The sequence below is a fragment of the Aminipila luticellarii genome, assembly GCF_004103735.1.
GTDB classification, from domain to species: Bacteria; Bacillota; Clostridia; order Peptostreptococcales; family Anaerovoracaceae; genus Aminipila; species Aminipila luticellarii.
This window is the reverse complement of the sequence record NZ_CP035281.1, coordinates 1-57,671: the sequence shown is the minus strand read 5'-3', so window position 1 is coordinate 57,671 and position 57,671 is coordinate 1. Positions and strand designations below refer to the sequence as shown.

The 57,671-nt window shown below is 40.4% G+C and carries 57 protein-coding genes (1 of these 57 running past the window's edge); 4 read left to right on the top strand and 53 right to left on the bottom strand.

Annotation, left to right across the window (positions count from 1 at the left end):
- The 12 genes from EQM06_RS00285 to EQM06_RS00230 form a co-directional block, all read right to left on the bottom strand.
- Positions 1-281 carry the 5' portion of a hypothetical protein gene (locus tag EQM06_RS00285; protein WP_205666564.1) on the bottom strand. The gene continues 1,006 nt to the left of window position 1, outside the view, so the window shows 281 of its 1,287 coding nt (coding positions 1-281); the start codon lies at positions 279-281; the stop codon falls past the left edge of the window.
- 49 nt (positions 282-330) lie between these two features.
- The gene (locus tag EQM06_RS00280) at positions 331-954 is read right to left on the bottom strand and encodes a GNAT family N-acetyltransferase (RefSeq protein WP_128744438.1); all 624 of its coding nucleotides are present in this window, start codon (positions 952-954) and stop codon (positions 331-333) included.
- Between the two features lie 4 nt (positions 955-958).
- Positions 959-1,498, bottom strand: a complete 540-nt coding sequence (locus EQM06_RS00275) for a GNAT family N-acetyltransferase (RefSeq protein ID WP_128744437.1) — start codon at positions 1,496-1,498, stop codon at positions 959-961.
- A 12-nt stretch (positions 1,499-1,510) separates the two neighbouring features.
- Positions 1,511-3,490: an LTA synthase family protein gene (locus EQM06_RS00270; protein WP_128744436.1), complete on the bottom strand. Its 1,980-nt coding sequence runs from the start codon at positions 3,488-3,490 to the stop codon at positions 1,511-1,513.
- Between the two features lie 57 nt (positions 3,491-3,547).
- Positions 3,548-4,432, bottom strand: coding sequence for a 16S rRNA (adenine(1518)-N(6)/adenine(1519)-N(6))-dimethyltransferase RsmA (rsmA, locus tag EQM06_RS00265; protein WP_128744435.1), 885 nt, complete (start codon positions 4,430-4,432; stop codon positions 3,548-3,550).
- Positions 4,429-4,968, bottom strand: a complete 540-nt coding sequence (gene rnmV / locus EQM06_RS00260; RefSeq protein ID WP_128744434.1) for a ribonuclease M5 — start codon at positions 4,966-4,968, stop codon at positions 4,429-4,431. The genes rsmA and rnmV overlap by 4 nt, the downstream gene beginning before the upstream one ends.
- A 12-nt stretch (positions 4,969-4,980) precedes the next feature.
- Positions 4,981-5,484: an FtsB family cell division protein gene (locus tag EQM06_RS00255; protein ID WP_128744433.1), complete on the bottom strand. Its 504-nt coding sequence runs from the start codon at positions 5,482-5,484 to the stop codon at positions 4,981-4,983.
- A complete protein-coding gene (gene yabQ, locus EQM06_RS13430; RefSeq protein ID WP_128744432.1) occupies positions 5,430-5,834 on the bottom strand; it encodes a spore cortex biosynthesis protein YabQ in 405 nt (134 codons plus the stop codon). The genes EQM06_RS00255 and yabQ overlap by 55 nt, the downstream gene beginning before the upstream one ends.
- Positions 5,834-6,094, bottom strand: coding sequence for a sporulation protein YabP (gene yabP, locus EQM06_RS00245; RefSeq protein ID WP_164914282.1), 261 nt, complete (start codon positions 6,092-6,094; stop codon positions 5,834-5,836). Before yabP ends, yabQ begins: the two co-directional genes overlap by 1 nt.
- 117 nt (positions 6,095-6,211) lie before the next feature.
- Positions 6,212-7,048, bottom strand: a complete 837-nt coding sequence (locus EQM06_RS00240; protein WP_128744430.1) for a hypothetical protein — start codon at positions 7,046-7,048, stop codon at positions 6,212-6,214.
- A 193-nt stretch (positions 7,049-7,241) separates the two neighbouring features.
- Entirely contained in the window at positions 7,242-9,071 is a 1,830-nt protein-coding gene (locus EQM06_RS00235; protein WP_128744429.1) for a HAMP domain-containing sensor histidine kinase, read from the bottom strand.
- Between the two features lie 3 nt (positions 9,072-9,074).
- Positions 9,075-9,773: a response regulator gene (locus tag EQM06_RS00230; protein ID WP_128744428.1), complete on the bottom strand. Its 699-nt coding sequence runs from the start codon at positions 9,771-9,773 to the stop codon at positions 9,075-9,077.
- Between the two features lie 186 nt (positions 9,774-9,959).
- Here EQM06_RS00230 and EQM06_RS00225 point away from each other — a divergent pair, with 186 nt between their 5' ends.
- Positions 9,960-11,168, top strand: coding sequence for a S8 family peptidase (locus EQM06_RS00225; RefSeq protein ID WP_128744427.1), 1,209 nt, complete (start codon positions 9,960-9,962; stop codon positions 11,166-11,168).
- Positions 11,169-11,224: 56 nt separating this feature from the next.
- On the opposite strand, the gene rbr is transcribed toward EQM06_RS00225, so the two are convergent.
- The 15 genes from rbr to EQM06_RS00150 form a co-directional block, all read right to left on the bottom strand.
- Positions 11,225-11,758, bottom strand: coding sequence for a rubrerythrin (gene rbr / locus EQM06_RS00220; protein ID WP_128744426.1), 534 nt, complete (start codon positions 11,756-11,758; stop codon positions 11,225-11,227).
- 17 nt (positions 11,759-11,775) lie between these two features.
- Positions 11,776-12,384, bottom strand: a complete 609-nt coding sequence (locus EQM06_RS00215) for a flavin reductase (RefSeq protein ID WP_128744425.1) — start codon at positions 12,382-12,384, stop codon at positions 11,776-11,778.
- Between the two features lie 176 nt (positions 12,385-12,560).
- Entirely contained in the window at positions 12,561-13,187 is a 627-nt protein-coding gene (gene udk / locus EQM06_RS00210; protein WP_128744424.1) for a uridine kinase, read from the bottom strand.
- Positions 13,188-13,201: 14 nt separating this feature from the next.
- Complete coding sequence (locus EQM06_RS00205; RefSeq protein WP_128744423.1) at positions 13,202-15,091, bottom strand: LysM peptidoglycan-binding domain-containing M23 family metallopeptidase; 1,890 nt, start codon at positions 15,089-15,091, stop codon at positions 13,202-13,204.
- Positions 15,064-16,371: a DnaD domain protein gene (locus EQM06_RS00200; RefSeq protein ID WP_128744422.1), complete on the bottom strand. Its 1,308-nt coding sequence runs from the start codon at positions 16,369-16,371 to the stop codon at positions 15,064-15,066. The genes EQM06_RS00205 and EQM06_RS00200 overlap by 28 nt, the downstream gene beginning before the upstream one ends.
- 25 nt (positions 16,372-16,396) lie before the next feature.
- A complete protein-coding gene (dnaB, locus tag EQM06_RS00195; protein ID WP_128744421.1) occupies positions 16,397-17,719 on the bottom strand; it encodes a replicative DNA helicase in 1,323 nt (440 codons plus the stop codon).
- Between the two features lie 9 nt (positions 17,720-17,728).
- A complete protein-coding gene (rplI, locus tag EQM06_RS00190) occupies positions 17,729-18,172 on the bottom strand; it encodes a 50S ribosomal protein L9 (protein ID WP_128744420.1) in 444 nt (147 codons plus the stop codon).
- 1 nt (position 18,173) lies between these two features.
- Complete coding sequence (locus EQM06_RS00185; RefSeq protein WP_128744419.1) at positions 18,174-19,988, bottom strand: DHH family phosphoesterase; 1,815 nt, start codon at positions 19,986-19,988, stop codon at positions 18,174-18,176.
- Between the two features lie 48 nt (positions 19,989-20,036).
- Positions 20,037-20,780 (bottom strand): DUF2232 domain-containing protein, encoded by a 744-nt coding sequence (locus EQM06_RS00180; RefSeq protein ID WP_128744418.1) that lies wholly within the window; start codon positions 20,778-20,780, stop codon positions 20,037-20,039.
- 136 nt (positions 20,781-20,916) lie between these two features.
- Positions 20,917-21,150, bottom strand: coding sequence for a 30S ribosomal protein S18 (rpsR, locus tag EQM06_RS00175; RefSeq protein WP_128744417.1), 234 nt, complete (start codon positions 21,148-21,150; stop codon positions 20,917-20,919).
- A gap of 30 nt (positions 21,151-21,180) precedes the next feature.
- Positions 21,181-21,615, bottom strand: a complete 435-nt coding sequence (locus EQM06_RS00170; protein ID WP_128744416.1) for a single-stranded DNA-binding protein — start codon at positions 21,613-21,615, stop codon at positions 21,181-21,183.
- Between the two features lie 10 nt (positions 21,616-21,625).
- Positions 21,626-21,913 carry a 30S ribosomal protein S6 gene (gene rpsF, locus EQM06_RS00165; protein WP_128744415.1) on the bottom strand — a complete coding sequence of 96 codons (288 nt, stop codon included), beginning with the start codon at positions 21,911-21,913 and terminating at the stop codon, positions 21,626-21,628.
- Positions 21,914-22,064: 151 nt separating this feature from the next.
- Positions 22,065-22,961 carry a ribokinase gene (locus EQM06_RS00160; protein ID WP_128744414.1) on the bottom strand — a complete coding sequence of 299 codons (897 nt, stop codon included), beginning with the start codon at positions 22,959-22,961 and terminating at the stop codon, positions 22,065-22,067.
- A gap of 44 nt (positions 22,962-23,005) precedes the next feature.
- Positions 23,006-24,316 carry a class II aldolase/adducin family protein gene (locus EQM06_RS00155; RefSeq protein WP_164914281.1) on the bottom strand — a complete coding sequence of 437 codons (1,311 nt, stop codon included), beginning with the start codon at positions 24,314-24,316 and terminating at the stop codon, positions 23,006-23,008.
- A gap of 4 nt (positions 24,317-24,320) precedes the next feature.
- Entirely contained in the window at positions 24,321-25,244 is a 924-nt protein-coding gene (locus EQM06_RS00150; RefSeq protein ID WP_128744412.1) for a sugar phosphate nucleotidyltransferase, read from the bottom strand.
- 247 nt (positions 25,245-25,491) lie between these two features.
- On the opposite strand from EQM06_RS00150, the gene EQM06_RS00145 reads away from it, so the two are divergent.
- Positions 25,492-26,040, top strand: coding sequence for a ferredoxin domain-containing protein (locus EQM06_RS00145; protein WP_128744411.1), 549 nt, complete (start codon positions 25,492-25,494; stop codon positions 26,038-26,040).
- 116 nt (positions 26,041-26,156) lie between these two features.
- Here EQM06_RS00145 and larE read toward each other — a convergent pair whose 3' ends face one another.
- From larE to EQM06_RS00120, 5 genes are all read right to left on the bottom strand, one after another.
- Positions 26,157-26,966, bottom strand: coding sequence for an ATP-dependent sacrificial sulfur transferase LarE (larE, locus tag EQM06_RS00140; protein ID WP_128744410.1), 810 nt, complete (start codon positions 26,964-26,966; stop codon positions 26,157-26,159).
- A gap of 258 nt (positions 26,967-27,224) precedes the next feature.
- Positions 27,225-27,959: a nickel pincer cofactor biosynthesis protein LarC gene (gene larC / locus EQM06_RS00135; protein ID WP_128744409.1), complete on the bottom strand. Its 735-nt coding sequence runs from the start codon at positions 27,957-27,959 to the stop codon at positions 27,225-27,227.
- Positions 27,956-28,243: a hypothetical protein gene (locus EQM06_RS00130; protein ID WP_128744408.1), complete on the bottom strand. Its 288-nt coding sequence runs from the start codon at positions 28,241-28,243 to the stop codon at positions 27,956-27,958. Before EQM06_RS00130 ends, larC begins: the two co-directional genes overlap by 4 nt.
- 78 nt (positions 28,244-28,321) lie before the next feature.
- The gene (locus tag EQM06_RS00125; protein WP_128744407.1) at positions 28,322-29,266 is read right to left on the bottom strand and encodes a 3-hydroxyacyl-CoA dehydrogenase family protein; all 945 of its coding nucleotides are present in this window, start codon (positions 29,264-29,266) and stop codon (positions 28,322-28,324) included.
- A gap of 4 nt (positions 29,267-29,270) precedes the next feature.
- Positions 29,271-30,077, bottom strand: a complete 807-nt coding sequence (locus tag EQM06_RS00120) for a cyclase family protein (protein ID WP_128744406.1) — start codon at positions 30,075-30,077, stop codon at positions 29,271-29,273.
- Between the two features lie 285 nt (positions 30,078-30,362).
- Between EQM06_RS00120 and EQM06_RS00115 the strand changes: the two genes are divergently transcribed.
- Complete coding sequence (locus EQM06_RS00115) at positions 30,363-31,892, top strand: sigma-54 interaction domain-containing protein (protein ID WP_128744405.1); 1,530 nt, start codon at positions 30,363-30,365, stop codon at positions 31,890-31,892.
- Positions 31,893-31,957: 65 nt separating this feature from the next.
- Here EQM06_RS00115 and larB read toward each other — a convergent pair whose 3' ends face one another.
- The 10 genes from larB to EQM06_RS00065 form a co-directional block, all read right to left on the bottom strand.
- On the bottom strand, positions 31,958-32,707 hold the full coding sequence (gene larB, locus EQM06_RS00110; RefSeq protein WP_128744404.1) for a nickel pincer cofactor biosynthesis protein LarB: 750 nt from the start codon (positions 32,705-32,707) through the stop codon (positions 31,958-31,960).
- Between the two features lie 59 nt (positions 32,708-32,766).
- The gene (locus EQM06_RS00105) at positions 32,767-33,615 is read right to left on the bottom strand and encodes a BKACE family enzyme (protein ID WP_128744403.1); all 849 of its coding nucleotides are present in this window, start codon (positions 33,613-33,615) and stop codon (positions 32,767-32,769) included.
- A 9-nt stretch (positions 33,616-33,624) separates the two neighbouring features.
- Positions 33,625-34,932, bottom strand: coding sequence for an MFS transporter (locus EQM06_RS00100; protein ID WP_128744402.1), 1,308 nt, complete (start codon positions 34,930-34,932; stop codon positions 33,625-33,627).
- A gap of 33 nt (positions 34,933-34,965) precedes the next feature.
- Complete coding sequence (locus EQM06_RS00095; protein ID WP_128744401.1) at positions 34,966-36,243, bottom strand: DUF362 domain-containing protein; 1,278 nt, start codon at positions 36,241-36,243, stop codon at positions 34,966-34,968.
- Positions 36,244-36,462: 219 nt separating this feature from the next.
- Positions 36,463-37,617 (bottom strand): iron-containing alcohol dehydrogenase, encoded by a 1,155-nt coding sequence (locus EQM06_RS00090; protein WP_128744400.1) that lies wholly within the window; start codon positions 37,615-37,617, stop codon positions 36,463-36,465.
- 133 nt (positions 37,618-37,750) lie between these two features.
- Positions 37,751-38,929 (bottom strand): thiolase family protein, encoded by a 1,179-nt coding sequence (locus EQM06_RS00085; protein WP_128744399.1) that lies wholly within the window; start codon positions 38,927-38,929, stop codon positions 37,751-37,753.
- Positions 38,930-38,976: 47 nt separating this feature from the next.
- On the bottom strand, positions 38,977-40,449 hold the full coding sequence (locus tag EQM06_RS00080) for a 4-hydroxyphenylacetate 3-hydroxylase family protein (RefSeq protein ID WP_128744398.1): 1,473 nt from the start codon (positions 40,447-40,449) through the stop codon (positions 38,977-38,979).
- 81 nt (positions 40,450-40,530) lie between these two features.
- Positions 40,531-42,546, bottom strand: coding sequence for a methyl-accepting chemotaxis protein (locus EQM06_RS00075; protein ID WP_128744397.1), 2,016 nt, complete (start codon positions 42,544-42,546; stop codon positions 40,531-40,533).
- Positions 42,547-42,801: 255 nt separating this feature from the next.
- Positions 42,802-43,353, bottom strand: coding sequence for an isopentenyl-diphosphate Delta-isomerase (gene idi / locus EQM06_RS00070; protein ID WP_128744396.1), 552 nt, complete (start codon positions 43,351-43,353; stop codon positions 42,802-42,804).
- Between the two features lie 23 nt (positions 43,354-43,376).
- Positions 43,377-44,021 (bottom strand): phosphatase PAP2 family protein, encoded by a 645-nt coding sequence (locus EQM06_RS00065; protein WP_128744395.1) that lies wholly within the window; start codon positions 44,019-44,021, stop codon positions 43,377-43,379.
- 165 nt (positions 44,022-44,186) lie between these two features.
- Here EQM06_RS00065 and EQM06_RS00060 point away from each other — a divergent pair, with 165 nt between their 5' ends.
- A complete protein-coding gene (locus EQM06_RS00060) occupies positions 44,187-44,927 on the top strand; it encodes a lysophospholipid acyltransferase family protein (protein WP_128744394.1) in 741 nt (246 codons plus the stop codon).
- Positions 44,928-44,986: 59 nt separating this feature from the next.
- Here EQM06_RS00060 and EQM06_RS00055 read toward each other — a convergent pair whose 3' ends face one another.
- The 11 genes from EQM06_RS00055 to dnaA all read right to left on the bottom strand — a co-directional run bounded on the left by EQM06_RS00055 (position 44,987) and on the right by dnaA (position 57,671).
- Positions 44,987-45,859 carry a YitT family protein gene (locus EQM06_RS00055; protein ID WP_330548343.1) on the bottom strand — a complete coding sequence of 291 codons (873 nt, stop codon included), beginning with the start codon at positions 45,857-45,859 and terminating at the stop codon, positions 44,987-44,989.
- Between the two features lies 1 nt (position 45,860).
- The gene (gene trpS, locus EQM06_RS00050; RefSeq protein ID WP_128744393.1) at positions 45,861-46,847 is read right to left on the bottom strand and encodes a tryptophan--tRNA ligase; all 987 of its coding nucleotides are present in this window, start codon (positions 46,845-46,847) and stop codon (positions 45,861-45,863) included.
- 15 nt (positions 46,848-46,862) lie between these two features.
- Complete coding sequence (locus EQM06_RS00045) at positions 46,863-47,585, bottom strand: SigB/SigF/SigG family RNA polymerase sigma factor (RefSeq protein ID WP_128744392.1); 723 nt, start codon at positions 47,583-47,585, stop codon at positions 46,863-46,865.
- The gene (locus EQM06_RS00040; RefSeq protein ID WP_128744391.1) at positions 47,582-47,983 is read right to left on the bottom strand and encodes an ATP-binding protein; all 402 of its coding nucleotides are present in this window, start codon (positions 47,981-47,983) and stop codon (positions 47,582-47,584) included. Before EQM06_RS00040 ends, EQM06_RS00045 begins: the two co-directional genes overlap by 4 nt.
- Before the next feature lie 35 nt (positions 47,984-48,018).
- The gene (gene gyrA, locus EQM06_RS00035) at positions 48,019-50,511 is read right to left on the bottom strand and encodes a DNA gyrase subunit A (protein ID WP_128744390.1); all 2,493 of its coding nucleotides are present in this window, start codon (positions 50,509-50,511) and stop codon (positions 48,019-48,021) included.
- 22 nt (positions 50,512-50,533) lie between these two features.
- Positions 50,534-52,453, bottom strand: a complete 1,920-nt coding sequence (gene gyrB / locus EQM06_RS00030; RefSeq protein ID WP_128744389.1) for a DNA topoisomerase (ATP-hydrolyzing) subunit B — start codon at positions 52,451-52,453, stop codon at positions 50,534-50,536.
- A gap of 318 nt (positions 52,454-52,771) precedes the next feature.
- Positions 52,772-53,242 (bottom strand): hypothetical protein, encoded by a 471-nt coding sequence (locus tag EQM06_RS00025; protein ID WP_128744388.1) that lies wholly within the window; start codon positions 53,240-53,242, stop codon positions 52,772-52,774.
- A 58-nt stretch (positions 53,243-53,300) separates the two neighbouring features.
- Positions 53,301-53,723: a hypothetical protein gene (locus EQM06_RS00020; protein WP_128744387.1), complete on the bottom strand. Its 423-nt coding sequence runs from the start codon at positions 53,721-53,723 to the stop codon at positions 53,301-53,303.
- Between the two features lie 63 nt (positions 53,724-53,786).
- A complete protein-coding gene (recF, locus tag EQM06_RS00015; RefSeq protein ID WP_128744386.1) occupies positions 53,787-54,881 on the bottom strand; it encodes a DNA replication/repair protein RecF in 1,095 nt (364 codons plus the stop codon).
- A gap of 107 nt (positions 54,882-54,988) precedes the next feature.
- Positions 54,989-56,095, bottom strand: coding sequence for a DNA polymerase III subunit beta (gene dnaN, locus EQM06_RS00010; protein WP_128744385.1), 1,107 nt, complete (start codon positions 56,093-56,095; stop codon positions 54,989-54,991).
- Between the two features lie 199 nt (positions 56,096-56,294).
- Positions 56,295-57,671, bottom strand: coding sequence for a chromosomal replication initiator protein DnaA (gene dnaA, locus EQM06_RS00005; protein ID WP_128744384.1), 1,377 nt, complete (start codon positions 57,669-57,671; stop codon positions 56,295-56,297).

Here is a 57,671-nt window from a genome sequence, read left to right as displayed (position 1 = left end):
TCAATTACCGCTTTCTCCGGCGTAATGCTGTAATCAAAGCTGTAATATTCAAACTTTCCGTCTTCAAAGGGAACCTCGGCAAGTAACTTGAACTGAGAAAGCTCTACTTCCTTTATTTTTAGCTTTAATTGTGTCAGCAATAATTCACAGTATTGCAGAAAAGCTGGTTCCAGCCCTTCCGGCATGCTCTTTTTTTCTTCTGGTTTTTTTACCTTCATGCTCAAATATGCTGCAATTATAAGAATTATACAGATAATTAAAAAAATCAATACAATAAGCATGTCTATCTCCCTCTTTTCTGAACTCCTATGAAATCCTATCTTTCGATTATCATTTTATAAGATAAATATTTATAAACTGAAACTTCCTTGAACTGGTTATCCCCATCATCTTAAATCCCATGCTTTGATAAAACGGAACCTCTTTGGGTTCACTGGTAATTAATACAATGGGCAGTTCTTTCTTCTCTCCATACTCCACAAGCCGGTTCATCAGCATACGCCCATTTCCCTGACCCTGATATTCAGGTCTCACTCCCAGATAACTGATATAGAGGTATTTCGGCGGAAACTTTATCTCCGTCTCCATCTGGGATATCTCCGCAAACAGTTCTGTCCGGATGCGGTGTTCTTCTTCCGTCATCCTGGATACGGCACGCTTATATTGGGAGGAATAGCTCCCGGCAAAAAAGTATTTTAACGCAGATCCTTTTCTTTTCTGGGAAGGAAGGAGGATCGCCACACCCTGACACGCAGGATCTAAAGCATAAGCACCTCCGTATCGCATACCGAAGGCGGCGTAGAACCGCAGGGCAGCTTCCATGACGATAAGCCGTCTACTTTTATCCGGAAACGCCTGGGCTAATTGCGGATAATCTGAGAACGCACTCATCAGAGTCCTTATCACCTTTTCCCTATCGCGTATTTCAATCAGCCCTTTTATCTCTGCTGCCATGACCTCACCTTAAGGCTTCCCATTCTGATTTCAGCAAAGAAAAGCATCGGGAGTCCCGCAGGCTCCCATCATAAATTTTATAACAGGACCGTTCCGTGCCTTCATATTTAAATCCGCATTTTCGGATGACTCCGGCAGACCTTTCGTTGGTCAGGCTCGTGCAGATCGCCACAACGTCCAGCTTCATTTCTTCAAAAGCATATCGAATGGCCTCTTTGGCAGCCTCTGTCATGATGCCTTTTCCCCAGCACTCTTCCGCCAGCGAATAGCCAAGCTCCCTACTTGCAATATCCGGCCTGCGTTTATCCGTTTCCAGCCCAATGCTTCCGATTAACTTGCCGCTTTGCTTTTCGATAACAGCCCAGAAGCGATCTGTCAAAAAAAGCTCACAAATAATTCTCCTGGATTCCTCTACATCCGCATGAGGCTTCCAACCGGCTCGAGGTCCTACGTTAGGATTGCTTGCATAAGCAAACAGCCCCTCTGCATCGTCCGTTGTAAATGGTCTCAATATCAATCGTTCCGTTTCCAATGATGGCAGCATACTTTTCACCTTCTATTCTGTTGTACTTAAAATTTCTTTGTTTTTCTCTACCTGGCTGACTTTCATTCTGTTTACGGCATTCAAATCCACATCTTCCTGAAGCCCCAGGATAGAAGAACCTAAAAATATTGTTTTTAAAATTTTTCCGTCTAAAGAGATTTTACTGTATTCGGTAAAGTTTTCACCCTTTATATATAACTTATCGCCGATTCGTACAATATTTGTTATTTTTATTGGCTTTACACCCATCTTCATATCCACTTTTTTATACGGATTTTCTCCATTAAAGATATACTTTTTCCCATAAAGCATATCATACTCCAGCTTCCTCATATCTGCCTTATACGTCTGACTGTCCATATGATCCTGATGATATTTGTTCATCACGCCCATATGAAGCCCCAGCCGGTCGAGGACATCAGCCCCCACTTGGTAAGAATACATATCTTTATCCACTTTTTGCATCGGGAAGTTGCTCCAAATAACATACTGGGTCTTGAACAGCGAGCCGGTCTTCATTTCATCTTCGGTCATTTCTAAAGCCGGGAGATGATCTCCGTAAATCACCAGAACCACCTTTTCATCATATTTTTTAAGCCGTTCTGTCAGCTCTCCGATGAATTGATCCATTTCATGGATCTGATTGGCATAGTATTCATACTGCCATTTCAGTTCCGTGGTAGGTGCCTTGGTAACAACGATTTCAGGGTCCTTGATTACCTGCTCCGTTGGATATTTACCGTGTCCCTGAACGGAACAAGTATAAATGAAATCCTCCTGCTTGGTAGATTGCAATGCGTCCATGACCTGATCTGTCAGCACAAAATCCTTCTCCCAGTTCTTAGGGGTTCTAACTACGTGATTCATATATTCTACACTTGTGAACGTGTCAAAGCCTAAGTTTGCAAAGACTTTATTTCTGCCGTAAAAGACCGCCCTGTGATTATGAACAGCGTGCGTACCGTATCCGATCGATTTTAAATCGTATGGAATACTTTCGCAGGTCGCCTCCGTAAGAATAGATTTATACGGATATTCTCCCGGCCCGAAGAACTTGACGCTCATGCCTGTAAGCATTTCAAATTCTGTATTGGCCGTTCCTGCTCCTACAACGGGAACCGTCAGATACCCCGTAGAATAGTTCTTTTCCAATGCTCTGAAATTTGGAATCGGATCCTTCGAATATGTAATATCCTTCAGTAATGTGGGATCAATAAACGATTCCATCTGGAGAAATATTACATTAGGATGCTCTTTGCCATCATCCTTTTCACTAAAAGTGGCATAATCATTACTTCCAAGCTCTCCCTTATCAAATATCGACCGAATAGCCTCTTCAGAATAGCCCGCAGGCTGACGAATTCCGGTATTCAGCCAAGTATTTATAAAACAGTACGGCATACCATAGTCTCTGTAGGCATACGCCAGATTTCCGAAAAAGGTATCCACTACCTTATTTTTTATGGCCAGATCGGTTGCTCCGACTAAACTCAGTACGATTGCCAGCAGCAGCACCACATTTTTCTTATAATTAATTTGAGTTTTCTTCTTTGGTGCAAATTTAAACAGCAGCGCTATAAGAATGATCGCAATTACCACGCCCACGCAGGCCAAAATAATTTCTACTGTAGACAGATAGTTGGTTACAATGGAAAGACCATCTTCCAGCACCTCAAAATCCTTTGTCGTAAACGGCGTCATACGGTTAGCCAGTATTACACCATTGGTAATTCCAAGCCCCAGCCATACGACTGAAATAATCACATAAGAAAATACCCTTCTTTTAATGACTAATGCCAGCGACAAGGTGGCAAATATGATAAAAACATTATACAAGAATACTAGCGGTGAATCCAAAAAAAACTGAAATCCATTCATCAGTGACTGTCTTGCAAATGATTCTATTATCAAATTTAAAGCAAACGCCAACACTATAGAAATAGCAACGGCATTATGCAAATACTTCATAAAAAACTGTTTACACTTTTCCATATCCTATACTTCCTTTTCCCTTTCCCCTTGTGTGTAAAATTTGTGCCGGTTTTTAAATTACAGCTGCAGCCTGACCATGTCATAAACCGCATTTGCCAACATAGCAAATTCTTCTATATTCATGGTTTCTGCTCGTCTTTGGGAATCCACACCAATGGATTCCAACACTTGTCCCACTTGTTCTTTAGATAGTCCACACACTCCTGTAAGAGAATTCGACATGGTCTTTCTTCTCTGTCCAAATCCGGCTTTTACGCATTGGAAGAAAATCTTTTCATCCTTCAGCGCTACCGGTTTCTCGGTTCGTATGTCCAGCCTGATAACTGTAGAATCCACCTTCGGCTGTGGTACGAACACTTCTTTCGGAACATTTGCCACGTGATTTACCGTGCAATAATATTGAACGGCAACAGACAAAGCTCCATATGCTTTTTTCCCTGCTTGAGCCTTAATCCGGTCCGCCACCTCTTTTTGCATCATGATCGTAATGCTGTCGGCCTTCGTCCCGTCTTCTAAAATTTTCATAATAATAGGGGTTGTAATGTAATAAGGCAGATTTCCAATGATCCGCACCGAATTTACCGGGCCGCCGTTTATAATGGGATTTTGCTCGATAATTTCGTTTAGATCTGTCTTCAAAATATCTCTGTTTAAAATTTCAACGTTGTCATATCCTTCCAGAGTTTCTTGTAAGATCGGAATCAAATTCTTATCGATCTCCACGGCGATGATTTTTCCTCCCTGCTCCGCTGCTTCTGAGGTAAGGACACCGATTCCCGGTCCAATTTCAATAACCAGATCATGCTCACCAATAAAGGATTCCTCTATAATCTTATCAATAATATTTTTGTCGGTAAGAAAATTTTGACCGAGGCTCTTTGAAAGCCTAAAGCCGTACTTGTCCTTTATCTGCCTAATGGTGGATGGTGCGTATAATTTCATTCAAGTTTTCCTGCTTCCTCTTCAAATTCATGTCTGGCAATCCCGTATTGGTTCAGCTTGTTCAAAAAAGCTGCGGAATTTCCATATCCGATGCCTAAGGCCTTGCCCAGCTTTCCTCTTTTATCGGAAGCTCCGGGTCCGCCTGCAAGTCCATGCTTCATCAGATCCTGCATGGAAAATTCTTTACTCGGCGTTGCTTTTGTACAGTGCGCCTTTTCCAATGCTTCTAAAATCGCTGCAGGCTTTGCATTTTCTATGCCTATATCGCCTGCCGCCGTCGCATCCTCTCTGGATAAGTAGGCATGCTTGGCATTGGGGAACTTCTCCCTAAGCCTTCTTCGTATCTCCTCTCCCGCAAAATCCGGGTCGGTAAAGATAATGATCCCTTTGGTATCATATGCCTGCTCTATTAATTCCCATGTGGATTTTCTGATTCCGTATCCATGGGTCGCAATCGTCAAGGTATCAATGGCCCGCTTTACAGCGGCCTGATCATCCCTGCCCTCTACGATTATCACTTCTGCTATACTTTCCATTTTCATCCCTTTCTAATCAGAGGCTTCTCCCGCAGGCATCAGATCTGTATGTCTTTTAGGAACGATAGCGGCTCCCGTTACCCCCTTCTGCGGTAAAACATACAGAACCTCGCCCGGCTTGACCATCTTTAGCTGCTGCCGTGCCTGCTGTTCTATATATTCCGGATTATTCACATTTCCAAGTTCTTCGGTAAGATCTTGTCGTTGTTCCTTTAAAGCCTTGTTTTGGGCGGCAATATTCTTGTATTCTCTTTGCAAAGAAAAGACATGAAAAATAGACACACCTATGACCAGCATAATACCCAATATTACACATAGATAGATAAGCCTCTTTCTATTCCTTTTATTTACTTTTCTCTCTGACAATTCTTCTGAAGCAGCCTTCCTGCCCTTATTCTGTCTCTTGTTGGCGGCTTGTTTCCTTCTTGCCCGCCTCTCGGTCCGCGCCTGCTCCAGATCAATTATTTTATCGGAGTTCTTAAACTCTCTGCTTCTTTTTTTCTTTTGTTTGAACATTTGCCGTCACCCACTGATATTGTAGCATAAAACAATAAATTCCACAAGAAAACTCCGCATACAAATGCACATATTACATGAATACTGATTGCACCATAGGAACAGTAATACAAAAATTGGCACGTAACTATCCCGGCAAAGACCCAAAACAAAACCTCATAAACCGCTGCAAGGAACCCCTTTTTTATAAATACTTTAATATGTCTGGTAAAGAGCCCATATAAAAGAGCGACCACCATACCGCAGCCAAGCATGACTAAACTCTCGAAAATTTGTGTTTTTATTAGATCGGTAAGAATTAGATTTATTTTAAAGCTATGTAAAATGGCCGCGCCTGAAGACACAACCATTATTCAAAAATCCTCCTGACTAAACTTTTTTCACTTTTATTCTTTTTCTCCGTATATACCGCAGAATTTATTTCTCCTGTAATGATGGCTTTTCCTTCCGCAAGATCCAGTTTTTGAATATGTAATTTCTGTCCCTTAATGACCAGTCCTCCGCTTTTTAAAGTGATCAATATCGTTTCTTCGTTAAAGCTGTCCACATCGGCTACTTCCGTTACAGTCAGCCGTTCCCGGTTATCAATATTTAAAACATGGTTCTCCATATAGACTCCCCCTTCGTATTTCATATATATGCCAAAAACTAAAAAATAGCACCTCAAATTTAAAGTGCTAGTTTTTAGTTTTTTTATAAAAATTTATACACACATTTTTTATCATAGCTATTTTCCCCCCAATATTTCAAAAAGATTGTTAAATTCTTCTTTCTTCTCCTCCCCATAGAGCTTTTTTACATCTATGTTCTCAAACAGATTCTTTTTTAATTCTTCCCAGTCAACCTTTAAATTTTCCATTCCTCCATTTTTAATCCAATTTCTATAGTGATCGGATTGTTCATCCAGATTGAACACATTAAAAGTCTTTCTATATTCTTGTCTTTCTAAATATCCTAAACTTGCCGTAAATATTCCATAAGTTTCTCCGTCTATTACCCCCAATCCCCATAATTCTCTCATAATCTGGGCTTTTTCTGTAAGGGATCCTTCTTTTAAATATCTTTCGTTTGTTTTCTCAATTAGCTCTTCCTTTGATAATCCTTGGTATCCTCTGACTGTTTTTAGAAATTCGGTATAATTTTCTCCGTCATATTTCGATAAATATGAATATCCCGGTATTGCCTGATCCAACTCTTTAACTATTTGTTCTGCTACCGGTTTATACTTATCATAATTTGTTTCCAGTTTGCCACCCATGCATGGAAAAACCTCTTCATACCGATCTGTAATCAACCGATACCTTTCCACATCCGTCATGCCGCTATAATCCGTCCGTTCGTGGATTTCCCTAAGTTCGTTCATTTTTTGTGCTATCGTCACATTTTGAGATATGGTCAAAGTATCTCCATCCTTACTTTCTACTTTTTTTACAGCTGATTTTTGGGCCTTAAATACCTCTCTAAACTCACTCTTTACTTCTGCTTCTTTGCTTGCAGTCAGTCTTTTTGCTGTGGGGTCTTGTGATACATTGCTTCTTATTCTGCCCCATAAATTTACACTCATTTTTTAATCTCCTTCTTTTGTAAAAATTCCCACCTATTTTATTCTACCTATAAAAATTTACCAATTCAACCCCCTTTAGCTGAAATGTGGTATTTAGGGGTTGAAATGTGTAAACTTAACAAAATTTACGTAATTACAAAAAAAATAGCACCTTATTTTAAAGTGCTATTTTTAAACTTTGCGTTTTGTACTATTATTCTATATTCCTTATTCCCTTTTTAAGCGAAAGCGGAAGAGTGATCATAACCTTTGTTCCCCTTCCTTCTCGGCTTTCCAGCTGAATCGTCCCCTGATGGCCTTCCACGATCTGTTTTGAGATGGCGAGCCCCAGTCCGGTTCCGCCCATGGCTCTGGAGCGAGCCTTGTCCACACGGAAGAATCGTTCAAAGATTCTGCTTTTTTCAGATTCCGGAATTCCTATTCCGTTATCCGTTACCGTTATCACAGCAGTCTTATCCCTCTTCAATGCGTCAATATCAATTCGCCCGCCCTCCGGGGTATATTTTATAGCATTACTTATAACGTTTAATATGACCTGCTCAATCCGATCTTTATCCATATCCACAGGAATACGCTCTTCCGGATTAAATAAGCAGTTCAAATGCTGATCCTTATTCTTCGCAGTCAACTCTATTTTTTTAACTGCCGCCTTCAAAAGACTGATCAGATTTCCTTCCTTTCGGTTCAAAATCTCCTGATTGTTGTCCAGCCTGGAAAGCTGCAACAGATCCTTGACCAGCCGGTTCATGCGGTCTGCCTCGTTGTCTATGATTTCAAGAAACTCACTCCTTATCTCCGGATCGTCCACACCGCCGTCCAAAAGTGTTTCCGTGTAGCTTTTAATCGTAGTCAGTGGTGTCTTTAGTTCATGAGACACATTGGCTACAAAATCCATTTGCATATTTTCAAGCTTCTGTCTTTGTGTAATATCCTCAATAAGAATAATAATTCCTACATCATTGCCGTCTTCGTCTTTAAACCAATCGTATCTGGTAGAATACGTACTTCCGGATTTTTCAAATACATCCGAAAGTTCTCCCGACTTACACTTCGCCATGAGCTGTTCCAAGCCCAGTTCCTCATTGAGCGGCTTTATAAGTGTATTGTAGCTTTCATTTTGTATGTCCTCCGGAGTTACCTTCAATATTTGAGCAGCCGCAGGATTGGCATGTATGATCTGACCGTCCAGATTAACAGCAATCAGGCCATCCGCCATATGTTTCAGGATAGTCTCCATTTTATTTTTTTCGCTGGACATCTCAAATAATGTGGCATCCAACTGCGTTCTCAGCAGATTGAACATGTCCGCCAGCCGTCCGATTTCATCCTTCGACTTTACACTTACTTCCTGTGAAAAGTCACCTTGAGCCATTTTCTCTGCTTTTTCTGTCACATCGTTAATAGGCGTTGTAATACTTCTTGCAATAAGCGTTCCTAAAATAACCGTAATGACCAGTCCCACGATCATCGCCTGTATAAATATCTGCTTCGATTGGTTTATGGTATTATAAATACTGGTCATATCCACTCGAAGATATATAACACCGGAATTGTTCTTACCTTCCCCTATGGGAAAAGCCATATTCATCACCGGTATGGTCGTATTCTTGCTAATAATGCTGCCATAGGACTGGGAGGCTTCTCCTTTTGCCAAGGTAGTCATAATGAGAGGAGTATCCAGCATACCAACCGCACTTTTCCCCTGATTTGCATTATTTGAAGCAATAATCATAAAATTATCATCAATAACAAAAATCTCTTCCTGAATGGTCTTGCTCCACGCCTCTATATTCGATTGTATTTCTTCCTGATGGTCGCTCAGCTTGTCATACGTTTTAAGTGAAGAGATGAGCGTCCCTCCCTGCAGCGTATCTGTCAAATTCTTTTTTGTTGAATCAATGTAATAGGCTTCAAGCCTGCTCATGATGAGCACCCCGATAATGGTCGTCGCTATGAATACTAATAAGCAGTAAATCAACACAAGCTTCCATCTCATGCTGTGACTAAATTTTTTTATATTCATACCTTATGGTCTCCTAAAGTAATACCCTATACCTCTCTTGGTCATAATGTATTTAGGCGTACTGGAATCGTCCTCCAGCTTTTCTCTCAGCCTTCTGACCGTAACGTCAACCGTCCTGATATCACCATAATATTCATATCCCCAGACCTCTTCCAAGAGCTGCTCTCTTGAAAAAACCTTATTTTCCCGCTCTGCCAAATATTTTAATAATTCAAATTCTCTTAGCGTTAATTCCAATACCTGATCGCTTTTTCTGACCTCATATCTGTTCATATCGATTTCAAGGTTTCCAAAATTCAAAATATTTGATGGATCGTTTGCCGCTCCTGAAACCAATTCTATTCTTCTCAGGTTTGCCTTTATCCTGGCGATTAGCTCTCTCATTCCAAAAGGCTTCGTTATGTAGTCATCCGCCCCCAGCTCAAGCCCAAGGACCTTATCTACCTCTTCTTCCTTAGCCGTAAGCATGATAATCGGAACAGTGCTCCCCTCCCGTACGCGCTTGCATACCTGAAAACCATCCATTGACGGCAGCATCACATCCAGCAAAATTAAATCCGGCTGGGTGTTCAATGCCTTTCCAAGACCCTCCTGCCCGTCATAGGCGAAATCTACTTCAAATCCTTCTTTTTTTAAGTTAAATTTTATAATGTCTGAGATTGCTTTCTCATCCTCGATTATTAGTACTTTTTTTGAGTCCATATAATGCGACCTCCCTGATCCCCTGCTGTTAATAGTTTTATAATCCTTTGTATTATACCAAATAAAACGCTTTTGGGCAAACGTATTATGGCTAGAAGGTTTTGCTAAATGCAGAATGTCACAGAACTTGTCCCTTGCATATTATGATATAAACTTAGAATTGCACCTTATAAGGAGGGCTTGAAAATGAAGAATAATAAGGGCACAATGCCTGTCATTATATATTCTAAAAAAAATATGAATCAGACCCGACAATGTATTTTAGACAATTATGGAAAAATTAAATATGAACTGCCTTTTATTAACGCACTATGCGTTGAAGTACCTATAAAAAAACTCAGTAAAATAAAATGCAATGCAAATATTTCACTCATTTCAATGGATGCAGAAGTTTCTAAACTACCTATTGAAACAACTTCTGTACTTAACGACCCTTTTTCACTTATAGGAAAAAAAAATGCAAAAAACAAAAAGCTCCGAAAAAGTGTGTTTTCAGGTTCCCTTTGCGGGGAAGGCGTTACGATCGCTATCATAGACACAGGAATATCTCCGCACTATGACATCATTAAACCGGCCAACAGAATTGTAGCTTTTAAAGACTTTATAAATAACAGCATCGTCCCCTACGATGATGACGGACACGGAACCCACGTTGCCGGCCTGGCAGCCGGAAATGGCTACATGTTCGGCGGTAATACCATTGTAGAAACGGTCCGGGATATGTTCCCTGACAAAGCGACTTCCATTATTTGCATGGGTACCGCTCCAAAAGCCAATATCGCCGCTCTTAAAGCGTTAGATTTTGAGGGAAATGGAAATACTTCAGATATTTTAGCCGCCATGCAGTGGGTGGCCGACAATCATCAGAAATATAATATCCGGGTCTTAAATTTATCTTTGGGAATCGATGCGGCAAGCTTTGATATTGACGGAGACGGCTTTGATGATATTGCCGATCCGCTGGTGCTGGGCACCAATGCATTGGTAAACATGGGCATTACCATCGTAGTGGCCGCCGGTAACAGCGGCCCGAAGGCCGGGAGCATTACTTCCCCGGGAACCAGTCCGTATGTTATAACGGTCGGCTCTATTAACTCGGATGGGGAGGTCCCCGATTTTTCCAGCCGGGGTCCGACAGCGACCGGAGCCATTAAGCCGGATATACTGGCTCCCGGTATGAATGTGCTCTCTCTGGATGCTGTTACAAATAAGCGGTATATCCGGCAATCCGGCACCTCCATGTCCGCGCCTTTTGTATCCGGAGCAGCCGCTTGCCTTCATGCCGCGAATCCACATCTGACGCCCGCCCAAGTTAAGGAATACCTGATGCGGACAGCCATCCCGCAGACAAAGGCGGATCGGAACTGCCAGGGTTCGGGACTTCTGAACATCTAAACAAAAAAGCCTGAGCAATGTCTCAGGCTTTTTTGTTTATCTTTTTATTTTAAAAGTTAATAGTTCACTTTTCTTACTTCGAAATAGCTCTGTGGGTGAGCACATACAGGACATACCTTCGGAGCTTCTTTTCCATAATAAAGATGCCCGCAGTTTCGGCATTCCCAAACGTTTTCTTCTTTCTTTACGAAAACGCAGTCATTTTCTACGTTATTTAACAACGCTCTATATCTTTCTTCATGATGCTTTTCTACCTCAGCAACTGCTCGGAACTGTGCAGCTAATGCTGTAAAGCCCTCTGCTTCCGCATCTTCGGCAAAGCCTTTATACATATCTGTCCATTCATAATTTTCCCCCTCTGCTGCTGACAGAAGGTTTGCCTTTGTATCCCCTAATCCGCTAAGAGCCTTGAACCAAAGCTTTGCATGCTCTTTCTCGTTGTCTGCCGTACGCTGAAAGATTGCTGCAATCTGTTCGTAGCCTTCCTTCTTTGCTGCTGAAGCAAAATAAGTATATTTATTTCTTGCTTCGGACTCTCCTGAAAAAGCTGTCCTTAAATTTTTTTCTGTCTTACTTCCCTTAAGTTCCATTCTTCTCTCTCCTTTTCTTAAACTGTTATTCTTTCAAAATCAGCTGCCCCATGCTTACAAATCGGGCAGATGTAATCAGCCGGCAACGGATCACCCTCATATACATATCCACAGATCTTACATCTCCAGCCGGATTTCTCTGCCGGTTTCGGTGCTGGCTTTACGTGCTTGTGATAATCGCTGTATGTGAGTGTATCTTGATTTGAGAGGCTCTCAGCATTTGAAACTTCTGCCTTAAATAATGTATGGGTTCCGAAGTCAATGGCTTCTAAGACCTTTCCTGAAATATACGCATTTGTATTTTCTGTAACATATAAAAGACCATTCTCTGATCTCTTTACAGCCTTAAAATCTGCAAACTTGTCCGCATCTCTTCCCGACTGGAATCCAAAATTCTGGAAAATCGAAAATTTGGAGTTTACATCCAACACGGATACATTGAATTCTTTCGTTTTCATAATCATATCATGAGTATAATTTCGTTTATTTACACCCAGAGCAATAACAAGCGGTGAATCGGTAACCTGCATTACTGTATTTACAATACAGCCGTTGTCTTTGCTGCCGTCCTTTGCTGTTAAAACATAAAGGCCATAGCCGATTTTGAATAGTGCACTATTATCCAATTTTTAACCCTCCTTACTTCTCCTGCAAGTACTATTTGACTCTTAGCATATTGCTACCATCCATCTTCAATAGTTACTTTTTCCAATATCTTGATAATTATTATATACCTTTAACTTATTCTATTAAACATTATTTGTCAATAACTTTAGCAGGTTCACACTTATCTTTTTATCTTTTACTGCTCGTTCAGCAAGGCATGTATCCTCTGGTTCAGCATCTGTAATGCCACCGTATTGAATCCGCCCTCCGGTATGATAATATCCGCATATCTCTTACTTGGTTCCACGAACTGTTCATGCATGGGTTTTACCGTGGTGAGATATTGTGTAATAACCGATTCCAGGCTTCTGCCGCGCTCTTTAACATCCCGCAGGATACGGCGGATGATTCTCACATCCGCATCCGTATCCACAAAAACCTTGATATCCAATAAATTCAACAATTCTTTATTTTCAAAGATCAAAATTCCCTCTGCAACTACAACCTTTGTAGGCTTTAACAGAATCTTTTCATCCAATCGGTCATAAACCGTAAAATCATATACGGGACACCAAACCTCTCTCCAAGCCTTTAACATTTTAATATGTTCGATCATTAAATCCGTATCAAAGGCTTCCGGGTGATCATAATTGAGAGCAGACCGCTCTTCAAAGGGCATATTGCTGTTCTTTTTATAGTAGCTGTCGTGTGAAATTACTGTAATGTCATCATTAAATTCTTCTTTTATTTTATTGATCAACGTACTTTTTCCGCTTCCCGTACCACCGGCAATACCAATGACAATGACTTCCTTTTTCCCCATCCTGTGCTTGCCTCCTACAAATAATTCAGCGGATTCTTCGGTACGCCGTTTATTTCCACCTGGAAATGGCAATGCGGACCGGTACTTCTTCCGGTATTTCCTGAAAGTGCAATTTGCTGTCCCTGATATACCTTATCTCCTTTTTTTACCAGAAGCTTGCTGCAATGAGCGTATAGCGTGACCATACCGTTTCCGTGGTTTATCTTGACTACATAGCCATAAGAGCCGCTATAGCCTGAAAAAATTACCGTACCGCCATCCGACGCATTGACTTTGGTTCCTACCGGGCAGGCTAAATCCAGACCATAATGCATTCTGCCCCATCTCGGTCCGAATTTTGAACTTAACCGGAAATTAGATACAGGATATCTCAAGTTTCCTGTCCCCACTGTCGCCGGCCGTACCTTCGTTCCTCTTAATACCACTTCTGTGGTCGGATTTGAAAGCGTTTCAGAGGATAAGACCACAGCTGCTATCTGCGTACCGTTTTCTCTGGTAATTCGCGCGGTAACGGAACGGGTTCCCTCTACGCCGGAAACCTCCGTACTGGTTTCTCCTTTATAAAGAGTATCCGTATCCTTATATTCCGTCTCATACGGAATCGCCTCCGGATACGTTGCCACTTCTACCGTGCGAACTGTGACCATCGGCGCCGGTTTTGTCAGAATAATCTGCTGACCAATGCTCAGCTTTTCCGGATTTATAGTCGGATTCGCTTCCCTCAGTTCGCTTGTGGACATATCGTACATCCCCGCTATGCCGGACAGGGTGTCGCCCGGTACAACCGTGTGCACCTGCTGGGATACCGCACCGGTCAACAACTTCTGCATGACGGCATCTATATTTTGAATTCGTCCTAATTTTGTATCAATTTGCTTAATCCGAATTTTTTGTTTAAATCCGACATGCTCATATTCTACCTCTCCTGCTGTAGTAAGATAATCAGACTGTATGGTCTTTAATATATCCTTAGCAGTCTTTTCACTGTCTACAATGGCGACCCTTATATCATCCACATAAATTCCATAGGCCTTTGCATTCATATTTCTCATGTAGGTCAGCCTTTTCAGGACTTCCTCTGTGTCGTCGATCTGTTTATCCGCAGTAATAATTCGCTTAAATGCAATGTCCTGATCTTTATCAATGGAAATTTCTGCATTGTGCTCCTTGGAAAGCTGCTCGCTTACGATATCGACGATCTTCAGCACATCCTCCTGCTTTTTTACAACCCCAAGAGTCCTGCCATTATAGGAATATTCATATGCGGTATAGTGATTAAACACCGCCACACCGCAAATGGCAATTATTACAACCATACTAAAATGGGTCAAAAGCTTGCGCTTATTGATTTCGGCCCACTCTCTGGCAAGATTGAACCTCCGGTTTCCCTTCTTTACCAACCCTGTGGTCTTATTGGCCAGCTGCTCATTCTTTCGATCCATATGGTTGATCAGACGAACCATTTTAGCGGAAGCCGTTTTTTCTTTTTCAGCCAGACTATGCTTCGTCTGAATGAACTGTCTCATCCGTTTACGCTTCTGTCGGTGTCTTTTCTGCCCTTTATCTGGATTTTCACTGTAATAATCATTTATTTTATTTTTTAAAGTCCTTTGCGCCGCATAGATACCTTCCTCTACAGACCGGGCAGAATCCACAATTTCACATTCCATGCAATAAAACAAGTGTCTTATTGCCTCACCAAATGCTATGAAAAATCTGCCTGTGCCGTGTTCTGCATAAGCGATCCAGTCTGCTATTTTATCTAGAAATGTCGTTCTTCTTGTCTCAAGCTTTTCTTTCGTCGTTTTAACTTGTCCGCTCTGCAGTTTTTCTGCGGCCTGTACCGCCTTTGAACTTTTCTTTTTCTGCGATTCTTTTACATCTTCTTCGAAGAATTTTGCCATATTTCTGCTTCGCTAAGCCGCTCATTAAAACAGCTGCAACGTTCCCCCATATCATTCGTTCCCGTGTCCTTACATTGTTCACATTTATATCGAACTTCCATGTAATCCACCGAAAAGTTATTTTCAGTAAGCTTAAAGGCTTTCTCTTCGCCTAAAGCATCAATCTTAACCCGAAACCTTTCAAGCTGTTCCTTGGCATTATCCGCTCCTGAAACCATGATTCTTGAAAGCTTCATCCCTAGCTCTCTTACTTCCTCGTCTATTTGTTTTATCTCAGGGAGCATCTTATACACCTGCTGCCGTCTTTCCGCAGCCTCGGCTTCCTCTTTTTCCCGGATCATATCATAATATCTGAGCACCGTGCCTGTGTTGACAGACTTGCTTCCGCCCGCTTTTTCGGAAGAATTTCCGCCTGACGAGCCGTGTCCGCTTTCCTCACGCCAGTTTTTAAGAATCTTATGTACATAATTAATATTTGGATTTGAAATTCCGCTGGTTTTGCTGCAGGCTTCCAAAACCTTTTCCAGCGTATATTCCATCTCTCCAAACCAGGAGTCCATCAGGTGCTTTTCCTGCTCTGTAGCATTTCTGTTAAATCCAAGTGCCTTCATGACACGCTTATACAGATAATGCCTGTTATCAATTTCCTGAAGATGTGCTTCTATTTCTTCCTTTGTCCGAAGATTTTTTTGAGCCCATTCCTTGACAACCGTTCCCACATAATTGGCCGAATCCCTTTTTCGCATATTTTTGCAGTAGGAATACGCATACACAATCATCTCCGGCTCTGCACCAAAATCCTCGATCCAGGAAAGAATAGCCATGGGTTCTTTGCCTCCCAGAAGCCTCCCCGTTATCTTTTCAATGGAATGATACATTTCTTTTATGTCCACATCGATCAATTTATTGTTTATATCCTTACCGGATTTTTTTTCTTTGCTTTTTTTCGTCTGCTTTCCATATAAAAGCTCTTTTAAATTTATAAATTCCACGCCATAATGAAACCTGTCCTTCGGATCGTCAAAATGTTTTTCAATCACGCCGAGAGCTTCCCAATACGACCAAGCCTTCAATATATCTTCATCTGCCATAGCAAGCTGTTTCGCTATGGTTTCATTGTCCATATAATGCCCTGCTCCCGCATACATCAGTGCAAAAAGATACACCTTTACATAATCGGAGGGAGCCCCCGCCATATATTCGCTTATAAAGACATTTTCCACATTGGTATCCAAAAGGTAGAGTTCACTGGCTTTCTTTTTAATAAAATTATCCCTCATGTTACCTTTCCCATTTCACTGTTCCTTATCTGATATTGCTCTTATCCACAAATCTTGTGTATTTTCCAAGCCACGTCAGTTCCACTGTTCCCGTAGGTCCGCTTCTCTGCTTTGCAATAATGACTTCGCAGACTCCCGGCTTGTCCGTTTCCGGATTGTAATAATCATCCCGGTATAAGAAAAGAACGATATCCGCATCCTGCTCAATAGAACCGGATTCTCTAAGGTCAGAAAGTATCGGCCTGTGATCTGTTCTCTGTTCCGGAGCACGGGAAAGCTGAGAAAGCAAAATAACAGGGCAATCCATTTCTCTTGCAAGAAGCTTCAAATATCTTGAAAGAGCGGAAATTTCCTGTTGTCTGCTTTCGTTTCTCCCCTCATAGTTCATTAATTGAAGATAATCGACCACGATCATATCCAGACCTTTTTCAGCCTTCAATCTTCTGCACTTATTTTTCATTTCCATAATGGAAATACCGGGGGTATCGTCTATAAAAATATTTGCTCTCGACAGAGCATCCAATCCCAGGTTAATATCCTCCCAATCCTTGCGTTCCAACTGACCGGTCTTAAGCTTCTGCATTTCTATGCGGGATTCCATGGATAAAAGCCGCTGTCCCAGTTCTTCCTTCGCCATCTCTAAGCTGAAGATCAAAACGGTGGCATTGCCTTTTATCGCCGCTTGAAGTGCCACATTTAAGGCAAAAGCAGTTTTTCCCATAGCCGGCCGTGCCGCGAGAATGATTAAATTTGACCGTTGAAACCCTGCGGTTTTGGCATCCAGATCCATAAACCCCGTGGGAATCCCGGTCACATTGCCTTCCATTTTGGAAATTTCATCTATCATTTCCATATTGGACAGCAGGACATCCTGCAATGCTGCATAATCCTTATTTTGTCTTTTTTGTGCGATTTCAAAAATGCCCCGTTCAGCATGATCCAGAACCGCCTCTGATTCGCTCTTTTCCTGATAGCTTTCTTCCACAATATCGCTGGCAGCCTTTATAAGATTTCTCAAAACTGCTTTTTCCGCAACAATTTTTGCATACTGCACCGCATTGGCTGTGGAAGGAACACCGCTTGCCAAAGAGAGAACGTAGGCACGTCCGCCCACCATTTCAAGGGCTTTCCTTCTTTTCAGTTCCTCCGCTACAGTAAGGGCATCTACCGGTTCATTTTTCCTGCACAATTCAACGATTGCCTGAAATATTTCCTTGTGTATTTCACTATAAAAATCCTCTGCTTTTACTGCTTCGATGACATCAAAAAGAGCATCCTTATCCAGCATGGCCGCGCCCAATACGGATTTTTCTGCATCATCATTATGAGGAGGTATTCTATCTGTCATCTAAATCACCTAAACTGAAACATTTACTTTTATAGTCCCTGTCACTTCGGGATAAAGCTTTACTTCCACTGAGAATGCTCCCGTCGTTTTTATAGGGCTTTCAAGAACAAATTTTTTCTTATCAATATCAATTTTATGCTGCTTATTTAATGCTTCCGATATGTCCTTGGAGGTGATGGAGCCAAACAGCCGTCCGCCTTCTCCGCCCTTCGTCACAATCGACACGGTTACCTCTTTCAGCTTATCGGCCAGCTTTTGTGCCGCCGCCTTTTCTTCTGCTTTCTTTTCTGCCAAAATAGCCTTTTGTTTCTCCAAATTTCTGACATTTCCATCGGTAGCCTCTTTGGCCAGACCTTTAGGTATCAGCATATTTCTTGCATAGCCGTCGCTTACCTTTACGACCTCTCCGGCTTTTCCGGAACCTTTTACATCTTTTAATAATATAACAATCATCTTACTTTTCCTCCTTGTTTTTTACAGGTTTGCCTTCCAAAGAATCTACGATTTCCTGTATTTTTTGCAAGGCTTCTTCAGGTGTGCAGCTCACTTGGGCGCCGGCTGTGGTCAGATGCCCGCCGCCTCCCAGTTTCTCCATGATCGTCTGCATATTCATTGCTCCGAGAGACCTTGCGCTGATTACAGTGGTTCCCTTTTCATCTATGCCTGCAACAAAGCTGGCTCGAACATTTTTAACGGACAGCAACTCATCCGCCGCCTGCGCGTTGATGACCTGAATGTCCGGATGATGGCCATGACTTACAGAGTAAGCAAGTCCATTGTCCTTTATCTCAGCATCCGCGATACATCTTGCCTTGATTTTAAAGGCTTCAGCATCGGTCTGAAAAAATCGTTTTACAGCCGTTGTATCCGCACCGGAACGTCTCAGCCAAGAGGCCGCCTCAAAGGTTCGGACTCCGGTTTTCACGGCGAACCGATTGGTGTCCATGGATATTCCCGCAAGAAGTCCTTCCACCTCCAGCTTGGCAATATTTTTCTTATCCCCTGAATACTGGAGAATCTCCGTCACCAATTCTGCTGTGGAAGACGCATACGGCTCCATATAGTACAGGGTGGCATTTTCAATATATTCTTCTGCCTTTCGGTGATGGTCGATCACCACAATCTTCTCTGTCAATTCCAGCAGTTCCCTGCACTCAGTCAGACTTGGCCTGTGGGTATCCAGAACAATCAGAAGCGTATCCTTATCCATCATGGAAATCGCTTTCTCACTGTTTATAAAATTGTAGACCTCTGTGTCTTTTGCCTGATTGTAAATCTCTGCAAGCGTCTCGAAATAGCTATTGATTACGATATAAGCGTCTTTATTCCTGTTTGCAACAATCCTAAAAATCCCAAGGGCGGAGCCGAAGGAATCCATATCCGGATTACGGTGCCCCATAATAATTACCTTGGAGGATTGGTCTACCAGCTGTTTTATCGCATGAGCGATAATTCTTGACTTTCCTTTGTTGCCCTTTTCGACTGTCTGCATTTTTCCGCCGAAATACTCAATCTTGGAACCCTTTTTTACAACTGCCTGATCTCCGCCGCGCCCCAATGCCAGATCCAGTGCCGCCGCAGCGTACTGATCGGTCTGAGCCGGATGTTTTCCTCCTGCTCCGATACCAATGCTCAGGGTTACCGGAAAATCTGCTTCCGTTTCAATTTCTCGAATATCGTCCAAAATCGCAAATTTATTTTCAACAATTTTTTCCAAATATGTATTTTCAAAGACCATGAAATACATATTTTCTTTATATCTGATGATAAAAGCGTTTCCTCTGGCAGCCCACTGCCTCACCGCCTTGTCGATGTCCGTACTCAGGGCCAGGCGTTTTTCTTCGGAGGTACTGGAGGTCAGCTCATCATAATTATCTACGTTGATAGTCGCCATGCAGATATGTTCATCATTGTACATAGTTTTCAGCGTTTCATAATTGGTAATATCATAAAAATAAACGATGGCTCGTTTTTCATCGCCATTTCCTATATAGCCTACCTGAATTTTAAAAACCTTATCATTTCTGGAAAGGGTCAAGGCCTTTTCATTGATCCCCTCCGAAAAGAATTCTCCGTGTTTGATTCCGGTAAGTGCAAAGATATCCGCACCTTTTATGCCATCATACTTAAATACTTCGTCAATTTTATCGCTGGCTCTGGTCACCTTTCCCTGCACATTTACAATGCACATGGGAAGCGGTACATACGCAGAAAGCAATTTTTCTATTCTTTTCTCCGCAATAGCTTTTCCTTTGCTTTTTCCTTCCATTTGATTTCCTCTCTTCACACATCCTTCTAACTGAAAAATTTCTAGCCGTTATCGTCTGGTTATTATTTTTCGCAATCCGAATCCTAAATCAAAGAATCCTATCAAGCACAGCAGCATTTGTCCGATGGCCGTCGGAAAGAAAAGCAGGCAAAATACAACAGCAACGGCTCTCGGCCACTTCCTCAAGTCACAAAAATAAAATATTACAGCGATTCCCTGTATTTGAAAAGCAAACTGGAACAATACCTGTATGTTTATTTGCAACACATCGCTGTGCTTAAACCCGAAAACGGAAACAAGGAAGGTCATCACATAAATTAGGATCCATCCCCATAAGGCTTTTTTCGGCATAGTAAAGTCTTTCAGCTTAGCCAATTCCGGAAACGGGTATTTTGATTTACTGCTTATTTTGCTGATTATAATATATTCAAAATATGCAATAATAGTAGACCAGACTAATATGGTCGCCGGCAAAGCATTTATTGCATAGGTGTATACCTTGGTGAGTGTACTGATCCTTTCGTTCATAGAAATATTTTCCATCCCCAGCATGGTAACAAATTGATCGTTTTGAGCCGCAGCTTCGCAAAAGGACTGCAAATCCGAGGAGATAGCCTGTCCCACCGGATTTCCTGTAACCGAGGCGATGATAAACATCAGCATCATTGCCGTGGCCACGCCTAAAATGCTTTCAAATACAGCGTAAAACCCATTCTTTGTTTTTCTGGCTGCAGAAGCCATCAAGGGTAATGGTAAAAAAACCAATACCGAAAAAATAATTAATATATACATCCACTTCTCCCCACTATTTTAACCCGTTCATTATATCATAAAGCAATTCATATTTCAAACATTACAAAAAAGCGGCTTCTCCGCTGTATAAAAAAAACCGGGCTTTATAAAACCCAGTTTTTATTTCAATGATATATTAGTCTGCTACGTAAGGCAGTAATGCAACGATTCTTGCCCTCTTGATAGCTTTTGTCACTTCTCTCTGATGTATAGCACAAGTACCTGTGATTCTCTTTGGAAGGATCTTGCCTCTTTCGGTAACATACTTCTTTAGCTTATCTACGTCCTTGTAGTCTATTGCTTCTGTTTTATCTGCACAGAACTGGCATACTTTTTTTCTTCTCATGCCGCCGCGTCTTTTATCCATCATAGCGATTCCGCTCCTTTCATTAAGGTCTGTTTAAAATGGAATATCGTCATCATCCAGTGATGAAAAGCCTTCCGGAATAGACGGTTCGTCCATCTGCTGGAAACCAGTAGGTGCTGATGATCCCGTTCTGGCTCCATCTCCGCCTCTGTCTCCCCATTCCAGAAATTCCACATTATTTGCCACAACATCTGTGGTGTAAACAGTTACACCCTCCTTATTCTTGTAGCTTCCTGTTTGAATCCTTCCCTGAACGCCCACAAGTCTGCCCTTTGTAAGAAATCTCTCACAATTCTCAGCCTGCTTTCCAAATACGGTTATCCTTGGGAAGTCTGTCTGTTTTTCTTTTCCCTGACCAGTTGGTCTGTCGATTGCTAACGAAAAAGTAGCCACAGCCATCTGTGTACTAGGAGTATATCTAACTTCAGGGTCTCTAGTAAGTCTTCCGATAAGAACTACACTATTCATTTGTTACCCCCTATTTCTCATCCTTATTTACGATAAGATGTCTCATTACTGCGTCTGAAATTCTAAGTCTTCTGTCTAATTCCTTTGGCAGATCAGGACTTGCTTTAAATTCTACTACAACATAGTATCCTTCATTCTTCTTCTGAATCGGATAAGCAAGCTTTCTCATGCCCCATACGTCAACCTTACCAACTTCACCGTCAGCTGCAATAATTTCCTGTACGGTTGCTACAACAGCATCCTTTCTTGCATCTTCTACAGTTGGGTCGATAATGAACATAACTTCATAATTTATCATTTCTTTTTCACCTCCCTATGGACTAAATGGTGCAGACCTCATGTCTGCACAGAGAGCAATCTTTTGTCAATTGGACTTTCATTTAAGTCGTCCTACAAATTTCATGCCTTTTAATTATACTATATTTTCTTGAAAATGCAAGGAAAATAAATTATTTTTTTAAAATCAGCTTGCAGGAATCCACTTGCTCCGGAAGGGGAATGGAATTGGATGCCCCCTTTACGGACACTGCCAGTGCTGCTGCTTTGGACGCTCTTTCAAGCGCTCTGCTGATTTCCATCTTCTCTGCCAAAGCCGAAATAAAATATCCGGTAAACGTATCACCTGCACTGGTGGTATCCACGACCTCTACCTCATAGCTTCCACAGGCAAGCCGTACCGCCCCTTCCGCATATCTGGACCCTTTGTCCCCCAACGTTAAAATAACCTTGCTGTGCGGATATTGCTTTATCATACTATCCAGAATTTCTTCCGGATTTTTATTTCCTGTAATAGCTTCTCCCTCGATCTCGTTCATGATAAAATAGGTGATCTTTTCTAAATCAAGCGCCAAAACTTTTTCATTCATGGGACTGGGGTTTAAAACAATCTGCATTCCTCTTTCATAAGCCATATCCACGATTTCATTCAGGGCGCTTATTTCATTCTGGAGAACCAGAATATCTCCTCTTTCAAAGTTTTTGATCACTTCTTCTGCATAGTCCTTTGTAATCTCCTGATTTGCTCCGCCAAAAAGAATGATACAATTTTGCCCGGTTTTATCTACCTGAATAAAAGCGTTTCCTGTGGGTACCTCCAGTTCTTTGACAAAGCGTGCATCCACATGGCTTTCTTCAAGACGTTCTTTCAGAAAAACTCCATCGCTTCCAATCCCGCCGGCATGGAACACAGAGGCTCCCGCTTTAGATAAGGCCACCGACTGGTTCAGACCTTTACCGCCGCAGAATCGCTCAACAGATATAGCGGAAAGGGTTTCTCCCGGTTTTACAAAGTGATCCACGTTATAAACCCAGTCGATATTTAAAGAACCAAAATTTAATATTTTCATGACGGATCTCCTTTCACATACACGTTTTCTATTGCACCATAAAGTTACACAATCCCAAATTTCACCTTTATTTCATGAACCTGCTGCTCGGTAATGCTCTTTATCTGTCCTTTAAGCAGGTTTGCATTCATCACGGCCTCTGCGCTGAATTCAACCACTTCAAGACGATCAAAGGCATTAAAAAGATTTTCTCCGGTACAAATATAGCAGTCATTTTTGACAATAGCTACCGGAGACTTTCTCTTAAAATAATCGGCCAATTCCTCCTGTTTTTCTATGGTTGATCCGAAAGGAAATTTTGCTATGTCCTCTCTCAAAACGATATAGCATTCCGGAATGGTCTTTAAATCGTATTCCCGATCTGTCACGGCGAATACCATGGCATTTTCCGGAGCAGCCATTATAATAGCATGTATATCCGGGTTCGTCTCATATATCCTTTTATGAAGCAACACGCTTTTAGACGGAGTTTTGCCCTCTTCTGCTGTCGATCCGCACACCTTGACGATTTCCGAAGCAGTCAGCTCGGCATTATCTGAGTCACTCTCTGTAATCAGAAAATTCTCCCCTTCCAGACGGGCAGATATTACGCCGATGTTCTGAGTAAACAGCTTTCTTTGATACGCTCGGCTGCAAAAATCACACATAAGCGCTCTCAGCTCCCGCTCCTTCTCTGAGATTTCTCCCTGTTTGAAGGTCCCCAACGCAGGTCTTAAAGCCCGGTTGTACCGCTCCAGCTGTTCTTTTGAGATAAGATTCGGACCTTTGCCCCAAAAGCTGTGGGCCTTTGCCTGAACCCGGATGCTGAAATCTAAATCCTTAAAAATACCAAAGGCATGGGACAGTCCTTTTTCGCTGGCAACAAAAGCTCCGTGGTTTTCAAGAATTGCCGTATTGGTCGTCGGATTGTCTTTAAACTCCTTTGCTACATTTGCCCGAAGCTCTTCACTGCCCGGACAGCCGTAAGCTGCCAATCTCACATTCCTGACCTCATTCGCGACCTGAGGAAATAGCATGGTCTCCGGCAGCTGCCTTAAGAGGCTGATGGCTACCAATCCGGAAGGATGAGCGTGAACCACGCCTTTAAATTCAGGGCGATCCGCTAAAATAGACCGATGAATCCCAGTCTCCACAGAAGGCTTTCTGGTTCCCTGTATTTTTCCGTCCCGTCCTATTTTTAACATGTCCTCCGGCTGATATCTTCCTTTATCCCCGCCGGAAGGAGTGACCCAGATATTATCATACTCATCTTTTAATGAAAGATTTCCTCCCGAAACCGTCGTAAGTCCGGAATCATAAATTCTGGACATAACTTTACACAGCTGCTCGGATGGTTTCAGCTTTTCTACCTTCATAGATTTATCTCCAAAGCTTTTCCGGATAAAGCCCCTTGTCCTTAAATGCCTGCAGTGCATCTACCACCTGCTCTTTATCCTCTTTGTACGTGACGCCATACCATTTATCCGCCGATTTTAGAACCTTTACCGTTGCCGCACCTTCCTTCACCAGGGCATCCACAGCCAGCGGCAGAAAATATTCACCCTTCAATGGATTTTCTATCAACGCTTTATCTAAAAACTGCGGGAATCTTGCTGCCATTTCATCGATTATGCTTCTGCTGAACCCCCAGAAATTCATGGATACCGGTGTTCCCTTCGGAACCCTTTGCCACGTCTTTCCCTCGTCTTCCGTAAAGCCGATACTGCCGTCCTCCATCCATTTGATTTTTGTTCGTTCGGTGATTTCATTTAAGAACCCTTCCCCTGATGTCTGGCAGACACCCCTGGCAACTGTTCCATTTTCCGTCAATGTATTTTCCACCTGATACCCAATCATGCAGTATCTGTATTTGCTGTCATCCTTCGTATGAAAAAGAAAATCATACATACTCTGAAACGCACCGGGGCCATAGTAATCATCTGCATTGATTACCGCAAAAGGTCCGTCGATCATGTCCCGGCAGCTCAAAACTGCATGACAGGTTCCCCAGGGCTTCTCCCTGCCCGTCGGAACAGAATACCCTTCGGGAAGGTCATTCAAGTCCTGAAAAGCGTAACGAATATGAAGGTATCTTGCCGCTCTTCCTTCCATGAGTTCTTTAAAGTCTTCTTCCATTTCCTTTTTTATGACACAGATGACCTCCTTAAATCCGGCTAAATACGCGTCATATAAAGAAAAATCTATAATCAATTCTCCGGCTGATCCCACCGGGTCCATTTGCTTCAATCCGCCATACCGGCTGCCCATACCAGCTGCCATAATCACCAAAACTGGCTCTTTCATTTTTTCACGACCTTTCAAATTTTTATTTTAATAAAAAAATATAAATCAATATTATTCATAAGTCTTTATATTGTATACCAAATTTAATCCAATTACAATCCCTTCAAACGTTGCTTGCATGGTATAATGATTCTATTGATTGAAGTCGGCGTTGCCGCAGGGAAAGAATCATTGCATCACACGGCGACGTTGCCTGTGTGGTATAATGGTCTTAAACAGATAAACAGAAATATGAGGAGGGTTTGATATGAAATGTACCAGTACTGATGCGGAAAAGAGAGCGGCTTTTGCGGTTGCCGATTTAATGGCTGCTGCTGCGAGAACGGCTCCAAAAGGCTGCGGCGTCGATAACATCGAAGTCGTGATCTTAGATGGAAAAGAAAAAGAAAAGCTGTCCGCTGACATGAGAAGAATCGCGAAGGAAACCGATACAGAATTTTTTAATCGGGATGCCGACAATGTGGATAACAGCCACTGCATCATTTTAATCGGTGTAAGGGATAATCCGCTGGGGCTTGAGCAGTGCGGAAGCTGCGGTTTTGAGAACTGCGGCTACGCTAAGCAGGCCGGGGCAAACTGTGCCTTTAATATTACGGATTTAGGAATTGCGATAGGTTCTGCGGTATCTATTGCCGCTGACAATCGAATCGATAACCGTGTTTTTTACTCTGCCGGAAAAACGGCCGTCATGACCGAAGTTTTTCCTAAGGATGTAAAAGTAGCTTACGGCATTCCTCTTTCTACCTCAGCAAAGAGCATTTTCTTTGATCGGGAGCCGGGCTGCGTACTGGTTTAATGGCAAACACCAAATAAAATAATAGGTTAAAAGCCGAAAAGCGATTTTTAAATATCATCCTTTCGGCTTTATTTTTTGTTTTGATTTTTATATTTTGTTTCGAAAGTATTTTCTCCCTATATTCCTATGTTCATGCTTCCCATCCTGTATCCCTTTAAATCCAGCGTCACATAATCGAATCCAAGTTCCTTGAATTTTTCATAAACAGCCTGCCTTCTCTCGGCTTTCATAAAACTGTCCATATCTGCTTCTTCCAGCTCGATGCGGGCCAAGTCACCGTGAGTTCTTACCCTAAGCTGTTTATAACCTAAGTCAAGCAAATATTCTTCCGCCAGCTCAACTCGTTTCAGGCCTTCTTCTGTAAGCTTTTCTCCATATACAAAGCGAGAAGCCAGACAGGCACGTGACGGCTTGTCCCAAGTTGGCAAGCCTAATTCTTTAGAAATTTCCCGAATTTCCTTTTTATACAGTGTTACTGCATACAGGGGGCTTTCTACGGAAAGCTCCGCTATGGCTTTTCGCCCCGGTCTGTAATCTTTCGTATCATCCATATTAGAACCTTCCGCTACCGTTTTCATTTTCATTTCTCTGGCTTTTTCCAATATTCCGGAAAAAATAGCTTTTTTGCACAAGTAGCACCGATTTTCCGGATTGTCTTCAATACCCTCCACCGACAAAACATCCATATTCAGGACCTCATATTTTATATGGTGTTTTTCTGCAAACTCCACCGCCTCCGAGTATTCCGAATCGGGAACAAATACAGACTTGCCTATAATGGCCATGGCGTTATCGCCCAGTGCCTCCTTGGCGGCATACAAAAGCAAGGTGGAATCTACACCGCCGGAAAAGGCTACAGCTACGCTTTCCAATCCCTTTAAATACTTCTTCAAATCCTCATATTTTTTCATGGGTTCTTCTTTCATCTTTTTCTTTTGTCTCCTTATCTTTTATCACCTATAAATGTTAATGTCCCTTTATCCTAGTATTTTTGTAGGTTTCTTTATTATAACATCTTTATTCTTATATACCAATGTAAAAATTACGGCTTTTTTGAAACTCCATCAATATCATAAAGATATTTCCATATTATAAAAGACAATAATAACCACATATAAAAATGCGGTTATTATTGTCGCCTATATATTGATATTATGTGTAAAAGGATTTTTTCTGATTTATTCCTATAGGGATTCTCCGATGATGATTCTAACAGCCCCGAAGAGCCCAGTTTCCTTTTTCCCCATACCGTATCCTACTTTTTCGACAGTGAAACCTTCCTTTACGATCCCAATTTCATCAACAAGGCTCTTAATGATTCCACATCCGGTAGGCGTGACCAATTCCGTATCAACATTTTCATTGATCACCGGAATATTGCTGCCCTCCAGCATAGCGGTCACAGCAGGAACAGGAACTGGTATGATCCCGTGCCTGCACGTAATAGACCCATGACCGTCATGCAATGGTGAAGAAATAATTTTATCCGGTTTTATATAATCAATTAATACGGCAGTACCCACTATATCCACTATGGAATCTACCGCTCCTACTTCGTGAAAATGAATTTGTTCAATGGACTTTCCATGAACCCTGGCCTCTGCCTCCGCAATCTCTTTAAAAATCTTCTTGCTTATTTCCTTTGCATTCTGTGTGACATCGCTGTCATCAATTAACTGGCAGATTTCCAGAAGGTTTCTCTCTTCTTCTTCCCTTTCATCTGCTGTAATTTTAACATCAATGTCTGTCATCATAATGCAATTTCTGCTTTTTTTTTCTATAATTAATTCGTAGCCTGGAAGGTTTAGTTTTTTTAGTTCTCCAATCAGATATTCTTTTTGCTGACAGGCATCCACCAATGCCGCTAATGTCATATCGCCACTGATGCCGGAGGAACAGTCGATATAAAGTATTTTCATATTATTTCCCTCTTTAATTCATATGCTCTTTCGTACATTTGCTTCCATGTTTCAAAAGAAGTTTTTCCTCTGACGCAGCAATCAAATGCCTTTCTGTCTTCCACAATAAAATCGGCTTTCCAGTTGACAAAAACTGCTCCCGAAAAGGTAAATTCCTCGAAACTATTAAAATTGGTATATTGTTTCATAAATTCGTCGTTAAATAATTCCTGTAGCTCTTCCTTTGTCTCATATAAAGCTACCATTCTGGTTTCATTTGCTGATTCTGAAAGTATTTGACACACAAAATTTACCTCTTTTCCGGATAATATCCAAATTTTATAGTATCGCAGGGCAGAGGAGACTCGTGTCCTGCTTTTCAGTTAAAGCCGATCCAAAGCTTTCGCAACTTTGATTAATCCTTCTGTGAGATTTTTCTGGGTCTGTTCAATCTTGTCAGAGCTCCATTCCTGCAATCCCTTACCGGTTTTAAATCCCAGTTCGCCTTTGTTCATCTTATCAGTCAGATATTTTAATGGTTCATGAGAATCTTCAAGATGCGGGAACAGGTATTGGTGAATGGAATAAGTTAAATCTAATCCCCCCATATCCATCACCTCCATAGGTGCTGACACACCCAGGCGCATTCCAAATCCATACTTGATGGCATCATCTACGTCGCTGGGATCTGCTATACCATTTTCTACTATGGAAAGTGCTTCTCTGAATAGTGCATGCTGCATCCTGTTGGCTAGGAACCCTGGTACGTCCTTTTTAACGACAACAGGTTTTTTCCCGGCATCTTCAAGCAGCTTACAGGTTGCCTTTACGGTCTCATCCGAGACATACTTTGTCTTTATTACCTCTACCAAAGGGATTAAATATGCGGGATTCCAGTAGTGTGTACCTATAATTCTTTCCTTATGCACCGCTTTCTCTGCGATCTCTGTAATACTGATGGCAGACGTATTGGAAGCTAAAATTGTATTTTCAGGGCAAAGCTTATCCAATGTTGCAAAGTAATCCTGCTTTACTTTAAGGTCTTCCAAAATGCACTCAAAGATAATATCAGCTGATTTGGCAGCCTCTTCCATATCTTCTGTAAACGTTATTCTACCAAGTATATCACTAATATCCTGTTCCTTTATAACATTATTTTCACACAAAACACTTAAATTTGTTTTCAAAATATCTAAAGCATTTCCACGTTTTTTATCATCAAAAACATAAATGACTTTTACAGGGTAGCCTTTGCTGGCAAAAAGCTGTGTAATCCCAAGGCCCATTTTACCTGCACCTAAGACAGCTATATTCTTATTCTGATTCATGCTATTAATAAACTCCCCACTTATATTCCCTCGGTGCTACACCTGGCACTAAATCGTCTTCGTCAATAAACGCTACCATTCTGACAATCGATCCGTCTCCTTTATACCATCTCAAAGGGAATGCTGATATGGTACATCTTTTTCCTGTAACCATTTCAATATCTCCGCCGACATTTTCAATGCCCATAACATTGTTCCTCAAAAGAATATCATGTACAGGTTCCCATTCAGGGAAATCTTCAATTGGCGGGTGTCCAAATTCTGCGGTATATTCTTCAATTAACCTTGGAACATATGGACCCGGGCCATGATCAATCATATAGGTATAGCATGGGTGATCCAGTGCCTGCATGTCAACACCCAGTGCTTTAATTTTTTTCTCAACCAGCCATTTTGCTCCTTCTATTGAAAGTCCCGGACTGTACATAAAATAGTTGTCGTTTTCACCCCAGTACTTATGACTTCCTGTATTGATGATAACGATATCTCCTTCTCTGATCTCCGGTTTTGCGTTTTCAAGATCTGCAACCGTAATCAGTTCCCACTTTTTCTTGGGAATGCTGACGATAACTGCATCGCCATAATAGTTTTCCAGCGGAAGTTCATGCGTATATGCTCCTTCCGGAATAACGTGTGAAGGTGAATCTGCATGCGTACTGTTGTGCATATGAAAATCATTAAAAGTCTGTAAAAGCCTGTAATGCATTGGCATATGCTGAACACGGTCAATATGAAAATCTCCGTTTGATGGCCAAAGCGGATTTCCCTGTCCAAAAGGATGTGATAAGTCAACTAATTTTAATTTTCCCATTTGTTTTGTCTCCTTTTCCTTTGATTTCTATACTATTTTTTTGTAATGTAGCATTGTTTCAATATTATATATAGCAAGTAATGTGCCAAAATTGACTTAAGCTATTTTCGCAGTTATTGCGTCCTTCATTGCAGAAATCATTGCAATTACACAATTTTGTTGCGGTATTGCAACAATTATTGCTGGATTCTCTGTTGACCTTTTCTTTGCCATGCTTTTCTGCTATAATATTTAGTAAGATTTAAAGTTATAATAACCTTGAAATAAAAAACATGGAGGCATTTTATGGATCAAGTATTAGCTATTTGTAAGATCAGGGAAAAAGTCAAAAATCTGGAATTGCAGCTGAAAAATCATCCTGCTGATACTCTGGTACAGGAAATTTTTAATGACCTTGGTGTTTTTTTAGATAAAGGCATAGATTTTAAAGAGGTTGTTGACAATTTGGATGACAGTATCTTTATTACAGATGAAAATGGTGTCGTTCTATATGTAAATCCTGCCCATTTTCAAAATACCGGTATAACGCCGGAAGAAGTTCTGAACAGACGAACTGCTGACCTGATAAAAGAAAAAGTGTTTACAGGGGGTGCCACCCTTGACGTTATAAAACATAAGGAAAAAATTTTCAGATTATCTACCACTTACCGTACCAGGCCTCCGCGAGTTGGTTATGCGGTGGGCGTTCCTATCTTTGATGAAAATAAAAAGCTGCATCAGGTTGTCGTGAGCAGCAGACCTATTTTGTCTCTTCACGCACTCCACAACGACTATGGCAGATTTTTAACAGAATTGAAATCTGTAGATTCTAAATCTACGATTCGAATTGTGGACAATGCCTTACCGGATGAACCGGCTCGTCTGGTCGGTGCATCTATTTCTCTAAAAAAAGTATGGAATATTATAGACAAAGTTGCAGATACAGATGCTACCGTTCTCATTACAGGAGAATCCGGCGTAGGGAAAGAAATTGTAGCAGATGAACTCTACAAGAAAAGCAGCAGAAAGGATAAACCTTTTATCAAAGTAAATTGTGCCTCTATTCCTGCCACCCTTTTGGAATCAGAGCTTTTTGGATACGAAAAGGGCGCTTTCTCCGGTGCCAGCGCTTCCGGCAAGCAGGGTCTTTTTGAGTTGTCCAATAACGGTACTCTTATGCTCGATGAAATTGGAGATATGCCGATGGATTTGCAGGTAAAGCTCCTGCGGGCAATTCAAAACAAAGAAATTACCAGAATTGGCGGTACTAAAACCATTCCTTTAGATATCAGATTTATAGCCTTGACAAACAGCAATCTAAAAGAAAAAATTAAGAACGGACAATTCAGAAGTGACCTGTACTATCGATTAAATGTCATTCCGATTCACATTCCGCCTCTCCGGGAACGCATTGCTGATATAAAACCCTTATGCGATTTCTTCGTTAAAATGTATACGGAAAAGCATCATAAATATATTTCCCTTAATCCTGCGCAGATCATATTTTTTGAGCATTATAACTGGCCTGGAAATATCAGGGAGCTGGAGAACGTCATCGAGTATCTGACGATATGCAGTTCCGGTATCGGAGAAGTAGATGATGATTTGATAAAAGGTCTTTTAGACATATCCAATAGTGCACTGGCTCCTGAAGAGCCCGTGGGAACCCTGAATGATTCCGTTGAATTACACGAAAAAGCACTTATTGAAGAAGCTTTAAGAAAAACAAAAAATCTTCGTGAGGCAGGTGCTTTACTTCATGTTAACGCATCGACAGTCTCCCGGAAGATCAAGCAGTATAACATTAACTACAATGAAATAAAAGCGCATCGTTAAAAAGACATAATTTATTATACAAATAATGCACATCAACATGATTTCATCTTATTGGTGTGCATTTCTTATTTTTGCCTGTTTATAATTGCCGCCAGATATCCTGCTCCAAAGCCATTATCTATGTTTACAACACCTACACCGTTTGCACAGCTGTTAAGCATAGAGAGCAGCGCGGATAATCCTCCCAGATTAGATCCATACCCGATACTTGTAGGAACTGCCACAACAGGCCTGTCCACCATTCCGCCCACAACGCTTGCCAATGCTCCCTCCATACCTGCTACCACAATAACCACATTTGCACTCCTTATGAGATCTAATTTGGCAAAAAGCCGATGTATACCAGCCACACCCACATCATAGACGCGCTCCACTGTATTCCCCAGAATCTCAGCAGTCAAAGCCGCTTCTTCAGCGACCGGAATATCCGCTGTGCCCGCAGAAACTACCGCAATATATCCTTTTTCCTTGATTCGCGGATTTCTGCTGAATAAAATGATTCTTGCCTCCTTGAAATAAACAGCATCAGGAAGCACTTCCTTTACTGCCTCATACTGCTGTTTATCTGCTCTTGTTCCCATAACATTATTATTATCTTTTGAAAGCTTCAGCATAATTTCTGCTACCTGTTCACAAGTTTTGCCCTGACAAAAGATCACCTCAGGATACCCGGATCTGATATTTCTGTGATTATCAATGCTGGCAAATCCTATATCTTCAAAAGGCAGCGTTTCCAGCTTACTGACAGCATCTTTTACTTTTAATTTACCAGCGGCTACATTTTCTAAAAGTTGTTCTATGTGTTTTCTTTCCATTGTATCAGTCCTTTTTAACCATACCTCTGAGGAAAAATCCTCAGAGGTATGGTCTCTCATTACTTTATTTTTAAGATTTCTTTTGCTTCTTCCGGAGTGGCTATTGTTTTATTCATTTCATGAGCCAGACGCTTAACTCGCTCTACAAAATCTACATTGGATTTTGCCAGCTGGCCATAATGATAATACACGTTGTCTTCTAACCCTACCCGGATATTCCCGCCCAGAGCCAAAGCTGCCATAGTGATTTCCATTGCGCCTTTTCCGATTCCAAAGGTACTCCAGGTACAGTCTTCAGGCAGGTGGTTTACCAGATACAGCAGGCTTTCTGCGGTGGCCTGCATTCCTCCCGGTGCTCCCAGGCATAATTGAAAGTGAGCCGGTTCTTTTATGATTCCTTTTTTTATGTAATAAAGGGCATTGTTCAACATTCCCATATCAAAGACCTCTATTTCAGGTTTTACGTTTACTTTCTGCATTTCAGTTCCCAGAACTTCCAAAAACTTAGGCTCATTCATGAAAACATCACTGTTAAGCCAATTCATGGTTCCTGCATCAAAAGAAGCAAGATCTGGTTTCAATTCTCTGAACGGTTTAATTCTGTCTTCATACGTCTGATTCTGCGCACCTGAAGTCGTTAAATTGAGAAGGATCGGGCATTTTGCAGCTCTTATCAATTCAACTGTTTCTTTAAATTTTTCAAAGCACATGCTGGATTTATCATCATCGTCTCTTACGTGTATATGCACCACGCTTGCCCCTGCTTCGTAACATTCAATTGCAGCCTTGGCTATTTCCTCAGGCTGTGTAGGCAAATTGGCATGATCCTTTTTGGTAGGAATTGCTCCTGTCAATGCAACGGTTAAAATGACTTTATTTTTATGATTTGATCTTCTGGTTTCTAACATCTTGTCTCCTTATTTGTTTAATATTTCGTCTTCTTTCATATAATCCTTATTGTATTTTCTTGTATCAATAAGACTGATCAGAATAATATTTACAATTAATAAACCGATAAATACCATATAGGCACCTCTTAAACTCCCGGTTACTCTGATGGCTTGCGCATTTATAACATAATTACTCATAAGAATTGCATTCATGATAGGGAAATATACTGCGTATACTTTTGAAAAACCATGCCGACCGAAAACAGATGCGGGCAGGGAAATCATAAAGTTAGCAGAAGCTCCTATAGCCACTCCAATCATAGCAACTGATATATATACTCCTATTGTTGTATCTGTAATATTGATGAAAAGAGCAATACAATACCATACAAGAAAAAGTAATACAGCTTTTTTAACTCCAAGCTTTTGGTCGATCCATCCAAATAAATAACTTCCGCATACTCCAACGCATGCGCAGACAGTCATTAATCCTACGGCTTTTGCAGGTGCAAAGCCCAATCCAATATTTCTTACAACCATTTGGCTCATTACGCCAGTAGTTACAAGCTGATTAACACCAATTACAATTGCTACTAACCAAAGCTCTTTTGTTTTTAATAATTTTACTATTGTCCAAGTGCTGCATTCTTCTTCATCACTGCTTTGAAAATATTCTTTTTCATAAACTTCTTTTGTCACATTATCTGGATATAAACCTCGTTCTTGAGGCAAGTTACGAACAAATAAAATGCCTAATATACCTACTATTATTGCGATTACACCAGTACATGTCATTCCTTTTGCCATGCCATATACACCGATTAAAAAGCTGATAAGAGGAACATAAAAAGCAGATCCCATATTATGTCCCATAGTAGTGATTCCATTTACCAGCCCCTTTTTCTTAGGAAACCACTGTGTAACCAATGAGCCTCCAGCAATGTAAGCTGCGCCATTTATAAAGCTAGTAACTAAAGTCAGTCCTATACCATACTGCAATATATTTTCAGCGTGTCCCCAAAAAATATATGATGCGCCTGCACCAATCATACAAATACCAGACGTAATCCTTGACCCTATAGAATCATTAATCTTTCCAACTATGACATAAGCAAAAAGCCCAATAAGTCCTGCATATGTCGATAAACCCAGTACATCAGCATACTCAATTCCACTTTTTTTGGCAAAAGCAGGTGCTACTATATTTAAACCGTCAATTGAAAAACCTATAAGGAAAAAAAACATAATCATACAGTATATGATAATTCCCCATCCCTTAGAAAAGTTTAAACTTGTATTTTCACTCGCCAATTGATTCTTATTTTCAACAGACATATTGTACCTCCATAAAAGTTAAATAAACAAATACTATTTTGTGTCCTTTTCTCTATTGGCTTCTTCTGCAACTCTCTTCTCTGCCACGATCTTATCGATGTATGCATTCCAAATTGGTTCTTCTGCCGCCATTCTTTCTCGGAAACCAGGTCCGATCTCAGTCTGATCTTTTCTGTCTATGATGGCCCAGGCGATATGAGGCTCTGACGGCGGACAGCCGTGAACAGCTACACCTCTTCCCCTGTATTTTGCCGTACAATTACCACACAGGATTAAACTCTCAGGAGGTATGTCTTCAGGAATAGACTTTTTAGCTCCCAGTACGATAACTGCATCTTTATTTTTATCATATTCACCCAGGGCTTTCAATTTTTCCATAGTGAAAGCAACCAAGGACTGACAGCTTGAACATGAATTTTCATGCATAATGTTATATTCTGGCCAAGTATCAAACTTTTCAAGATATGGAAGCCACATTTTCTTATATACTTCTTTAATCGTTTTTCCCTTTACAATTATATTTTTTTCATCACTTGTTCCAAGCCCTCTTTGTCTGGCGGCTTCAAAATAATCTACCAACCCAATGTCAAGTCCGACCATTCGGCAGGCTGTTGCATCTAGTGCAACCGGATCTTTACTGGCCACTACACAGCCAAAGTCAAGAGGTACTGCTGAATGAGGTCCAAAGCCCTCTGCGGGATAAATCAAGTCTGCAATTGTCAAATCTGCCCTTACCACAGACCAGATATCCATCATGGCCATGGCAAGATTCGTTTTATGCATTTCATAGTGCACTTTATCTTGGACTACTCCCTTAATGTTTTTTAAAGCACAGCTGAATACCATACTGGCATGTGACTTGAACACCGGTAAATTAATGATGTGTTCTGCTTCCAGCAGAAGTTTAGGCAGCATTACATAGGTAATGTCAGAATGAGCATCCCGAATCTGTACTTTTACTAAGTCTTTGTCTGACTTGATGTCGTAAAGCTCTACCCCTTCATCTCTTGCAACCTGCGCATGGCCTGCAGACTCAAAGCATGCCATTGTATCACATCCGATAGCGGCTGCTTCACCTACGACAACTCTTTTGGCACCTGCTTTTTTCACGGCTTTAATGACAGATCTCAGCAGTTCATGATTCGTATTGATACTGGTTCCCGGTGCACCTAAATGTCCTGCATTTGGTTTGATGATTACCGTTGAGTTTTTTTTAATAAGTTTTTCTGCCCCGCCAAGTTCTTTCAATACCTGGTCTACCATTACGTCTATGCTTGGATCCTTTGCTATTGCTACTATTGATTTTGCCATAACTTTTTAGTTGTCAAATTACTGTTGACAACTCCCCTCCCATCTTAAATAATTCTAAATGATTCTAATCACAGCTACATTACACTGATTATTAATTGCAATTTGTATGCCAAACCATATGCTAAAAATAAGTCCGTTAAAATCTCAGGATCTCCTGTTTTTCATTTAGTAAGTTTAAATTTTGCAAATATTTGTTGCAAATCTTAAATTTCATTGCAGTTATGCAACAGTTTCATTCGCTATTTTATAAATTTCTGCGGCTGCCCTTTTATCTATTTCTTCGATTCCGCCTCCCAGCGTCAAAGCATCTCCTTCACAGGCCAATGAAGCCAGTCTATTGATATCTGCATTTTTAATCCCTGCCAGTTTAAAATCAGATGCCAGCCCCAATTTCTGTATAAACTGTATAAAAGCTTGTATCGCTTTCTCTCCGCTGTCTACATTCCATACATTCCTTCCGAAGGTCTGAAACTTTTTCTCATGTCTGCCTATGATATATCTGCACCACGCAGGCATTATAACAGCCAGAGCGGCTCCGTGCGGGAGCCCATATTCGGCAGTCAGAACATGAGCCAGTCCGTGAGATGCGAAATCTCCTCCCGGTCCAAGCATATTATTATGAGCTACACTGGCGGCCCACATCATTTCACTTCTAAGTTCGTAGTCTTGAGGCTTTTTCATGATTTCAGGTGCAATCTGAATTACCGCTTTCATAACAGATTCACACATGGAGTCCCAAAGAAAGCTGTCTCTTCTTAAATCAAAGTACCGCTCAAAAGCATGGGAAAAAATATCAATTGCTGTGACTGCGGTGTTATACGCTGACAGACTCACCGTATATTCGGGATTTAATACAGCAAATTTAGGTAACGTTTTTCTACAGTAAAAGGCTTTCTTTTCGTGGGTACCGTAATTGGATAAAACCGACATGGCGTTAGATTCACTGGCAGAAGCCGGTATTGTCACTACTGCCCCTATGGGCAATGCCTCTTGAACCTTAAGAGAATTTTTATAAATATCCCATATCAATTGCTCTGTACAAGACCCTACGGCGATGGCTTTTGCCGAATCGATTACGCTTCCTCCGCCAATAGCCAGGATCATATCAATTTTTTCCTCTTTACAGATTTTTGCTCCTTGTTGAGCCAGTTCCACATCGGGATTTGATTTAACACCGCCAAATTTCCGATACTTAATCCCCTGACCTTTTAAAATGGAGATTAATTGTTCCAAAACGCCATTTTTTTCTATTCGATCACTTCCATAGTGCAATAAAACTTTTTTCCCATATGGATTCACTAATTGCCCTACTTTCAGCTGAGCTCCTCTTCCAAAAATAATTTGTGTACTCATACTGAATTCAAAGTTTATCATAAATTTTCTCCTTTCTTCTTTGACAAATAAATTTTTATATCAGCTATAAGCCTTATTTATCAAAATCAGCCGCAGTTTGTTGCAAATTTGCAACAAACTGCGGCTGACCTGTTAAACCTTTTATTCTACCAGCTTACTTCATTTCGATTATAACTGCTGTTCCCATACCTCCCCCTGCGCAAAGAGTCGCCAGACCATATTTCTTATCTCTTTTTTTAAGTTCATTCATAAGAGTGACCACTAGTCGGGACCCTGTCGCACCTACCGGATGTCCCAAAGAGATTCCGCCGCCGTTTACATTTAATTTTTCCCGATCTATTCCAAGTTCCTTTTCACAGGCCAGACACTGAGCGGCAAAGGCCTCATTTATTTCAAACAAATCTATATCCCCAATTTTCAGACCTGCTCTGCTTAAGGCTTTCTCTGAAGAACTGATTGGGCCAATTCCCATTACTTCCGGGTCTACACCTGTTGTTGCCACAGCTAAAACCTTTGCTATAACAGGAATTCCAAGTTCTTTCGCCTTTTCTTCGCTCATCAGAATTACACCTGACGCTGCATCGTTCATCCCTGAAGCATTGCCAGCTGTAACCGTTCCATTCTCTTTAAAAGTAGTCTTCAATTTCTTTAATCCCTCTATACTGGCATCTCTCTTAGGATATTCATCCGTATCATACACCGTCTCGCCTTTTCTGTTTTTTACTGCTACAGGGATGATCTCCTCTTTGAACTTTCCGCTGTCTATGGCTTGTACCGCTCTTTTTTGTGATAACAGTGCATACTCATCCTGCATTTCTCTTGTAATTCCATATCTTTCTGCTACGTTCTCTGCGGTTATTCCCATGGCAGGACCCACACCTAAATTCGTTAAAGAATCCCACATGGAATCTCTCAGCTCCATATGCCCGAATTTTTTACCAAATCTTGCGCCGAACACCATATGAGGCGCTGCACTCATGCTGTCTGCGCCTCCCGCCATGATACAGTCTGCCTCCCCTGCTTTTATCTGATAATACCCCATCTGTATAGATGACATGGAAGAGGTACAGTTTCTATGTATGGTGACACCGGGGACTGAGGTTGGCAATCCTGCCTTTACCAAAGCTACCCTTGCCAGATTGTTTTCAAGATAGGTCCTCTGATAATTACATCCCCAGATGACATCTTCAATAATAGCGGGATCTATGCCTGCTCTTTTCACCAGATTCTGCATCACTGGAATAGAGAGATCCAGAGATGTTATATCTTTAAATTGTCCTCCTATGGTTCCAATGGGTGTTCTGCACCCCGCTACAATTACTACATCGTGCATTTCATACCTCCTAAAAATTGTATCTGTCTTTATTTACCTGTTTTCGTTTATTTAATTCCTGCAATAGTTTTAGCCAGCTCTTTTTTAGCATTGATATTACCCTGACGGGAGATCATGATCCTCTGCGCCTGCGGTGATCCCGCTCCATGCATGGATTCTGTCCGGTAGCCTACTGCGGCTGATCCCAGACAGATGTTCTCTAGGAATCTCAAGATCCTCATTCTCTCTTCCGTGGTATATTCCGGCGATCCGGCAAAATACTTATTACAGATATCTCCTATGGTCTCTCCATTCTTTCCTACTACAGTCTCCGACTTAAAGTCCTTCTCCGACGGCATGGTCACCATCAGCCCCCCTGCAATATCTTCTGCCAGCCTTACGATCTCATATGGAAATCTGGTGATGTTCTGCTTGCATACATTGGCTAAGAGCAGATCGATCTGATAGTTTCCTGCTGCCGTCGGATATCCTTCTGAGGAACAGGCGATTCCGCAGCAATACAGGGTCTCATTCAAATGGGTCATCTCTATTAGCTTATCCTTTATATGGGACGCCTTCTGGGCTCCATTATAGTCTGCTGCCAGTGCGGCCGCCCCGATCACCACATCTCCTACTCCTACCTTACATCCGCCGTAGGATTGCCTGTGATATCCTGCGAATCGCTCTACCATCATGCCTGCAAAATCATATTCGCCGCATAAGAAGATCCGGTCTTTGGGAATGAACACATTATCAAAGACCACTAACGCTTCCTGTCCGCCGTATTCCTTGTTCCCAAGGTCTATATCTGCCCCTTCTTCCAGCTTTCTGGTATCACAGGACTGTCTGCCGTAGATCATATACAGGCCTTCTGCATCGGACGGACATGCGAAGGATACGGCATAGTCCTTATCTGCTTCTGTCATGGCGATGGTCGGCATGATCAAATGCTCATGAGAATTAATGGACCCGGTCTGGTGGGTCTTGGCTCCTCTTACAACGATCCCGTCTTCCCTTCTTTCAACGATCCGTAAGAAAAGATCGGCATCTTTCTGCCCGGCTGGAGACGCTCCTCTGTTTCCCTTGGGATCTGTCATGGCTCCGTCTACGATCAGGTCCTTCTCCTGGATGTATTTCAGATACTCTATAAAGTTTTTGTGATACTCAGTTCCATACTTCTGATCGATCTCGTATGTAGTTGAGAATACCGCATTAAATGCATCCATTCCCACACATCTCTGGAAGCAGGAAGCTGTTTTCTGGCCGCACAGCCTCTGCATCTTTACTTTTTTCTTCAGATCATCCGTGCTCTGATGCAGGTGAGCGAACCGGTTGATGGTCTTCCCGGTCAGACTTGATTTTGTTGTCATTAAATCTGCATACTGAGGGTCCTGAGCCAGATCATAGGTCATCGCCACACAGTTGATGGAAGGCCGGATTATGGGGTGATCCACCCAATTTTCTATCTTCTCACCGAACATATAGACTCTTGTATTTAATTTTCTTAAACTCTCAATATACTGAGCTCCTGTCATTAACATAAATGAATCCTCCTTAACTAACAATGAATTACTTTCACTCTTAATTGTTTGCAATTTATATGCCAAAACAGTTTTATTTTCTTAATCCACTTTAAATCTACCTACTAATGTATCCAGCTTTTCAACTTGCGCTGCTAATTCTTCGCTGTTGGCTGCGGATTCCTGTGATGAACCGGCGTTTTGTTGAACTACGGTAGAGATTTGCTCTATTCCTAATTTTACCTGGCTCACGGATTGTGCTCCGTCCTGAGACATCTGTGCTATCTCAGAAATCAATGCACTTGCCTGATTCGTGGAATTTACTATTTCCGATAAAGTTTTACCGGTGTCATTTGCCAATACGGTTCCCTTATCAATGGCAGCTATAGAATTTTCTATCAGCTCAGTAGTCTGCTTGGCCGCTTCTGCCGACTTTCCTGCAAGATTTCTCACTTCGTCTGCTACAACAGCAAACCCTTTCCCGGCCGAGCCGGCACGGGCAGCTTCAACAGCAGCATTCAAAGCCAATATGTTGGTCTGAAAGGCTATATCATCAATTACTTTGATAATATTTTCGATTTGTTTTGAAGACGCACTGATTTCATTCATGGCAATCAACAAATCTTTCATTTTTTCATTTCCATTTTTTACCTCGCCTGCTGCCTTCTCTGACTTTTCACCAGCTTCGTTAGCCTTACCTGCAGTATGATTCATGGCAGTATGTATTTCATTTATTTCTGCAGACAGCTCCTCAACAGCACTGGCCTGTTCAGTGGCACCCTGAGATATGACCGCGGCACCCGATGCCATCTGCTCAGCATGGCTGTTAATCAGATTTGAAGACTCTTTGATTTCTCCAAGCACCTGTTTCTGCATATTGCTTACATTCACAAGCGCATTTTTTAATTTTTTGAATTCTCCCGTATAATCATTTACAAGCTTTACTCTAAAATCACCCCTTGCATACTGATTTAAAATATCGGAGCTTTCTTCTATGTAGTCTATATATTTTTTTAGTCTATCGGTCAGACTGCTTATCGATTTAGCTAAACTGCCAACTTCATCATTTGAAGAAATATCAATGTTTACATTGAGATCTCCACTTGCCAGCCTGTCCGCTCCGTTCTGAATTTTTTTAATAGGCTTTATAATTTTTCTAGACAAGATACTTGTAATAATTACACATATAAAAATTGAAATAACCATTACCAGAATCATTCCGTGCTGAAGCTTATTAACATCTTTTGTAAATTGCGTCACCGGCATGTAATTTAAAACATACATATCAAATTGCTGCACTTTATCATAGGATGCAATATTCTCCACTCCATTCAATGTAAAATAGCCAATTCCTGAACTATTTTTTATTACCTGCCTATAAAAATCCTGCACGTCGCCTTTTTCTTCACTAAAGTTCAGCTTTAAGATTTTTGATTTGTCTTCTGCTCCTAAAACTTGTCCCGAAGAATCGATTAAAAGCGTTTTACTTTTATCTATTGAATTCGTCTTGACCAAAGTTTTTGTAACTTTGTTAAGATCCGTAGCAACCGCAAAAGCTGCCAGTATCTGATTTGAATCTGGCTCAATTACAGGATACGCTAAAATAATATTAGGAATATCAGAAACCGGAGAAGGCTGAGGATTACCTATATAAGCCTCGGGATCACCCATCACTGTTTTATACCACGGTTCTTGTTCATCGTCGTACACGTGTCCAACAGATGTTCCCCCAAGCCCATCAATTAAAGTCATTCCTTCATATCCAAAAAAAATATTTTCATACAGCCCGTCTGCACTGTCAAATAATCCTTTTATGTAATTTGCCATAATTTGTGTCTTTGAATCATCTACTTGCTTATTTCTGTTCAGCTCTTTAAAATATTCAATAACATATGGCTGGGTGGCAATTGCCTGAGTGGTTTTAGAAATATCCTCAAAGGCCAGAGAAATTTGATTGGATTTTTCTAATGCCGAATTTGCCAGAGAGTTTTTAATCTTTTCTTCCAGTGAATTTGTAGCAGAAAAACTAATATAGAACATGTTTACGACCAAGGGGATAATCATGCATATGATGGATACTGTAAAAATCTTAAAAAATAAACTATTTAATTTTTTCATTCTTAATTTCTCCTAATTAAATAAATCATCTATAATAGCGAATTAATTTTTTCTGCAGCTTTTACTTTGTTTGGCTGCAAAAGATATTGATCTTTTTAACATAAAACAAAACCTCCTTCATTAATGGCAAAACTGCCTGCTTACTTCCAAATATTCGCAATTTATGTGCCAAAAAAAGGAGCTGGTCTCAAAATGATTAAAAAATCATAAAGAGACAGCTCCTTTGCGTAACTGTTTTATTTAAACGTTCCTTATTTACTTATATTTTTTTCTTCCAACTTTCAAATACTCCATAACTCTGGGTGCAGCTATAACAAACCAGGGGGCAAATTTCTGCGGTTCTTCCGCCATCTCTTTTTCCAATTCAGAAAAGGTAATCCAACGCATAGCCTCCACTTCCGCCGGATTGGGCTGAAAGTCTCCGTCAAAATCTCCCACCATTACATGATCATACTCATGTTCATATAAAGCTTCATCAAATTGATGCTCATATTCAAAGCAGAAAATTTCTTTTACGCTGCACTGGATGCCGGTTTCATCAAACAACCGTTGTTCCGCATCCTTGGTTATTTCCAACTCGTCTCCGGGGTGTGAGCAGCAGGTATTTGCCCATAATCCCCCGGAATGGTACTTATCAAAAGCCCTCTGCTGAATTAACAGCCTGTCCTCATGATACAAAAATACAGAAAATGCCCGGTGGAGCAGTGGTTTCCTATGTGCTTCTGTTTTTGAAGCTTTTCCTACGGGCTTATCCTCAGTATCCACTAAAATAACTTCATTTCGTACTATCTTATTTTTCTTTATCATAAAAATGTCATTCCTTTTTTATACTATTGCTCTTTAGATATTTTCCTTCTGTTTCTCAGCCTTTCCAGAATCTCAATGGTCACCATTAATATGGACAGTCCCAATGCCCATCCTGCCAAAACATCCGTAGGATAATGTACGCCCACATATATTCTGCTGATTCCGATGGCTATAAACAGTATTATAAACAATGTTCCCATTACTTTATGCACAGTTTTATCCACAGCATTGTGGAAAATCAGATATGCAAACAGTCCATAAAATACAAGGCCTGAGCAGGAATGTCCACTTGGGAAACTAAATCCACCTTGTGAAATCAGGAAGTTTTCCACAGGAGGTCTGGGCCTGTGCACCATTATTTTCACAAACGTATGTATCGCAGAAGAACAGGAGGCGGCAATGGCCAGCGGCATTCCATATTCTATCCTTGTTCTTTTAAAGAAAAGCAATATTACACAGAAAAAAATAATAGTCTTTGAATTGCCTAAATAAGTTATTCCCGTTAAAATCTCGTTCAAAAATTCATTTCTAAATCCAATAATGGCACTGCTGACAATCGTATCAAAAATTAACGGTTTTCCCTCTGCCATAGAACGGCTGACGTAAAACCATATAAAAGCGAAAATCACTATCGCTCCGCTAAAAATAAAAATTCTTTTTTTGTTCATACCTTCTCCTTGCGACAACGCCGCATTCCAATCATTGCGTTCATTATACTATGTATTTATGAAAATTAGTCATTAATATTTTGTTAATTATATGGTATTATAAAAAGACACAGTCTGTTGTTCGGAATAAATTCAAACTTTAATTTTGGTCAGAATGGAGAAAATATGAAAATTATACGAAATATACCGATGGCTGTTGAATTTATGTCAGCATTGCCGGAGCTTAAAAAACATAAAAAAAATATATATAAATACAGGGAACTTGGGGACGTTGAAAAAGAAAGAGAATATATTCTCAAGGCCACCTCTACGTGGGGGAAACGCCTTGTGCGGGATTTAAATATTCACTTAAACGTTCTGGGAAAAGAAAATCTTCCGGAAAAAGGGCCGGTCGTATTTGTGGCTAACCATCAGGGATACGGAGATATTCCCATTTGCTGTGCGGTCTTAGACGCATTTCAGACCGGATTTATCGCCAAAAAAAGTTTAAGCAAGCTTCCCTTCTATGGGGAGTGGATTAAAAATATTCGAAGTGTTATGATTGACCGGGATGACCCGAGAGGGTCCCTTCGCTCTATAGAGACCGCTGTTGAATTTATAAAGCAGGGCTTTTCAATGGTTGTTTTTCCCGAAGGACACCGAAGTAAAGGTGGGGAAATATCTGAATTTAAAAAAGGAAGCTTACGGCTTGCTACCAAGCCCGGCGTTCCTATCGTTCCGATTTCCATAAATGGGACTTACAAGCTTTTTGAAGAAAAGGGCTACATGCAGGGCAACTTTACCGTTGATTTTCTCATACACCCTATGATTGAAACCGCCGGACTCTCCCGGACGGAAGCCTCTAATCTGGCTGCTGAAGTGGAACAAATCGTCCGTAAAGGACTGAATAAATTAAAAAGTAAGTAAAAAAAGTGAAGGACAGAGGTTTAGCAATCAATCCTCTGTCCTTTTTCTTTTTATATTTTTTACATCGGAGTTCTGAAACCCTTCCCCAATATATTGCTTGAATTGGTTATAATTACGAAGGCCTGAGGATCATCCCGCCGGATATAATCTCTTAACTGTTTCGCCTGTGCCCGATTCATAACAGACATGATCACAAACCGCTCTTTATTGTCATATGTACCAATACATTTATATTTCGTAGCACCGCGCCGCAGCTGGGAATGGATAAATTCACTGACCTCTTCCGGTCTATCTGTAATAATGGTGAAATACTTTGAAACATTAATTCCTTCCATTACGTTATCCACAACCACAGCTTTTGCTAAAAGCCCCAGTACAGAAAATAAACCGGTAGTTACTCCAAACATGATACCGCTGGTCACAGCAATGATCGCATCGGTACAAAACAGTGCTTTTCCTATGTCTAAGGCTGTATATTTTTTTAAGATCATAGCGATAATATCTGTGCCTCCGCTGCTGGCTGAATAGTTAAATAAAATGGCTGATCCGACGGCAGGAAGTATCACTGCAAAAACAAGTTCCAGTAAAGGCTGATCCGTCATAGGTCTGTCCAACGGGATCAGATGCTCAAAAAACTTTACAAAAAAGGATAATACGACTGAACCATACAGTGTTCTTATCCCGAAGGAAGTTCCTAAAAATATAAAGCCAACACCCAGAAGCAGCATGTTTATGACGGCCATCAGGGTTGCCTTTGACATAGGCACAACGGCAGAAAGCAGGATAGATATACCGCTGACGCCCCCTGTAGAAAAGTTGTTCGGCATTTTAAAAAAGTACACACCTGCTGCTACTAAAAACAATCCTAATGTAATCAGTGTATAATCGATTAAAGATCTCTTCCAGTTGAATTCTTTTTTCATCTCGTTCATTTTATTTTCCAATCCCTAAGCCAAATCTTTCTTTTACTCTCGCCATGGTTTTTTCAGAAATATCATTGGCTTTCTCCGCGCCATCCTTTAATATTCTGATTAACTCGTCCGAATTTCTAATCTCTTCATATCTTTCTTTTATTGGCTTAAGAGCCTCAAAGGTCACCTGAACCAAATCCTTTTTAAAGTCTCCGTATCCGCAGCCGTCATATTTCTTCTCAATATCTGCTATAGACAGGCCTGAAAAGGAGCTGTAAATATTCATCAGGTTGCTGATGCCCGGCTTCTGTTCCACATCAAAACGAATGGTTCCCTCTGAATCTGTTGTAGAGCGCATGATGGCTTTCTTAATTTTTGACTCGTCGTCCAACAGTGAGATCCTGCTGAGCGGATTTTCCGCACTTTTGCTCATCTTGCTGGTCGGATCATCCAGAGCCATGATTCTGGCCCCTTCCTTTAAAAATCGTCCGTCCGGAACGACAAAGGTTTCTCCGTACTTATTGTTTATTCGAATCGCCAGATCTCTGCACAGCTCAATATGCTGTTTCTGGTCATTTCCCACGGGGACAAGATCTGTATCGTACAAAAGAATATCCGCCGCCATTAAAATAGGATATGAAAAAAGCCCCGTCGGTGCGGATTCCTTTCCCTTGCTCTTATCTTTAAACTGAGTCATTCTGGAAAGCTCTCCCGTATAAGAAGAGCAGGTAAGCACCCAAGATAATTCAGCATGTCCGGGAACATCGGATTGTACAAATACAATGGCCTTGCTCGGGTCAACACCTATAGCCATATATAAAGCAGCCACGTCCAACGTATGCTTTCTCAGTTCCTTTGGATCCTGCGGCACGGTAATAGAGTGCATGTCCACTATGCAGTAGATGCATTCATTATCGTTTTGAAGCTCAACAAATTGTCGCAGCGCTCCCAGATAATTTCCTATGTGTATATTTCCTGTGGGCTGTACGCCCGAAAAGACTCTCTTCATCTGATTTTCCTCCGTTTAACGGTTCAGTTCTTCGTGAAATTTTTTTCTTATATTTTTTTCTGCTCTGGATATGGTCATCTGCGATACCCCTAAATTTTCTGCAATTTCTGCCTGCGTTTTATTTTCCAGATAGCGAAGCTTAAAGATTTTTTTCTCTTTATCCGCCAGCATTTTAAAAACGGACTTGATTACTTCAAAATCTTCTATACTTTTGTATCCCTTTTCTTCTATAGACGCAAACTTGTCAAACGTCAGAACCTCTTCGGGGTCAGAAGCCTGGTTCAAGGAATACGTAGCGTACGCTTTTCCGCTTTCCATTGCTTCGATGACCTCGTCGCTGGATAGATTTAAATGTTCAGCCAGCTCATCAACCGTTGGCAGTCTTCCCAGCTTTTCTGTAAGCTCTTCCTTTGCCGCCGGAATTTTAAGGCTTATCTCCTTGGTTCTCCTCGGAACCTTTACGCTCCATTCCTTATCTCTGAAATATTTTTTTATTTCTCCCAGAATCGTAGGCGTGGCAAAACTGGAAAACTCGAAGCCCTTATCCGGATCAAATCGGTCAACCGCAGAAACAAGCGCCATAGCACCCACTTGATAAAGATCATCGTAGTCTACACCCTTATTCATATATTTTCTTATGAGAATTTCTACCATGTACAAATAAGCCTCTACGATTTGATTTCTTATATCAATGCTTTTGCTTTTCCTGTACTGTAAGAATGCTTCTTGGTTCATCATTTATTCTTCACCATTACTATACTTTTTTGTTCATTGTATATTGCTTTAATTTCTGCCTGATCCATTAAGGTTTTTATAACAACCATGGCCAGATCTCCGTCCTGCGGGCAGTTCTTACACGGCCTGTATTCCTTTTTCAGATCTCTTCCATTACCTGTGTCGGTAATAACAATCATCATTTTATCCTCATGAAGCTCACAAGTAACCTCGTACATGTTCGTCCATGAATTGAAGCCGTGGCATGTAATGGCCTTACAGGCCTCATCTACAGCAAGCTTTATGTCATCCACAGCTTCCACGTCAAAACCGGCATTACTTGCAAGTGCAGCAATACCCATCCTAACAACTTTAATATATTCCGGTTTTCCCGTAACTGTAAATTTAATGCAATCCGCCATTTTTCGTATGTCTCCTTGATTACGATAAAAATCTGCTATTCTGTTTTTATTTCAATCTGCGGTGATTCTTTCTCTTCGCTTTCCTCTGAGTCCTCATCCACATCTTCTTTGATGACCTTAGCCATTGCGATAATATTGGCATCCTCTTCCACTCTCATGATCTTTACTCCCTGAGTAGCTCTGCCAAGCCTTGAAACCTCACCGGCCCGGATTCGGATTATGATACCGTCGGAGTTGATCAGCATGATTTCATCGTCTTCATTTACCACCATCGCCCCGATCAATTCACCTGTTTTCTTAAATTTAGCCTTATCATAAGTTAAAAGACCTTTGCCGCCTCTGACCTGAACCTTATAATCCTCTACAGGCGTCCTCTTGCCATATCCGTTTTTCGTCACTACCAGAAGTTCTTCGTTAGATTCTACCAATTCCATGGAAACCACTTCGTCATCGGATTCGAGCTTTATGGCTCTCACCCCTCCGGCAATTCTGCCCATGCTCCTGACATCCTCTTCCGAGAAGCAAATGCATTTACCCTGCTTGGTCACTATGATGACCCTGTTCGTGCCGGTAGTCTGCTTGATGCCGATCAGTTCATCTCCATCCTTCAGATTAATCGCAATCAATCCGGCTTTTCTGTTCGTGTCGAACTGAGACAGCGGCGTTTTCTTGATGGTGCCGTGCTTTGTGACAGCAATCAGGAACTTATCATCTGAGAATTCCTTGATTGGAATCACCGCTGTAATACGTTCTCTCTGCATTAAATTCAGGAAGTTTACAGCCGGCATTCCTTTGGCAGTCCTTCCCGCCTCAGGGATTTCATAAGCCTTAAGCTTATGCGCCTTACCGGTATTGGTAAAGAACATCAGCGTATCGTGGGTAGAAGTCATGATCATATTCTTCACAAAATCATTTTCCCGGGTGGTAAGTCCGGTTATTCCTTTGCCCCCTCGTTTCTGCGTCTTATAATTGTCCACCGATACCCGCTTGATATATCCCAAATGTGTCAGCGTAATGGCAACGTTTTCTTCTTCAATTAAATCTTCTTCATCCAGCTCGGAAACGTCAGCAACAATTTTTGTTCTTCTGTCATCTCCCCACTTATCTTTGATTTCAAGAAGCTCGTCCTTCACGACGCCCATCAGCATTTTTTCATCTGCCAGCAGCTGATTATAATAAGCAATCTTTTTCATCAGCTCTTCATATTCATTTTCAATTTTTTCTCGTTCCAGACCCTGCAATCTGGCAAGTCTCATATCTAAGATTGCCTGAGCCTGAATCTCTGAGAGTCCAAATCGCTCTATTAATTTTTCTTTTGCATCATTATAACTGGAACGAATGATCTTAATGATCTCATCAATATTGTCCAGAGCAATTCTTAACCCTTCTAAAATATGAGCTCTGGCTTCCGCTTTTTTCTTATCGAAAATAGTTCTTCGCGTTACAACTTCTTTCTGATGCTTCAGATATTCATCTAAAATTTGGTAAAGCGTTAAAATCTTAGGCTGACCTTCTACAAGCGCAATCATGATCATACTATAGCTTTCTTGAAGCTGAGTATGTTTAAAAAGCCTATTTAAAGTGATTTGAGGATTCGCATCCCGTTTCAGCTCTATGACAATTCGCATGCCCTGCCTGTTGGATTCATCTCGAATATCTGAAATGCCTTCCAGTTTCTTTTCCTTAACAAGATCTGCAATTCGTTCGATCAATCGGGCTTTATTGACCTGATAAGGGATCTCCGTTACAATAATTTGCTGCTTTCCCTTACTGGTTTCTTCAAATTCTGTGGTCGCACGGACGAGAACCTTGCCCTGGCCTGTTCGATAGGCTTCCTTTGCACTGTTCTTTCCCATAATGGTTGCACCTGTGGGGAAGTCAGGCCCTTTGACGATTTTGACCAGATCTTCAATATCGGCGTTATCGTTATCAATCATATATACTGCCGCATCAATGACCTCTCTCAAGTTATGAGGCGGAATAGATGTGGCCATACCAACGGCGATACCATTGGAACCGTTTACCAGCAGATTTGGAAATCTGGAGGGCAGTACGACCGGTTCCTGTTCTTCTCCGTCAAAGTTTGGCATGAAATCAACGGTTTCCTTATCAATATCCCGGAGCATCTGAAGCGCAAACGGCGTCATTCTCGCTTCTGTATAACGCATGGCTGCCGCACCGTCTCCGTCCACAGAACCAAAGTTGCCGTGCCCGTCTACCAATAAATATCGAGTTGAAAAATCTTGTGCCAATCGAACCATGGCATCATAAATGGAACTGTCACCATGAGGGTGATATTTACCCATTACTTCACCGACGATACGTGCCGATTTTTTATGAGGCTTATCCGGCGTTACGCCCAGCTCACTCATTCCGTAAAGGATTCTCCTGTGTACAGGCTTCAGCCCGTCACGAACGTCAGGAAGTGCTCTTCCTACAATAACGCTCATGGAATAGTCGATATAGGAGTTTTTCATTTCGTCATGAATCTCATGCTGTATCAGCTTTGAATCTTCTAATAAATTCATAATCCTGTTTTCCTCCTAATTTCTAAATATCTAAGTTTGCATATTTTGCATTTTCTTCTATAAATCTTCTTCTCGGCGGAACCTTGTCTCCCATCAGAGTCGTAAAGATCTCATCCGCCGCTGCGGAATCCTCCAGAGTTATCTGAATCAAGGTTCTATGGTTATAGTCCATTGTCGTTTCCCACAGCTGATTGAAGTCCATTTCTCCAAGACCCTTATATCTTTGAATATCCGCTTTTCCCGGCTTGTCCGAAAGATTTGCCATCAACCGTTCCTGCTCTTTTTCCCCATAAGTATAATACACTTCTTTTCCTTTTTTGGTCTGGAAAAGAGGAGGCTGAGCGGCATATACGTATCCGCCTTCAATAAGAGGCGTCATGTATCTGTAAAAGAACGTTAGCAGAAGTGTTCTGATATGAGCACCGTCCACGTCGGCATCCGTCATGATAATGATTTTATGGTATCTCAATTTATCAATGTTAAAATCCTGCCCGATTCCGCATCCGAATGCGGTAATCATATTTTTAATTTCTTCTGAATTTAAAATTTTGTCCAGTCTTGCTTTCTCAACGTTTAAGATCTTACCTCGAAGAGGTAGTACGGCCTGTCTTTTTCTGTCTCTTCCCTGTTTTGCACTGCCTCCGGCAGAGTCTCCTTCGACTAAGAATATTTCTGATAAAGCCGGGTCCTTTTCGGAACAGTCGGCCAGCTTGCCCGGAAGGGATATGCCGTCCAACACGCCTTTTCTTCTGGTCAGGTCTCTTGCCTTTCGTGCCGCTTCTCTGGCTCTGGAGGCACGAAGACACTTATCAATAATAATTCTGGCCTCGTTTGGATGCTCTTCCAAAAATGCGGTTAGGTTTTCATTTGTTGAGGTTTCAACGAAGCCTCTCATTTCACTGTTTCCAAGCTTTGTTTTTGTCTGACCTTCAAATTGAGGCTCTGTAAGCTTCACCGAAATAATAGCGGTCAGACCTTCTCTGACATCTTCTCCCGAAAGGCTTTCCTCATTATCCTTTATCAGCTTATTTTTTCTTGCATAATCGTTGATTACTCTGGTAATGGCTGATTTAAAGCCTACCATATGAGTTCCGCCCTCAGTGGTATTGATGTTATTTGCATAGGAAAGAATCAATTCACTGTAGCTGTCCGTATACTGCATAGCCACTTCTACTTCTAAGTTATTTTTTATAAGCTCAAAATAAATAATTTCATTGTGAATTGGCTCTTTATTTTGATTCTGATGTTTTACAAACTCTTTGATTCCGCCTTCGTAATGGAATACCTGCTCTTTTTCCTTGCCTTCTCTTTCATCTTTCAGCGTAATTTTAATTCCTTTATTTAAGAAAGCCATTTCCCGAAGCCGATGTTCCAGAGTGGCATAATCAAAATTGATATCCTCAAAGATTTCCGGATCCGGCCAAAAAGTCGTCTTAGAGCCTGTATGTCTGGATTCTCCTATAACCGTAAGAGGCATGGTGGTTTTTCCTCTGCCATACGTCTGCTTATAGATTTTACCATTTCTCTTTATTTCTACTTCCATCTCGGTGGAAAGTGCATTAACTACAGAAGCGCCTACACCGTGAAGTCCGCCGGATACTTTATATCCTCCGCCTCCGAACTTACCTCCGGCATGAAGTACTGTATGAATAACTTCAACCGCAGGAATTCCAAGCTTGGGATGCTTATCCACAGGCATTCCTCTGCCGTCATCTTCCACCGTAACAGAATTATCTGCATTAATCGTAATACTTATGGTTTTGCAGAAACCTGCTAAAGCTTCATCTACACTGTTATCTACTACTTCGTAAACAAGGTGGTGAAGCCCTCTAGGGCCAGTCGTACCTATATACATTCCCGGCCTTTTTCTTACAGCTTCAAGACCCTCCAGAACTTGTATCTGGGCAGCATCATACTGTTGATTCTTTACTTCTGTACTCAATTTAACTTCTCCTGTTCTATAGACATAAGCATTCGCTTTTTTAATGCATCTCTTGAAAACAGCATCAAAATACTGGTCAAAATGCTAAAACGTCTACTCTGACTTTAAAATTTTTACTATATTCTTCCTATATAAAGATATTGTTACCAAATTTTAGATACAATATAACCAATCTAGTATACCTTAAAATCTCCGTTTTTACAATATTTTTTATAATTTTGGACTTTCTTTTTAAAAAATATATTTTAAAAGCCTTAAATCGTAAATTTAAGGCTTTCATTTTCATATTACACTCTTTATATATTCAAACTTTCTTTTTTATAATATCAGTTTTTGCATGAGATGATTTGAATCTGTAATTGAAGCATCAAAACCATTATAATTTTCCGTAAAGGAAAGCAAATACTTGATGAATCTATTATAATCTGAATCCTTTTCACAATAATATTCAAATAACGTTTTATCCAGTTTAAATTCAATTTTAGGATTCACTTCTGGCTTATACTCAATCATTGATTCTGCAATATACAAAAGAAAATCTTTCATTTCTTCATCTTCCAATAGACTTTTTTTAAAAACAAAGACTGTAGCTTTAATCAAATTTCTAAAATCGTCCCATTCTTTCTCTGACTGATAAAAGTTAGGATACAAAAATGAAAAATCCTCTAATAGATTCCCACTCCTTCGAGTATCTTCATAAAGTATAATTGCAGTTTCATGTGGTTCTATTTCAATAACAAACACCATTATATCTTGTATATTTAATTCTAATTTAATTTTATAATCCATTATACTTCCTATTTTTATTTTTATTATTGTACTTCATATGTTCTTAAGGCTTTCATTTTCATATTACTTGTAATAAATTTTCATATAGATTTTTGTCTTTTCCAAATGTACTATATTCTTTTATTTTATTACCATCATCAAGTAAAATCTTGTCGTTTTCATCAACACTGATTTTAACTATTACATCTTTGTATGTAACATATATTTCAATTTGATTATTACCTAACGTCACATTGGAAGATTTCATATAATCATATTTTGAAAGCTGTTCATAAACATTGTTCCATAATGACTCATGATCCTTACTGGAAATTTCCTTAAGCTTATATGGATTTTGTCCTGATATAATCTCTATTTGAGAAGCATATACATATGTCGGCATTTCATTTAGAATAATTTTTTCAAAGCCTATAGGTTTCATATATAAAAATACCCCTAACAAAATAGACATTACGATGAGGAACCACAATTTTCTTTTCATAAATTACTTCCTATTCTTGTTTTCTCTATTATATTTTTGTCTATATCCCTATGCTTAAACTCTTTATTTTTCTTTCACTTGTCCATTTTCTACATAAAAAGTTTTTCCCTCCGGCAGTGTACTTTGTACTTTTTTCGAAATCTCTGCTGATGTGATAAAAAGCTGTACGTTTGAAAGAGAATTAATCAAATAGTTCTGCCGTTCTTCATCTAATTCTGATAATACATCGTCCAATAACAATATACAATCTTCCTGAGTTTCTTCTTTGATGAGCATGATTTCTGCTAATTTTAAGGACAGTGCTGCTGTCCTCTGCTGACCCTGTGATCCGTACTTTCGAATGTCTATTCCATTAATGGTTATTTTTAGATCATCACGGTGAGGCCCTACACTTGTATTTCTTTTTAACATATCCTTTTCAATATTCAAATGGATTTTTTCTAAAAACAAAGATTTTTGTTCTTCTAAATCTTTCATGAACGGAACATTTGATTCATACTGAATGCGGAGCTTTTCTTTTCCATTCGTAATATTTTTGTGAATCTCGCTGCTTATTTTATCAATTTTTTTAACAAACTCGGCTCGCTGCATGATAATCTTTGAACCATATTCACATAATTCCTGATTCCATACCTCAAGTAAAGAAACTTTGGGAGTATTTTCTTTTAGCATGGTATTTCTTTGGAGCAACACCTTTTTATATCGGGATAAATTATTAAAGTAGACCGGCCTGATCTGACAAAGCTCTCTATCTATAAACTTCCGTCTTTTTTCAGGTTCTTCTTTGACAATTTTTAAATCCTCAGGAGAAAATACAACGATATAAATACTTTCAAGAAGCTCTGATATTTTTTTTATTTTATGACCATTTAATTTAACAGCCTTGCTTTCTTTGCTTACAGCCATTTCAACACAAATATCTTCATTATTTTTTTCTGCTTCAATTTTAATTCTAAAAAATTTCTTTCCGAACCGAATCATCTCAAAGTCATTTGATGTACGAAAAGATTTTCCCAGCGAAGACAAGTAAATGGCTTCTACAAGATTTGTTTTTCCCTGAGCATTTTTGCCCAGTATTAAATTAACATTCGGATGAAATTCTATATTCAGCGATTCATAATTTCTGAAATCCTGCAGCTCCACTTGTGTTATGTACATTTTTTCTTCTCCATAAAGTTTGCTCTTGTAAATTGAAACAGGTTAATAGCTACATAAGACCTGTAAATAAAAGCTGCCATAAATGACAGCTAAAAATAATAAGTTCATTAATTTCCTGACAGTCTGACAGGAAGTATTAAATAAACGAACTGATTTCCTTCTATAGGTTTAACCAAACAAGGACTTACACCAGTATTTAATTCCAGTTTTATTTCATCCTCTTCGATTACTTTGAGCACATCTATCAGATATTTTGAATTGAATCCAATATCAAGCCCTTCTCCATCTGTGGAAATCATTACATTTTCTTTTACGTTACCCTCTTCTGATCTGGAAGTAATCGTCATATCATTTCCGGAAATAGAAAGCTTCACCAGATTATTCTTGCCTTCCTTTGCGAAAAGTGAAGCCCTTTCGATACTTTCAAGAAAATCCCCTTTATTTAGGGTCACTGTTGTTTTGCATTCTTTTGGAAGAATGTCTTTATATTTTATAAATTCGCCTTCTAAAAGACGGAGTACAATTCTCGTTCCCTCTAATATGACAACGGCTTTTTTATTGTCCAATATAATTCCAACATTTTCATCTTCTACCTCTGAAATAATTTTACTTATTTCAGATAATATTTTAGATGCAATAATAATTTTCTTTTCTTCAGAATTTTTCATGTCTTCTTTAACAACAGCCATTCTGAAGCCGTCCAAAGCGATCATATTTAAACTGTTTTCTTCCAGTTCTATTAATACACCCACAATAACACCCTTGGATTCATCAAGGCTTGCGGCAAAAGAAGTCTTTCGGATCATTTCTTTAAATAGTTCTCTGTTTAAGACCAGTTTACTTTTTTCTTCTATTTCCCCTATGTTAGGAAATTCATCTGCGGGGAAACATACAATATTAAACTGTGATGAAGAACATTCGATAGTCAGGTTGTTATCTTCTTTTAATTCTACAGTGATTTCTTCGTTTGGAAGTTTTCTTATAATTTCACTGAATAGTCTGGATAGAACTACGGTTTCTCCTTCTTCAGAAACGTGTGTTTCTATAATTTTTTCTATGCTTAAGTCCAGGTCTGACGCTGTTAAGGTTAAGGTGTTATCTTTTGCTCTTAGTAAAATACCCTTAAGAATAGGAATAGTAGTTCTGTTTGTTACAGCTTTGGAAACTGTGTTTATAGCTTTAGATAAAATTTGCTGATTGCAGGTAAATTTCATGTGCCGACTCCTTTATTCTTTTTAATTTATTTTAGTAGTATTAGTAGTAGGGGCTGTGGATTTGTTGATAACTATCTTAAAGCCTTGAAACTGCTAATCTTTTGCCTGTTGATACTTTGTTGATAACTTGTACTTTTTTTGATATGGAACTGTGAATTTTTGTGCATAAGTTTTTATATTTATAACTCCCATATAAAGTTTAAATTCTGCATTCATTGATATTTCTTTGAATGGCTTCTACCACTTCTTTTACAGATTCATTCATTTTCATCTCAGACGAAATCTTTTCACATCCGTGCATGACCGTAGTATGATCTCTTTTTCCGAAAGCCTCACCGATTTTTGGAAGGGAAAGATCGGTCATTTCTCTGCAAAGATACATGGCGATTTGCCTTGGAAAGGCTAAGGCTCTTGTTCTCTTTGAGGATTCAATGTCTGCAATTTTAATATCGAAGTGCTTGCAGACATATTTTTTGATGACTTCCGGATTAATGATGACATCTGTGTTAGAAATAATATCTTTTAATACTTCTTTTGCGAGAGAAATATTAATTTCTTTATTCATTAGGTTGGAAAAGGTAATGACTCTTGAAAAAGCGCCCTCCAGTTCTCGGATATTTGATTTTATTTTTCCGGCGATCAGGGCGATGACCTCCATTAAGTTATCATCAATCGTAATATTTTCCAGTTCAGCTTTCTTCATTAAGATAGCAACTCGGTTCTCATAATCGGCCGGCTGTATGTCGGCAATCATATTCCATTGGAATCTGGATCTTAATCTTTCTTCTATGTTCAAAAGCTTTGCGGGAGGTCTGTCACTTGAAATAATAATCTGTTTATTGGCTTCGTACAGTGTGTTGAAGGTGTGGAAAAATTCTTCCTGTGTACTGTCTTTTCCTTCAATAAATTGTATATCGTCTATTAACAGTACATCAATATTTCTGTACTTATTTCTAAATTCCAGTGTTTTTCGATCTCCAATGGCTTTAATCAGCTCATTTGTAAACATTTCTGAAGATACGTAGAGTACTTTCAGTTTTGGATAATTGATTAATATGTATTGGCCGATGGCATGCATCAGATGCGTTTTACCAAGACCGGATCCTCCGTATAAAAATAGAGGATTGTAGGAATCGGAAGGGTTAGCGGCTACACAGGACGGTGATTCCGCTACGGCAAGAGACGCAGCATGTGCATATCTGTTATTGTTACCCACAACGAAAGCGTTGAAATTATATCTTGGATTGAAATAATATTCATCAGGAAAACGTTTTACAAAAGAATCATCATATTCATTTTTATAGTTTATGGGTTCTTCCTCCATATCATCCAGCGTCAGTTCTATGTCATACTTCTTTGAAAATGCAATGGCTACGGCATTTTCAAGAATGGACATGTATCTGCTCTTCATGATGTTCAGGTTCATATCGTTTAAAAGCTTTAGATATAATTTATTATTTTCTTCGTCTATTTTTAAAGGTACTATAGGTAAAAACCAAGTATTATAGCTTACTTCTGTCAATTCCGGAGCAAGTAATTCTAGGGTCTTTTTCCAATTTTCGTTCATATTGCTCAT

What these genes read in the sequence shown, in the direction of transcription:
- EQM06_RS00280 (WP_128744438.1), bottom strand. Translation starts at nt 954, where the DNA reads ATGGCAGCAGAGATAAAAGGGCTGATTGAAATACGCGATAGGGAAAAG.
- EQM06_RS00275 (WP_128744437.1), bottom strand. Translation starts at nt 1,498, where the DNA reads ATGCTGCCATCATTGGAAACGGAACGATTGATATTGAGACCATTTACA.
- EQM06_RS00270 (WP_128744436.1), bottom strand. Translation starts at nt 3,490, where the DNA reads ATGGAAAAGTGTAAACAGTTTTTTATGAAGTATTTGCATAATGCCGTT.
- rsmA (WP_128744435.1), bottom strand. Translation starts at nt 4,432, where the DNA reads ATGAAATTATACGCACCATCCACCATTAGGCAGATAAAGGACAAGTAC.
- rnmV (WP_128744434.1), bottom strand. Translation starts at nt 4,968, where the DNA reads ATGGAAAGTATAGCAGAAGTGATAATCGTAGAGGGCAGGGATGATCAG.
- EQM06_RS00255 (WP_128744433.1), bottom strand. Translation starts at nt 5,484, where the DNA reads ATGTTCAAACAAAAGAAAAAAAGAAGCAGAGAGTTTAAGAACTCCGAT.
- yabQ (WP_128744432.1), bottom strand. Translation starts at nt 5,834, where the DNA reads ATGGTTGTGTCTTCAGGCGCGGCCATTTTACATAGCTTTAAAATAAAT.
- yabP (WP_164914282.1), bottom strand. Translation starts at nt 6,094, where the DNA reads ATGGAGAACCATGTTTTAAATATTGATAACCGGGAACGGCTGACTGTA.
- EQM06_RS00240 (WP_128744430.1), bottom strand. Translation starts at nt 7,048, where the DNA reads ATGAGTGTAAATTTATGGGGCAGAATAAGAAGCAATGTATCACAAGAC.
- EQM06_RS00235 (WP_128744429.1), bottom strand. Translation starts at nt 9,071, where the DNA reads ATGAATATAAAAAAATTTAGTCACAGCATGAGATGGAAGCTTGTGTTG.
- EQM06_RS00230 (WP_128744428.1), bottom strand. Translation starts at nt 9,773, where the DNA reads ATGGACTCAAAAAAAGTACTAATAATCGAGGATGAGAAAGCAATCTCA.
- EQM06_RS00225 (WP_128744427.1), top strand. Translation starts at nt 9,960, where the DNA reads ATGAAGAATAATAAGGGCACAATGCCTGTCATTATATATTCTAAAAAA.
- rbr (WP_128744426.1), bottom strand. Translation starts at nt 11,758, where the DNA reads ATGGAACTTAAGGGAAGTAAGACAGAAAAAAATTTAAGGACAGCTTTT.
- udk (WP_128744424.1), bottom strand. Translation starts at nt 13,187, where the DNA reads ATGGGGAAAAAGGAAGTCATTGTCATTGGTATTGCCGGTGGTACGGGA.
- EQM06_RS00205 (WP_128744423.1), bottom strand. Translation starts at nt 15,091, where the DNA reads ATGGCAAAATTCTTCGAAGAAGATGTAAAAGAATCGCAGAAAAAGAAA.
- EQM06_RS00200 (WP_128744422.1), bottom strand. Translation starts at nt 16,371, where the DNA reads ATGAGGGATAATTTTATTAAAAAGAAAGCCAGTGAACTCTACCTTTTG.
- dnaB (WP_128744421.1), bottom strand. Translation starts at nt 17,719, where the DNA reads ATGACAGATAGAATACCTCCTCATAATGATGATGCAGAAAAATCCGTA.
- rplI (WP_128744420.1), bottom strand. Translation starts at nt 18,172, where the DNA reads ATGATTGTTATATTATTAAAAGATGTAAAAGGTTCCGGAAAAGCCGGA.
- EQM06_RS00185 (WP_128744419.1), bottom strand. Translation starts at nt 19,988, where the DNA reads ATGGAAGGAAAAAGCAAAGGAAAAGCTATTGCGGAGAAAAGAATAGAA.
- EQM06_RS00180 (WP_128744418.1), bottom strand. Translation starts at nt 20,780, where the DNA reads ATGTATATATTAATTATTTTTTCGGTATTGGTTTTTTTACCATTACCC.
- rpsR (WP_128744417.1), bottom strand. Translation starts at nt 21,150, where the DNA reads ATGATGGATAAAAGACGCGGCGGCATGAGAAGAAAAAAAGTATGCCAG.
- EQM06_RS00170 (WP_128744416.1), bottom strand. Translation starts at nt 21,615, where the DNA reads ATGAATAGTGTAGTTCTTATCGGAAGACTTACTAGAGACCCTGAAGTT.
- rpsF (WP_128744415.1), bottom strand. Translation starts at nt 21,913, where the DNA reads ATGATAAATTATGAAGTTATGTTCATTATCGACCCAACTGTAGAAGAT.
- EQM06_RS00160 (WP_128744414.1), bottom strand. Translation starts at nt 22,961, where the DNA reads ATGAAAATATTAAATTTTGGTTCTTTAAATATCGACTGGGTTTATAAC.
- EQM06_RS00155 (WP_164914281.1), bottom strand. Translation starts at nt 24,316, where the DNA reads ATGAAGGTAGAAAAGCTGAAACCATCCGAGCAGCTGTGTAAAGTTATG.
- EQM06_RS00150 (WP_128744412.1), bottom strand. Translation starts at nt 25,244, where the DNA reads ATGAAAGAGCCAGTTTTGGTGATTATGGCAGCTGGTATGGGCAGCCGG.
- EQM06_RS00145 (WP_128744411.1), top strand. Translation starts at nt 25,492, where the DNA reads ATGAAATGTACCAGTACTGATGCGGAAAAGAGAGCGGCTTTTGCGGTT.
- larE (WP_128744410.1), bottom strand. Translation starts at nt 26,966, where the DNA reads ATGAAAGAAGAACCCATGAAAAAATATGAGGATTTGAAGAAGTATTTA.
- larC (WP_128744409.1), bottom strand. Translation starts at nt 27,959, where the DNA reads ATGAAAATACTTTATATCGACTGTTCCTCCGGCATCAGTGGCGATATG.
- EQM06_RS00125 (WP_128744407.1), bottom strand. Translation starts at nt 29,266, where the DNA reads ATGAATCAGAATAAGAATATAGCTGTCTTAGGTGCAGGTAAAATGGGC.
- EQM06_RS00120 (WP_128744406.1), bottom strand. Translation starts at nt 30,077, where the DNA reads ATGGGAAAATTAAAATTAGTTGACTTATCACATCCTTTTGGACAGGGA.
- EQM06_RS00115 (WP_128744405.1), top strand. Translation starts at nt 30,363, where the DNA reads ATGGATCAAGTATTAGCTATTTGTAAGATCAGGGAAAAAGTCAAAAAT.
- larB (WP_128744404.1), bottom strand. Translation starts at nt 32,707, where the DNA reads ATGGAAAGAAAACACATAGAACAACTTTTAGAAAATGTAGCCGCTGGT.
- EQM06_RS00105 (WP_128744403.1), bottom strand. Translation starts at nt 33,615, where the DNA reads ATGTTAGAAACCAGAAGATCAAATCATAAAAATAAAGTCATTTTAACC.
- EQM06_RS00100 (WP_128744402.1), bottom strand. Translation starts at nt 34,932, where the DNA reads ATGTCTGTTGAAAATAAGAATCAATTGGCGAGTGAAAATACAAGTTTA.
- EQM06_RS00095 (WP_128744401.1), bottom strand. Translation starts at nt 36,243, where the DNA reads ATGGCAAAATCAATAGTAGCAATAGCAAAGGATCCAAGCATAGACGTA.
- EQM06_RS00090 (WP_128744400.1), bottom strand. Translation starts at nt 37,617, where the DNA reads ATGATAAACTTTGAATTCAGTATGAGTACACAAATTATTTTTGGAAGA.
- EQM06_RS00085 (WP_128744399.1), bottom strand. Translation starts at nt 38,929, where the DNA reads ATGCACGATGTAGTAATTGTAGCGGGGTGCAGAACACCCATTGGAACC.
- EQM06_RS00080 (WP_128744398.1), bottom strand. Translation starts at nt 40,449, where the DNA reads ATGTTAATGACAGGAGCTCAGTATATTGAGAGTTTAAGAAAATTAAAT.
- EQM06_RS00075 (WP_128744397.1), bottom strand. Translation starts at nt 42,546, where the DNA reads ATGAAAAAATTAAATAGTTTATTTTTTAAGATTTTTACAGTATCCATC.
- idi (WP_128744396.1), bottom strand. Translation starts at nt 43,353, where the DNA reads ATGATAAAGAAAAATAAGATAGTACGAAATGAAGTTATTTTAGTGGAT.
- EQM06_RS00065 (WP_128744395.1), bottom strand. Translation starts at nt 44,021, where the DNA reads ATGAACAAAAAAAGAATTTTTATTTTTAGCGGAGCGATAGTGATTTTC.
- EQM06_RS00060 (WP_128744394.1), top strand. Translation starts at nt 44,187, where the DNA reads ATGAAAATTATACGAAATATACCGATGGCTGTTGAATTTATGTCAGCA.
- EQM06_RS00055 (WP_330548343.1), bottom strand. Translation starts at nt 45,859, where the DNA reads ATGAACGAGATGAAAAAAGAATTCAACTGGAAGAGATCTTTAATCGAT.
- trpS (WP_128744393.1), bottom strand. Translation starts at nt 46,847, where the DNA reads ATGAAGAGAGTCTTTTCGGGCGTACAGCCCACAGGAAATATACACATA.
- EQM06_RS00045 (WP_128744392.1), bottom strand. Translation starts at nt 47,585, where the DNA reads ATGATGAACCAAGAAGCATTCTTACAGTACAGGAAAAGCAAAAGCATT.
- EQM06_RS00040 (WP_128744391.1), bottom strand. Translation starts at nt 47,983, where the DNA reads ATGGCGGATTGCATTAAATTTACAGTTACGGGAAAACCGGAATATATT.
- gyrA (WP_128744390.1), bottom strand. Translation starts at nt 50,511, where the DNA reads ATGAATTTATTAGAAGATTCAAAGCTGATACAGCATGAGATTCATGAC.
- EQM06_RS00025 (WP_128744388.1), bottom strand. Translation starts at nt 53,242, where the DNA reads ATGGATTATAAAATTAAATTAGAATTAAATATACAAGATATAATGGTG.
- EQM06_RS00020 (WP_128744387.1), bottom strand. Translation starts at nt 53,723, where the DNA reads ATGAAAAGAAAATTGTGGTTCCTCATCGTAATGTCTATTTTGTTAGGG.
- recF (WP_128744386.1), bottom strand. Translation starts at nt 54,881, where the DNA reads ATGTACATAACACAAGTGGAGCTGCAGGATTTCAGAAATTATGAATCG.
- dnaN (WP_128744385.1), bottom strand. Translation starts at nt 56,095, where the DNA reads ATGAAATTTACCTGCAATCAGCAAATTTTATCTAAAGCTATAAACACA.
- dnaA (WP_128744384.1), bottom strand. Translation starts at nt 57,671, where the DNA reads ATGAGCAATATGAACGAAAATTGGAAAAAGACCCTAGAATTACTTGCT.